Consider the following 55,570-nt stretch of genomic DNA (forward strand, 5'->3'; position numbering starts at 1 on the left):
GCTTATACGGTATTACTCTCAGTTTCCCGAGGCTATTCCGTAGAAAAGGGTACGTTCCCACGCGTTACTAACCCGTCCGCCGCTCGCCCCGAAGGGTGCGCTCGACTTGCATGTGTTAGGCCTGCCGCCAGCGTTCGTTCTGAGCCAGGATCAAACTCTCAAGTTGAAAAGCAATTGCTTGCTTATCCTTGACGTCGAACCTCTGCACATCGACCTGCAGTACTTACTGAATACCACAGGCGTCTTTTCTGTTTGTTGTGCTTGCAGTTACCAAAGTAACCAGAAGCCGTCCAAACAGTGAAGCTGACACTACATCATCGACCGAAGTCTAGTAGCGCGATATGAAGAGGTTGATCCATCGAATGAACCAAACCGCCCACATATCTCTTCAGATACTATCAATTTCAAAGAGCGTAGAGACAAAAGAGACTGAGATGCGCCCTAACTTCCTGGCGCGCCCCGCCCAAATACCTCTGATATTTCTTGTCCGCCTCGTTTCCGCCCGTCCGCGTTTCCGCTTCCGTCCGGCCCGTCTGACGCCCCGCCGGTGCATCTCTGCGCCGCCGGTGAGGGCGTCATTTAGATATAGTGCGCCGGACCTGCAACCCCTTTTTTCACCTAAAATGCATTTTAGGCAGCAAGCTCATGAATCTCGATCCAAAACCTGACCGATGTCCGTTTGATCATTGACAGGAAATTGCGTGATGTCTTCTGGCATCGTGTTGCGACACGGCGGAAAAAGGCTTTCAGCCTGCCAAGGAATCGCTCGATCTTGTTGCGTTCCCGGTAGATTGAAGCATCAAATTCGGCGGGCAGTTTGTGGTTGGGCGCGGGCTCTGCCTGAACGCAAACCAGTCCGCCTGGCATTGTCACGCCAACCTGGGCAAGACACATAGCGTTGCAATCCCCCGGGAGATCGGAAGCCTTGAATGCATCGCCCTCTCTTGCGGAACGGCAGATGGCTGTTTTCTGCCCGATTGTTCAGGCCCCTGTGGAATCGGTGCACAAGACCTGGGGCAATCTCGCGTTTGGCCGCGCCTTAGGACCGAAGTGTGTCCGTGACGATCCGTTTGGGCCGCCCAAATCGTTTGACCAGTGACTTCAGACCACGCGTTGCGGCTTGGCTATCGCGCGTGGACTGCAGAATTTTCTCCGGTACGTTCCCGTCCTGATCAACCGCGCGCCAGAGCCGGAACATCCTTGAGTCCATCGCGGTAACACAAAATTAAGCAACACAAATTTTCTGGACTTACAACAACGAGCGACCCAACATGGGCATCGGCGGTATAACACCCGCACTGAGAACCGGAAACCTCTGCATGAATGCCATGGCTGAACCCCACTAAATACAGAGGGATTACCTCGTGGCTGAGCCAGACAGAGAAGCGATAATCGTTTTCCAGCGGGGAGTATTTTAGATGACCAAACTTACATTCAACGCGGCTGGGCTGAGCCTTGCCCTATGCCTGGGTGCCAGCACTGTGTTCGCGCAGGCGATTAACGGATCCGACCTGACCCTGTCGGGCGATATCACCCAGAATGGTTTCGGCCCGAACTTTTTTGGTGCCGGTAACAACACTTTTGACGGGCGCGCCTGCATCGGGCCTGCATGTGACGGCTCCGAACCCTTTGAACAGGGTCCGCTGCGGCTGAAATGGTCCGAGCCCGATATCCTGTTTGAAGACAGTTCCTCAACCTCTGGCATTTCCAGCAACGATTGGCGGTTGGTGATCAACGATTCCTCGACGACCAAATTCGCGGTGCAGGATATCGACGGGGGCACTTTCCCCTTCACCATCGAGGGTGGCGTGCCAAGCAATACGCTGGTGCTCGAAACTTCCGGCAAAATCGGCATGGGTACGGTCAACCCCCTGACCCAACTGCATATTGTCGATGGCGACAGCCCCACCCTGCGGCTCCAGCAGGATGGCAGCGAGGCCCTGCCTCAGCAAACCTGGGACGTTGGCGGCAACGAGACGACCTTCTTTGTTCGCGACGTCAACAACAGCAACCAGATGCCGTTCAAAATCCTGCCCGGTGCCGACACCAATTCGTTCGTGATAGCGGACAACGGCAAAATCGGTCTTGGCACCACGCTCCCCGAAGAGCTTCTGCACATCCGCTCCAACGCCATCAACACCGACGCTTTTGCGCTCTTCGATGCCAATGGCGCAGGTTCTGACGCGGCATTCCGCCTGCGCCAGAACGGGGTGACCCCAACCACCTGGGAGTTCCGCAACCAGCAGGATTCCGGCCGCCTGAATGTCGGCATCGCTGGCGGCAATACGCCGCTGAAAATCGACAATGCCGCCAACAACAACCTGATGCGACTGGGGCGGAACGGCAAGCCGGGTGAGGTGAACATCACCGGCACGCTGGTGGTGAACAACACGCAACTGAACGTGCCGGATTACGTCTTTGCTGACGATTACGCGCTGCGTCCGCTTTCCGAGGTACAGTCGTTCATCGACGCGAATTCTCATCTGCCGGATGTCCCATCGGCGGCGGACATTGCCGCGAAAGGTGTCGACATGACCGAAATGCAGATGATCCTGCTGAAAAAGGTCGAGGAGCTGACGCTTTATACGCTTGAGCAGGATGCGGTGATTGCGACCCTGAAGGAAAAAGCGGCGCAATCTGACGCGCAGGCAGCGGTCATCGCAGCGCTGGCAGAACGTCTGGCAGAGCTTGAGTCTACACGCTAAGCGCTAACAATTGAGGTGCTCCCCGGTGGATTCACAAACGAAGTGCAAATTCTCGATCAAGACAGTGAGTTGCATGGAGTATGAAGAATGGAAAACCACTACAGTCACTTGAAGCTGGATGAACGACGCAAGCTTGCAAAGTGGCTTGAAGCCAAAATGCCGATTTCAGAGATCGCGGATCGTCTGGGCCGGTCTGACCCGCAACGAACCATATACGCCGCACACGGCCTAAAGGAGGAAGCAAAACGAGTTAGCAAGACCTGTAAGATGATGGTGCATAAGTCTGCCGCCAAAACCAAGACACCCCGCCAAAGGTCCCGGGCGACATAGCTCGCCAAGCTGTAAGGGACTTGCTTTGCGGAACCCATCCACTGCCCGGCAGGGTATTGCGAAGCAATGTCCCGAGAGGGAGGGCCCGCGGTCAAAGCCGCGCAAACAGGCCGGACACAGGACATTCGCCAAGATGCGGGACTACATCCGGAAATCCATTGATGTGATCGTTCAACTCGGGCGGGCCGAGGGGAAGCGGCGGGTCACGGAGTTCTATCTGCCGGACTGACAGCGGAGCCCGGCAGAATGGCGAAAGCGCCGAAACCTTCATCCGAGTGGCGCATAAATCAACAGAAGCGTAGGAACTGGCGATACAAAGCTCTGGGATAGCGAACAGAGATTAAGCTTTTCTGTATTAGATATGAATTTATTCGCGCTTTTGTTAAGAAGCAATCAATGTCATGTTTGGCAAACCGGTTGGGAGGCCGGTTTCGGCCATGGCTGGGATTGTACCGGCCGCCGAATTGTTTCGCCGCCGTCATTAGCCGGAACTCAGTCACACTCGGGAGGACATCATGACATTCACACGCCGTTCTGGCTTGGCCCTGTTGGCCAGTCTCACACTCATGCCTTTTGCAGCCCTGGCGCAATCGGACTATCCGAACCGTCCGATCACGCTTGTCGTGCCTTATGGGGCAGGCGGCACCACCGATATATCCGCGCGCCAGTTGGCGGCGATGGCCGAAAAAGTCCTTGGCCAGCCGATCGTGGTCGAAAACCAGCCCGGTGCCAGTGGCACGAACGCGATGCGCGCCGTCGCAGCTGCCGATCCCGATGGCTATACGGTGATCGCAACCACCTCGTCGCCATCCTTTGTCACCCCGGCCCTGCGCGACGTGGGCTATGACACGCTGACCGACTTCATCCCGATCCTGAACTATTCCGGCCCGTTCCACGGCGTCGTCGTCCCGGCGGACAGCCCCTATGCGACTCTGGATGCGCTGATCGATGGCGCCAAGTCCGGCGTTGTGACCTATGGCACGGCTGGCGCAATGGGCGGGGCACATCTGGCCTTCGCCTCGGTCGCAAAGGACACCGGCGCCAAGCTACAGCACGTGCCCTTCGATGGCGCGTCCAAGGCGACGGCAGCGGTTCTGGGCAGCCATGTGGACGCGGCGCTGGTCCCGGCCTATCGCGATCTGGTCCTGGACGGTCAGCTGCGCCTGCTGGGCGTGCTCGACGGCACGAATGATCCGGATTTCCCCGATGCACCGACACTGAAAGAGGCCGGACTCGCGGCGGAGTTTCCGTCCGTCGTGGGCATCATGGCACCCGACGGCACCGACCCTGCGATTATCGCCAAGCTTGAAGCGGTCTTCAGCGAAGTCGCCTCGACCGACGAATTCAAGACTTTCATGACCGATCTCAGCCAGCCGGTGCGGATCATGTCGGGCGCGGAGCTTGGCAAGACGATTGAAGAGAACCTGAATGCCTATCGCGAAATTGCCAAGGATCTGAGCAATTGAGCACGAATGGCCACGGCGGCGGGCTTGCCCGCCCCGGCTTCCGGTCGCTGACCGCGGGCCTTCTGCTCGCGGCGACGGCCTGCGGCCTGTACACCCTGAATAGCCAGATCGAGGTCTTCGGCTTCGGTGCGTCAGGCCCCGATGCCCGCAGTTTCCCCCGTGTGGCGCTGTGGATGCTGGCCGCCGTTGTCGCGCTGCGCCTGATCCTGAGTCTGCGCCAGGAAGACGACACGCTGAGCGCCTCACGCCTGCGCCGCGTAATCATCGTCGCGGCAAGCGCGGCCTTGGCACTCTGGGCGATGCCGCGGATCGGCTTCTTCGCAGGCGCGGCCGGTATGGGCATTGTCGTGGCGCTTATTCTAGGTGAACGAAAGCCGCTGTTGCTGGGCCTGCCGATTGTCGTGGCGGCCATTGTTGCCTATGGCGGGCATCACGGGCTGAACATCCCCCTGCCCTAGCATTCCCCGACTGCAAAGGAGCGCACGTCGTGCTCGTCGACGCCTTTCTCGAACTTCTGAACCTCTGGGTGCTGGTCGCAGCCCTGGTCGGGATCATTTCAGGGATCATCATCGGGGCGATTCCGGGACTTGGCCCGACCATGGCCATTGCGCTTTTGATTCCGGTCACATTCTCGATGGAGCCGATCCCGGCGATCATCCTGCTTTTGGGCGTCTATCAGGGTGCGATCTTTGGCGGATCTATCTCGGCCGTACTGCTGAACGTGCCGGGAACGCCATCGTCGGCGGCCACGGCCATCGACGGCTTTGCCATGGCGCGACGCGGCGAAGGCGGCCGGGCGTTGCGATTTGCCCTCTATGCAAGCATCTTTGGCAACATCTTCAGTTGTCTTGTCCTGATGGCGCTGGCGGAACCGCTGGCCCGCTTTGCACTGGATTTTGGCCCGGCGGAGATGGCGATGTTGATGCTGTTCGCGCTGCTGGTGATCGTGCTGTTCGGCGGCGGATCGAAGCTCGACGCGCTGATCATGGTGCTTGTCGGTGCTTGTGCCGGCATCGTAGGCCTGGACCCGATCAGCGGCACGCCGCGCTTTACCTTTGGGTCCTTTGCCTTTGAAAACGGTTTTCAGCTGATCCCGGTGCTGATCGGCCTGTTCGCCATGTCCGAGGTTCTGCTTCAGGCATTCGACCGCGAACCGCTGGTCGGTGATACCAAAGTGCCGCCGCTGCAATCGTCCGTCGTTCGGTTTGCCGAGCTGTGGCGGATGCGGGCGACGTTGTTGTTGTCGTCGGTCATCGGCACCTTTGTCGGCATCCTGCCGGGGATCGGTTCGACCGTGCCTGCCTTCATGAGTTACAACCTCGCCCGCGCGCGCTCTGACGCGACGGAGCAGTTCGGCAATGGCGCGCCCGAGGGCATCGCGGCACCCGAAGCCGCGAACAATGCAGTCACCGGCGGCGCGCTGGTGCCGACGCTGGCCCTGGGCATCCCCGGCGATGCGGTCACGGCGGTGATCCTGGGGGCCTTCATGCTGCACGGGTTGGCGCCCGGGCCGTTCCTGTTCCGCGATCACGGGGTGGAGGTCTACGCCATTTTCGAGGCGCTGTTGCTGTCGTCGATCCCGACGGTGATCCTTGGATTGCTGTTCTTTCGCGTCGCGATCCACGTCACCCGCATCCAGCCACGCCACCTGTTGCCCGCAATCGCGATCCTTGCCATCTTTGGCGCGTTTTCGGTGAACAACAGCCTGTTCGACGTTTGGGTGATGCTGGGCGCGGGTGTGCTGGGCTTCTTGTTTCAGCGTTCGGGTTTCCCGTTGCCACCACTATTGATCGGACTGATCCTTGGCGCGCCGTTCGAGCAGAGCCTGCGGCAGGGGCTGCTGACCTCGGGCGGCGGCTATGGTATCTTTTTCGGGTCGCCGATCACCGTCGGGCTGGTCGTGCTGATCGGACTGTCGCTGGCCATCAGCCTGGCCCTGAGTCTGCGAAAGCCGCGCCCATGATCACCGATTGCCACATGCATTCCTTTGACAGGACCCCCGGCCCGCAGACCGGCGCCTATGTGCCGCCTGCCCGCGACATTCGCGACTATATGGCAGAGGCCGCACCAGTGGGTGTCGGCCGCGCTGTGGTCGTGCAAGCCTCGGTTGATGGTACGGACAACAGCCGCCTGGTGCAGGTGCTGGGCGCTGAGGGTCCGGTCGCCCTGCGTGGTGTTGCGATGATCGACGGCGATGCCGACCTGCCGGCACTGCATGCCGCCGGCATCCGCGCGACCCGCGTGCAGGACCGTGCGCGACTGGGCGACAGCGCGCTTGAGGCGCTGCCCCAGCTTGCCGACCGGGTGGCCGAGGTCGGCTGGCATATCGAACTGAACACTGAGCCGCGAAGTTTCGAGCACATCGCCGCCATGGTGCCCTTGCTCCCGGAGGGCGTGCGGCTGGTTCTTGATCACATCGGTCATGTCGATCCGGCAGAACCGCAGGCCCTGCTGCGGCTTCTGGGCACCGGGCGCGTCTGGGCAAAGCTCTCGCCGACGCGGGTCAGTACCGATATCGGGCGCTATGGCGACATTGCCGCGCTGATCGAACAGATCGGTTCGGCGTTTCCCGACCAGATCATCTGGGGCAGCGACTGGCCGCATGTTATGACCTGCGAACCGCTGCCCGAACTTCCGCCGATGCTGGCGCTGTGCCGCGAGGCACTGAGCACCGACACCTTTGCACGCTGCATGTGGGACAACCCCGAACGGCTTTATGGATTCTAAGCCGTTGCCAATTCAGGTGGCACCGGAAAACATCGGCGCACCCGCAATGTTCAGGATGTCGGGGAAATCAGCCTTCAGAATGCTGCCGCTATCGCTTTCGGTGATGTAGAGGGTCCGCCCCTGCGGTCCGCCAAAGGCACAATTGGTCGTTCCCAGCTCGCGCGGCGAGCGTACCCGGCGATGGGCCGGCCCAGCACGTCATGTACCCAAACCAGCCCCATGCCGGTCTGGCACACCACGACGCCGCCATTTGAGGTGAGCGCCAGACCGTCCGGCCCGGCGCGCCCGCCCGAGAACTGGATGAACAGCCCCGCCTTGTTCACCCGCCCCGAGGGCGACATCGGCAGCCGCCAGACCGCATTGGCCCGCGTCACAGCGAGGAACAGGACATGTTCGGCCAGATCCAGCACCAGCCCGTTCGGGCTGGGCACCCTGTCGATCAGGCAGGTCAGCGCACCGGTCTCGGGCACCCATTTCCAGACGCGCCCCGAAGGGTCCTGCAACCCGGTCTGGCCCTGATCGGTGAAATAGAGCGCCCCGTCGCTCGCGAAATGCAGGTCGTTGCAGCCCTTGAAGCTTTCTGTATCCGCATCGCCAAGTGCCTTGGAGACCGCGCCCGTCTCCGGGTCCAGCAGCATGATGCCGTTCTGGTAATCCGCCAGAAAGATCCGCCCGTCGCGATGAATCTTCAGCCCGTTCGGCTGGCCGTCATATTCCGCGATCTGGGTGATTTTGCCCGCCGGGTCGGCGCGAAAGACACGGCCAAAGGGGATATCGACGAAGTACAGGTTGCCTGCGCGGTCGAACGACGGCCCCTCAAGGAAACTGTCCGCAGGCGCGCCACGCCGGTTCTTCTCCGCCCAATAGGACGGCTGGCCGGTGCGCCGTAACGTCGCGGGCAATTCGGTGAAAACCTCGGCATCAATGACGATCGGTTCTGGGAAGGGATAGGTATGTGTCATCCGAACGTGAACTCCGGCAGGAACAGGGCGATGTCTGGCACGCCGATAAGAAGCAGCATGAAGGCGACGATGATGATGAAGAAGGGCAGGGTGCCCATGATCACGTCCTCGACCTTTACCTCTTTTGAAGACGAGGCCACGACAAACAGAATCACGCCAAGCGGCGGGGTCAGTTGGCCCAGTTCCACCAGGATCACCACGAAGACACCGAACCAGATCGGATCGACGTCCATTGCCAACAGCGCCGGAAAGATCACCGGCACGATGATCGCGATCATGCCAAGGCCCTCCATGAAGCAGCCGAGGATGGCAAAGACCGCCATGATGATCAGCAGGAAGGTCAGGCGCGAGACATTGGCCTCTTCCAGCATGCCGACGAGGTCCTCACCGATGCCGGACAGCGCGGTCGCATAGGCGAAGATCATCGAGGTGAAGACGATGAACAGGATGTTGCCGCTCATCGAGGCGGTGCGGGACAGTGCGTTCCTGAGCAGTCTCAGGCTGAGCTTGCGATATAGGGCTGCTATCAGGATTGCGCCGACGGTGCCCACCGCCCCGGCTTCGGTCGGCGTGGCATAGCCGCCGTAGATGCTGCCCAGAACGATGACGATCAGCATCAGGAAGGGCACGATGTCCAGAAGCGCGCGGCCGAGATCGCCGGCACTGGCCTTTGTCTCGGTCTTCGGCGCCAGTTTGGGGTTGATCAACACCCGCGCCATGATGAAACCCATGTAGCACAGCGCCAGGACGATCCCCGGAACCAGACCGGCGGCGAACAGCCGCGCGATCGAGGTTTCGGTAAAGGTGGCGTAGATGATCATGGTGATCGAGGGCGGAATGAGGATGCCCAGCGTGCCGCCGGCGGCCAGCGACCCGGCAACGAGGCGCTTGTTATAGCCGCGCGACGAGAGTTCCGGCAGGGCAACGGTGGACATGGCGGCGGCGGTGGGGGCTGACCCGCCCGAGATCGCCGCAAAGATGCCACTGCCCGCGATATTGGTGTGCAACAGACCGCCTGGCAGCCGGCGCATGAAGGGCGCGACCCCGTTGTAAAGACGTGTCGACAGGCCCGAGCCGAGCAGGATCTCGGCCATGAGGACAAACAGCGGAATTGCGGCGAGGGTAAAGCTGTTCGCGGCGCCCCAGCTGACAAGGCCAAGCGCCTTCCAGCCGCCAAAGCCCTTGAGCAGCCAGATGTAGGTCAGACCGGCGCCCGCTACGGCGAATTGCACCCACATACCACCCAGGATCAGGCCGATCAAAAGGCCGAAGGCAAGGATCGCTTCCATTTATTCTGTCCCGGATTTGCGAAAGGTCAGCAGCATTTGCTCGACCAGGAAAAACGCCAGCAGGGAAAATCCGAGTGGCAGCATGATTTGCGGTATCCACAAAGGTGTGCGCAGGACCGTCGGAGCGAATTTGCCGCGCGAAAACGAGGACAGCGACAGATCCTTGGTCTTCCACGCCAGGATCACGCAGATCACCAGCGCGATCAGCACGAAGGCACGGACCAGCCAACGGCGCGTGCCACCGGGCCAGCGTTGCAGCAGGAAATGCACCTGAAACATCGCATGACCACGCAAAGCCAGCGCCGCACCGAAAAAGGTTATGAAGACCACGCCATAGCCGGTCAGTTCCTCGGCAAAACCAAGCGAATAGTTGAAGCCCCCGCGCAGAAGCGCCTCCAGGCAGACCAGAGAGACCAGCGCCACCAGAACCGTGGCGGTCAAAAGGCCGGTAAGGCGCGCCACCCCGTCAAAGAGGGGACCGGCCGAAACCGGCCCCGTTTTGCTGTCGAGCTGCATCTTATTTGCCGATTGCTTCGCGCACGGTGGCGAGGGCTTCGACGTACTCGGGTCCGTTTTCCGCGGCCCAGGCTTCCCAGAAGGGTGCCAGCTTTTCGCCCGCCATGGCCGCATCGCCCTCGGCCGCATCAACCAGCGTCATGCCGGCTTTTGACTGCGCCGCCTTCTGGACCTCTTCATCTTCGAGGAAGGCGGCCGTGGTCTTGGGGCCTTCCTCGGCCACGATTTCGCGCAGCTTGGCCTGCGTGTCCTCGGACAGCGCGTCAAAGGCGTCGGCATTGGCGATGATCATCGAGTTGCCGTAGTTCACCGCAAACCGATAGTTGTAGGGCAGGAATTCGTGCCAGTTCTTGGCCCCGCCCGCCGAAGCGGTCAGCACGCCCTCGATCACGCCGCGTTCCAGCGAGGTCGGCACTTCGGAGCCCGACAGGGTGATCGGTGCGCCGCCGAATTCCTCGATGAACTTGCCCTGTTCTGGCGAGGTCACGCGGATCTTGTGGCCTTGGAGGTCGGCAAGGCTGCCTATCTCGAACGTGGTAAAGATGGTTTGCTCGGGATAGCGATAGCTGCCCAGCAGCACGACGCCCTGCTCTGCAAAGGCCTCGACCAGTTTCGGTTCGATCGCGGCATAGGCCTTGGCCCATTCCTCGTCGTTCTCGATCAGCATCGGCAGGTTCAGCACCCGCGCCAGCGGAACCGAGCCCGAGAAAAAGAAGTCCGCCGCCATGTCGATGATGCCATCGCCCACGGCCTGGGTGATGTCAGCCGAGGCGATTTGCAGGGTTTTGCCCAGATGCAGGGTGATGGTCAGGTCGGTATCGGCAGCGACACGGTCCACGATGCGGTTCATCCCCTTGACCGCAGAGGTCGTCGAGACGGAAGAATAGGTGTAGGCCGTCCACTCGTCGGCATGGGCCAGTGTCGTGGACGCGGCGATCAGCGCCGCGGCGCCAAGGGTTTTGATGGTCATGATTTTCCTCCAGTGTTGATTGATATTGCCGGGTTTGTCCGCCCGGTTGTTGTTTACTTCCAAGGGGTTTCGGCCCAGATCTGTGCGGCGACGCCGTCCTGCTTTGCTGCCGTTTCGGCAAAATCGTCGCCGACCATGAAGGCGATCGGGTTGCCTTGTTCGGCCATCATCGCCTGAAAGGCGGGGTTCGCGTTCACGGCCGTCAGAGCATCGCGCAACTGCTTGGTCGTGGCGTCGTCCATGCCCGCCGGGGCGACGATGCCGCGCAGCGATGACATCTGAACGTCAAAGCCCAGTTCCTTGGCCGTCGGCACGTCCGGGCGGAAAGGCGAGCGTTCGTCGGCCAGCACCGCAAGCACGCGCAACTCGTCGGGGAAGTTCGATGTCTGGCCAAGTGCCATGGTTCCGGCGGCCACATGTCCCCCCATGATCGCGGTGCGGGCGTTGGACGCGCCCTTGAACGGCACCAGCGTGAATTCCGCGCCCGAGGCGGCCGCCATCATGTTGGCGCCGAAATGGTCGTTGCCACCCAGGCTGGACAGCCCCAGGGTGATCGCACCCGGGTCGGCCTTGGCGGCGTCCAGCAATTCGCCCAGCGTCTGGAACGGCGACGAGGCCGCGACCGTGATCGTATTCGGGTCCTCTACGAAATTCGCAAGATAGGTAAAGCTCGATACGTCGTAATCCGCCACACGGTCCTTGGTCAGCGCAAGCGCGGCGGGCAGGTTGAAGGTGCCCAGGGTGTAGCCGTCGGGCGCGGCCCCCGCGACTTCGGTAAAGCCGATCTGGCCACCGGCGCCGGGCATGTTTTTGACAACCACTGACGCTCCTTCACCCAGTTCCTGCTCCAGAAACTGTGCCACGGTACGGGCCATCACGTCGGTGCCACCGCCGGCGGAATAGCCGACGATCACCTCGATGGGTTTTTCCGGGTATTCGGCTAGCGCGACAGTGGCCGACAGGGCCAACACAAGTGCGGTTAGGGTTTTCTTCATGACGGTATCCTCCCAAGGTCATGTGAAAAAATCTGTTCGTCGATGTCGTAGGACCGCGCGGCGCTGCGCCAGAAAAGGGCATGCTGTTCTTCGGCGGTCAGCGGTGCGGCAATGCGTTTGAAGGTGTTCCACAGCGCGCCATATCCGACCTGTCCCTTGTCCACGGGAAAGTTGCTCTCGAACATCGCGCGGGCGGGGCCGAAGAGGTCGATGCAGGTCAGGATCCAGGGGCGCCAGTCTTTGGCCAGTCGTTCAGAGAGCGGCGGCAGGTCGTCGTCAGCATAGCGCCAGCCAAAGACGCCAAGACCAAAGCCGCCGATCTTGACCCGCGTATTGGGCAGGGCAGCAACCGGGGCCAGCGCGTCGCGCCAGGCATTGAAATTGTCGGGGTCAAAGCGGTCATGCGGCCCGACACCCAGCGGCCCGCCACAATGATCGACGATGACGGTCAGCTCCGGCACGGCCTCGGCCAGCGCGCGAACCTCGTCCAGCTGCGTCTGGTAGGCCCAGACATCAAGGCTCAGGCCCTCTGCGGCCACCGCTTGCGCCCCGGCGCGGAACGCATCGCTCCGCAAAAGGCCGTCAGGCGGCGGGTTGGGATTGGACCTGACCGCCGCATCGGCGTGCCAGGCGGTGGTGTTGCGGATGCCCTTGACCCGGCCCTGCCCCGCCTCGGCCAGCGCCTCCAGCACCGGGCGCACGGCGTCGCCCAGTTGCAGGTCGGCCATGGCGATGATGCCGACCGGGAAACGGTCGTAGCCACGGGTCCAGTCCAGCACGGTCTCGACCTCGCCCACCGGGCGCAGCGCCTCGGGACCATCCGTGCGATAGCCTGTCCGGCATTGCACATAAAGGCTGGCCCGCACATCATGGCCCGCCCCAACGTCTGCCATCAGCTCCTCTGCCCGATACCGTCCCTCTGCCCGGTCCCATAGGTGATGATGGCAATCGAAGATGGGTTGCCCCGGCGCAAGAACATCTTCCTGCGTCAGGGCGAGCCAATCCTCGCGGATGCTATGGTGCGGGCTGGCGGTCACGATTTACTGCTGTCGATAAAACGCTTTTTCAGCGTCGGACCAATGATCACCGCGACGGTGAGCGCGACGAGGATCAGGCTCGTGGTGTTCTGAAACAGGATCATCGGGTCGCCGCGGCCGATCCGCAGGGCAAGGCGCAGGTTTTCCTCGGCAAAACCACCCAGGATCAGGCCCAGCACCACCGGCGGCAGCGGAAACTTGAGCCGGTCCATCACCCAGCCGATCGCGCCGAACCCCAGCATCAGGTAGACGTCGAACATGCGGCCATGGATCGAATAGACCCCGATCAGCATCAGCACGATGATCACCGACCCCAGCAGCGGGCGCGGCAGGTTCAGCAGGCGCGCAAAGGAATTCGTCGCCAGCGAGCCGCCGAGCAGCACCAGCAGGATCGCGCCAAAGAGGAACTGCCACATGAAGCCGAAGACGATGTCGGGGTTGTCGCGGAACAGCATCGGCCCGGGTTGCAGACCATGCACCAGAAGGCCGCCCATCATCACCGCCGCAACGGCGGTGCCCGGGATGCCCAACGTCAGCGCCGGGATCAGCGCCGAGGCGGTGTCGGCATTGTTGGCCACCTCGGCGGCAGCGACGCCCTCGGGTTCGCCCTCGCCCCAGGTTTCCGGGTGCTTGGAGGTGCGGCGCGCTTCGTTGTAAGACATGAAGGCCGCCATCGAGCCGCCCGCGCCGGGCAGGATGCCGATCCAGATGCCGATGAAGGAGCCGCGGATCCAGGTCTTCCAGTAGTTCATGCGCGGCAGCGCCTTCCAGATCGACTCGGTGCCGAGCTTGGAACTGTTGATGCCATCGGTCTTGAGCGGCGTTTCCAGCAGGTCGATCACCGGTGGCAGCGCGTAAAGGCCAACCAGCAGGATCACGATGTTGATGCCGTCCAGCATTTCCAACTGGCCAAAGGTAAACCGATCGTTGCCGTAGATCGGGTCAGAGCCGATGACCGAGACGAAGACCCCGAAACAGGCCGAGATCAGGCCTTTGATCGGGTTGCCGCCCAGCAGGAAGATGATCGACGCAAGGCCGAAGACCGCGACCCAGAAGACTTCGGACGGACCGAACAGCAATGTTACCTTGGACAACGGCGGCGCCAGAAGCATCAGCGCAAAGGCCGAGGCGATGCCGCCGATGGCGGAGGAGACCACCGCGACCTGCAGCGCGAAGCCACCCTCGCCCTTCTGCGCCATCGGGTAGCCGTCAAAGGTGGTGGCGACGGCGGCGGGGGTGCCGGGAATGCGCAACAGGACGGCGGGGATCGCACCACCATACATCGCGCCGTTGTAGATGCCCGCCATCAGGCCAAGCGCGACCAGCGGCTCCAGTCCGAAGGTAAAGGGCACGAGGACGGAGATCGCCATGGTGGCCGAGAGGCCCGGCATGGCACCTACGACGATGCCTGCGATGACGCCGATTACGACAGCGGCAAAGTTCGTCCAGGCAAAGACATCCGGAAGGGCATGGAGAAGTTCGGAATACATGATTCAGCGCCCCCAAAAACGGCCGGTGGGGAAGTCCTGAGACATCCCGAAATCGAAGATTGCCCAGATCGAGCCGATGACGACCACTGTTGCGATCAGCAGTCCCAAGGGGGCGCGATAGCCAAAGATCCACGCCACCAGCGGGATGGTAACGGCGGTGCTGAGGTAGAAGCCGATGTAGTCGGTGGCGAGAGCATAGGCGACGATCAGCAGGAAAGCCCCGATCACCCGTTTGGGTGCCTTGGTGACGGGCTCGGCCACCTCGCCCGCGCCGGCCTTGCGCTGGTCGGCGAGCAACAGGACCACCGACAACACGATCAGGCCGATCAGCATGGCGGCTGGCAGCAGCGCGGAAATTGCGCGCAGGTCATAAGTCGGAATCAGGAAGCCGACGGCAACCACGATGATGCCAAGCGCGGTCAAGGTCTCGGGCCGGGTCAGGCGGGAATTGCGACTCTCGGGCATGGTTTTGCTCTCGATGTAAGGGATGATGGGCGTGAGGGGGGTGTCCCCTCACGCATGTGGCCTCAGTTCCAGGGGGTGGTTTCCCACACGCTGTTGGCGAGGTCATAGAGATCCGAGGTCAGCTGCTTGAAATCATCGCCGGTCACGACTTCGACCGGGTTGGCGGTTGCGGCCATCGCGTCCATGAACTCCTGATCGCTGGACATCTGGGTAAAGGCATCAATCAGTTTGGCCTGCACATCCTCGGGCAGTCCTGCCGGCGCGATAAAGCCGCGCATCGCACCGTTTACCAGATCGAGGCCCTGTTCCTGGAAGGTCGGCAGGTCCGGCGCGAAGGGCGAACGCTCCCTGGTCGCAACGCCCAGCACGTTCAGCTGGTCCTGGAACTCGGCCACTTCGGAAATGTTCAGGATGCCCATGGCCACGTGCCCGCCCAGCAATGCTGTCCGTGCAGGGGCGGACCCCTTGAACGGCACGATCGTGAACTCGGTTTCCGTGGTATTTTGCAGCTTGATCAGCGCGAAATGGTCGTCACCGCCCAGGCTCGACATGCCGACCGTGATCGCGCCGGGATTGGCCCTGGCCTCTTCCAGCAGCTTGTCGAGCGTATCGAGGCCGCTGCCCTTTGACGTCACGATGACGTTGGGGTCGTTCACCACATTGGCGAGGTAGGTGAAGCTGTCGCGGTCGTATTCCGCCTCGCGGTCGATGGTGCGGGCCATCATGCCCGGCAGGTTGAAGGTGCCCAGCGTGTAGCCGTCAGGCGCGGCATGGGCCGCTTCGGTCACGCCGATCTGGCCCGAGGCGCCGGGCATGTTCTTGACCACGAGGCTCGCACCTTCGCCCAGATATTTTTCGATAAAGGGGGCCGCCGTGCGCGCCATGACGTCGGTGCCGCCGCCTGCGGAATAGCCCACGATCACCTCGATGGGCTTTTCCGGGTATTCGGCCAGTGCAGCGCCTGCCGCGAGGCACATCGCGCTCGCTATGGCGGTTTTCTTGAAGATGTCGAGCATGTTACTCCTCCGTTTCATGCATGTGTTTCAGTCTGTTGGCAGTGCGCAGCCGCGTTCCTTGAGGGCGCGGTCGACCCAGCTGCGGTCATTCGTGCCGGCCTCGATTGCGGCCATCTGCTTGATTTCGGCGTCGGATTTCGCCTGTGTCGCCTTCAGGATTGTCTCGGCCTGGTCGATGGGTACGCAGAGAACACCGTCGCTGTCGCCGATGATGATGTCGCCGGGGTGGATCACCATACCGTCAATGGCGATGGGCACGTTCAACTCGCCGGGGCCGTCCTTGTAAGGGCCGCGATGGGTGACACCCGCTGCCCATGTGGGCAGATTGGTTTCGCGGAAGTTGTCCAGATCGCGGATCGCGCCGTCGATGACGAACCCGACGACCCCCTTCTTGATCGCATAGGCCAACATCAGCTCGCCCATCAACGCGTTGTCCAGCGCGCCGCCTGCGTCCACGACAATGACGTCGCCGGGTACGGCGCGGTCGATGGCCGCATGCAGCATCAGGTTGTCACCTGGGCGGGCCTTTACCGTCAACGCCACGCCTGCCATGCCACCCGAGCTGTGCATCGGACGCAACCGCGATCCGGCGGCGGTCATGCGTGACATGCTGTCGGACACATTGGCCACCGGCAGCTTGGCAAATTCGGCGACGAGGTCCGCCGGTGCGGTGCGGTCGCGATTGAGAATACGGAATCCCGTGGTCATTGCTGCTTCTCCATATTGGCCGGCTCGGCCTGCGTGGCGGCCAGCAATTTTCGGTTGATGATACGTTCTGGGGCGACGGGTTGGCCGTCGAGGACCTGGAAAATGCCGCGCACCGCATCGACGCCTACGCGCGCACCTGCTTCGCGGGTGACGCCGCCGATGTGCGGAGTCAGCACGATTTCGGGCAGTGCAAAGAAGGGATGGTCCGCCGCGGGTGGTTCGACCGCGAATGTATCAAGGCCGGCCCCGGCCAGATGTCCGGACCGGATCGCTGCCACCAGCGCGGGTTCGTCGATCAGCCCGCCGCGTGCCGTGTTGATGACGTAGCCGTTGGCGGGCATACGCGCGAACGCGTCAGAGTTCAGGATACCGCGTGTCTGGTCCGTCAGCGGGCAATGCAGGGAAAGGATATTGGTCTGTGCCAACATGTCCTCGAAGCTGGCATAGCGGGTCACGCCCAGTTCGTCGAAAATGCTGTCCGGTGCATAGGGGTCAAAACCCGCAAGCGTCAGCCCCAGCCCCTTGGCGATGCGGCCTGTCGCCTGTGCAATCGCTCCCATACCCATCAGGCCAAGTGTCGACCCTGCAATCTCGCGCCCCGAGAACCCCGGCTTTTCCCAACGACCGGCCCGCAGCCCCGCATCCAGAGGCAGGACCCGCTTGACCGTCGCCAGCAGCAAGGCAATGGCGTGCTCGGCCACCGAGACTGCGTTTGCACCGGTGGCGACCAGAACCGGGATGCCACGTTCGGCCGCAGCCTGGATGTCGATGTTGTCGACACCGACACCATGTTTCGAGATCACCTTGATCTGTGGTGCCGCGTCCATCACGGCGGCGTCCAGGCGGCCCATGCGAGACACGATGCCCTCGGCGCCGGTCTGCTGTAGATAGTTTGAAATCACCGCACTGTCGGCATAGGCCGGTGTGTGCACCGTCCTATACCCGCGATCGGTCACCAGTCTGGCAGCGGCCGGATCGAGTTCGGGCCCCGTTACGAGGATTGTTTTGCTCATCGCGCGCGTCTCCATTGCGCTCCGAAGCGTCGGAGCACGTCTTTTCGTCTCGTTTCTGTCGATTGGCCCACAGCGGTCTCCCAACCGGTCGGGGGCATCCTCCTTGGATGGTGACACTATTACGAAGAATGTCTTCACAAAAGCGCGTAATTCTGGTTATTAGATTTAGCAAAACTGGATTTGATTATGGACACCCGTCAGCTTAAGACCCTTTTGGCCATTCATTCGCATGGCACTTTTGCGCAGGCTGCGGACGTTGTCGGCCTGACGCCTTCGGCGGTCAGCCAACAGGTTCATGCCCTGGAGGATGAACTTCAGGTGACCATCTTTGACCGCAGCACCCGTCCGCCACGCATCACGCCCGAGGGTCTTCAGGTTGTTGAAATGGCACGAGATATCTTGCGCCGTGAAGATGATACAAAGGCCAGCCTGCGCGGCGATCAGATCGCTGGAACGTTGATGCTGGGGTCAGTCCGGTCAAGTGCGCTGAACCTGCTTCCGCGGGCGCTGGTGCAAATGCGTCTGCGGTATCCGGATCTCAAACCGAACCTGCGGGTATCGCTCTCGTCCACACTAATTGCGGATGTGGCGGCGGGGAGGCTCGACGCGGCCATCGTCGCCGAACATGTCGGATTTCCGAACGCCCTGCGCTGGAGCCCCTTCCTGCGCGAACCGCTCTGGCTGATCGCACCTCCGGGGACGAAGTCCCACGATCCAATCCAGTTGCTGAACACCCGCCCCTATATCCGCTTTCGAAGCGCTGTCCCGCTGGCCAATCTGATCGACACTGAACTGTCCCGCCTGGGCGTCGTGACGCACGATGTCGCCGAGATCGACACTATTGGGTCCATCGTCACCGGGGTGCGGCAAGGCCTGGGAATCTCGGTGGTGCCGCATGTGGCGCTTCAGGAACCCGAGGATCTGGGCCTGACCCGCCTGCCCTTCGGCAACCCGCAGGTGGTCCGCCAGATCGGCATTGTCGAGCGCACCGCAACGCCGCGCGCAGAAATCATCGCGCTGCTGCATGCCGTCCTGGCGGACCTCTGCGGAGACTACGGTGTGGACCGTCGGCCCCGATCCTGACCGCGCGTTCACGACGGTCTCGCAATGACAACAGGCCGAACGGTTTTTCTCAGATCAAGGCGGGCAGATACGCGACCACACAATATCCGCCTGATGCAACACTGGCCGGATGAGGCAGTAATCAAACACGAATCCCATGGTCGATACGTGACTAGAAAAAATCAAACGCCCAATAACCCCTCGATGAAATCCTCCTGCCGGTCGAGCGCAGCTACCCATTTCTTCGGCACGGCGGCTTCCCGTTCGAGCGTCTCCGGCTCTGGTTGCCCGTGCAGGGTGATATAGCGCTTGAGCCCTGCCCCGTTCTCTGCACTTTTGCGGCCCTCCGGTCCGTAAATTCCGATCTAGCGAAGCCAGCGACTGCGCGATCATCGCAACGCGGCCGCCATGCGTCGCCAGGCGAGGCAGATTTCACCGGGCGGTCCGGGTCAATGCCGGGCCGCAATAGATGCACCACATCGCGCAACTCCGCTTCCCGCGCCGGCCTTCCGGTCCAGAGAACGCGACACGAACCACCCAAGCGCGCCGCGCGCGCCTATTCCGCAACACGGCGTGGGGGAGGTCAACTCGGCTTAACACAAGATGCAAGTGGTTCAGCACCGCGCTCGACAAAAACACAACATCTTCAGGGGTTGCAGCACACACGGAGGTGACCCGGGCTGGCATCCGAGGTAAAGTGTCGAGGTCGTTGGTGTGATCCGATCGGGTAGAAGTCTCGCCTAACGCCACACTAACGCGGCGCTTTCTACCAGACTACGGCCATATAACCGCCCTGCCCTGTTGTTCTGCGCTGAGTCCAATAAGTTTGCCTTAAAGGTCTTTTATATCGGGTCTGTCGTAGAACTATTAAATCTTGGTGTTCATCGCCAGATGTCGACAGATCCCAAAAAACCTGCGTCTTCCGAGAGCGCCCCGACCCCCTCGCCTGAGAGAATCGGGAATGGACGCCGGTGTCGCTGTAGCTGATATCCATTACCTACATCGGCCCCGCCGGTGCCTAATGAAATTGGCCAGTAGCCGCCGTCACGCCAAGTGACAACACCAATCAAGGCGATCTTCCTCAGGCCTTCAGCTGTTTGCCGAAGCCCGGACAAACGCGCGCCGGTCGTTATGGATGATTGGCCAAATGCCACAAAACGTTTCTCGGTGCAGCGATCGCGGAGCGGCCTGGTATCAGCTCGGACACAACGCGCATGGAAGGCAGGAGACCTCGTTTGGGGGGGGCAGTCAACGTTGTTGCAATCTCGTCGGCAGACCACTACGGCGCGACCCGAGCCAGACCACCGGAACGCAAGTGGTCCCGAGAGTGGTTATTGCGACGGAGTGGCGATAGCGTTCGGCCCCTAGGCTCGCTTGATCAGCTTCTGTTTGGGCGGGTCGGGCCTACGACGGGCGGCTGCAAGATTGCCGAACAAAGGTGGCGTCAGAGCTGTGATAAACGGTCGCAAGTCGTCTGATATCAATTGCGCCAGCAAGGTTCTGGCAAGCGCGATCACACGGCGCTGTCGGTCGCCGGCGCGGGGGTAAAGCTAGATATGAAACTGCACAACGCACCCGAGGTGGCGCGCCTCTCCTTCGCTTCAGATCTCACAGTTGACCTTCTTCCTCGGGGCATCCGGGTCAACGTTGTGAGCCCCTGCCCTTTCGCAAAGCTACGACCGCACTGTCCCGCGAAATTGCCAATTGGCAATAATCCGTTTTCCTCAATAGATGCAGGTGGTTACCAATCTAGATCGGATTGGCTTCGGCAAACTTGCGAAAGAACGCCAGGAACGCTCTGTCGGGGTCTGCCGCCGGCTCCTTATCCTGCGCCCAGCTGCGCCACTCTCCTTCGACGTGATAGATGTCATAGCCCGGATGCCGCAGCTTGGCGGTTTCATAGGTCTGCGTCTTGAGCGCTGCGCCCTGCCGGTCAAGCCATGCGGGCCGGGGTTTTGGCGCGGCGGCCGGGGCCGGTTCGACCTCTTCGGTCCGCCCCTCGGCACGGGCGCGGCGGCCCGGCGAGGCGAATTGCAACGCTCGCTCAACTTTGCCCGTGGCCTCGCCATCCTTGCGCCACCAGCGCAGCTCCACATGGGTGACACTGCGCCCCGTCTTGATCGGCGCAACCTCGACCATATAGTCGGACAGCGCCGATACCTCCTCCACCGCCGGATCAATCGCGCGCATCCGCAGGTTCGACCAGGAGGTCAACTTGCCCTTCGGCACCCCCAACACCCCGCGCAACGCGTCCAGGGTGAATTTCTCCGAGGAGCGCCAGCGCAGGTTCCCGCGTTTTTGCACCATCTCATAAAGTGTCAGCGCGTATTTGGAGCTGAGCGCAAACATAACCTCGCGCTGAAGCCGGGCAAAAATCGTCGAGTTAGAGATGATCTTGCGCAGGCGTGGCGGGATCTCATATTCCAGCAACCCGTCCGAGCGCGCCATCTCAAGGTTGCCGCCCAACAGCTGCACCCGCTCGATGGCGGGCTTGCCCTCCCAGACCGCCTCCACCTTCACGATGGCGGCCATCAGGCGTTCGATGCTTTCGCCGACCCGGTCGTTGGAATTATGCGACCCACGCAGCTCCGACTTTGCGATTACATGCAACACCGGCTTGTCGATCGCCTCCCAGGCGTTCTCAAGAAGCTGGTTATAGATGCGCCGATCCGTCAGGGTCAGCGGCGTCACCTCGATCAGGTCGACAAGCTCGCCTGGTTTGACCAGCGATTCCCGGCTTGGCCGGGCGTCGACGGTGCGGTAAGGTTTGGTTGGCTTGGCCATGCTGCGCGATTCCGTACCTCTTTTTCTTACATTTGTATCGGCAAGAATGTAATTTGACAAGAAGCGGGTTCCAGGGACACCACCCGAAATGTAAGCCAATCGGCAGGTCGGCAAGACACAGCCGAATCACATGTGCCTGCAAATCAAGGGTTTTAGAGCCCCCCGATTCGCCGCCGAAGGCGACACCCGAAACGTAAGATTTAGCCCACCAATATGTAACGTGAACCCACCCGATCCGTAAGGCCAGCAATCCCGGAATGTAATCCAAACCATCCCGATATGTAGTCTGTTACAGGGGAATCCGCATGATTTTCAGGGTGATCATTGCCGGGAACATAAGAATCCCAGAATCAAGAATAGGGTTGGTTTCTTCAATTTGGTGATTCTGGTTTGGCGCATTTGGCTGCGTCAGCCTTCCAAATCTTACCTTTGGGGCGCGCTGAAGGGGTTCAGCGCACTGATCTCCGAACTTGCGGGTTTGCCTCATGCACTTCCGGTGCTGGCGGCACATTAGGCCAAGGTTCGGTTTATTTGGCACAGCAGCCAAATATTCGCACTTGAGCAGAAGCGCCTGAAGGTGCATGTTCCTTGCAAAGAATAACAAAGAGCATCGCATATACCATGCAGGATTTTCCGGTCTCCCTCGAAGAAATAGACAACCTTGCCCGCCGCGCCGACACGGTGATCCGGCGCTTGCGTGAACGGGTCTTTGCCCCAGGCGCGCAAAAGGCCCTTTCGGTGCGGTTCAATGTCCGCACTGCGGCGGAGATGGCCGGGCGCACGGAAAAGGCGGTGCGTGACGCAGAAGGTGATGGCAGGCTGCCGACGCCGGAAAAAGACCCTAACACGGGCCGCAGAACCGGTTACAGCCTGGAGGAAGTGAACCGGATGCGGGAGGTGTTCGGCACCCTGCCCCGCCGCGCGGCGGAAGATCCGGCAACCGTCCTTGCCGTGCAGAACTTCAAGGGTGGCGTGGGCAAGTCAACCGTTGTGGTGCATCTGGCGCAATACCTCGCGCTGCGCGGTTACCGCGTCTGCGTGATTGATTGTGACAGTCAGGGGTCCACCACCTCGATCTTCGGGCTGAACCCGGATGTGGATGTGGATGAGGACGAAGACACGCTTTATCCCTTCTTCCGCCACGGCGGGCCAACCAGCCTGCATTACGCACTGCGCGCCACCTATTGGCCGGGCATCGCGATGATCCCCGCGAACCTTGGCCTTTATGATGCGGAATATGAATTTGCCGCCCGCATGGTGCGCGAGCAAAGCTTTGTCCTGGACCGGCTTCGCCACGGGATAGAGACGATTTCGGATCAGTTCGATGTGATCCTGCTGGACCCGCCGCCAGCGCTTGGGATGATCTCGCTTTCCGTGCTGCGGGCGGCCAATGCGCTGCTGATTCCGGCGCCACCCAACAACATTGATTTCGGTTCTACCGCGCATTTCCTCAAGATGATGGGCGCCACCCTGAACGAGCTGGCTGAACACGGCGGTGCGCGTGGCTATCATTTTGTTAAGATTCTTGCGACCAAGATGAACGATCAGAAAAGCGCGCATCAGGCGATCAAGCGGGTGATGGAGGCGGTGTTCCCCCATGACCTGATGCAATCGGTGCTGAAAGACAGCGCCGAGATCGACAATGCCACCGCCAATCTGATGACCGTCTACGAGATGACCGGTGCTGCGACCCGGACAGACACGCACAAGCGGTGCAGGGTCTATCTGGACGCGGTGGGCCGGGAGGTTGAAACCCTGATCCGCAAGACATGGCCCAGCCATCACGCGGCATTGAGGAAGGAAGGCATATTGTGAGCAAGCGGCATGATGCAGTTTTTGACGACGTATTGAAGGACCTGGGCGATGACACGCCGGCCCGCGACCGATCCGGTGCGCGGTTTCTCAAACGGTCGAACACGATGGCAGAGCAGGCCGGCGGCCAGCGCCAGGAAAAGGTGCTGCGCCTGGTGGACCCGGCCAGATGCGTGATGTGGGAAGGTCATAACCGGGCCTATGACCTGCTGACCGAGGACAATTGCCGCGATCTGATCGACGGTATTCTCAGCCAGGGACAGCAGGAATTCCCGGCAATTGTGCGCCGCCGTGCGGAAGGGCAGGGGGCAGAATACGAAGTGATCTGCGGCGCGCGTCGGCACTTCGCGGTGTGCTGGCTGCGGGCCAACAATTATCCCAAATTCGAGTATCTGATCGAGGAACGGGATCTGACGGATGAGGAGGCCTTTCGTCTTGCCGATATCGAGAACCGGGACCGGGAGGATATTTCGGATCTGGAGCGCGCGCGCGATTATGCAAAGGCGGTAGAGGCCTACTATGGCGGCCGGCAGAATGTGATGGCGGAACGGTTGCAGGTGTCTGCGGGCTGGTTGTCGCGTTACCTGCAACTGGCCAAGCTGGACGACCGGATTGTCAGGGCCTTCCCCAGCATCCGCGAGGTCAAGGAACTGCATGCCCGTCAGCTGAAACCGCTGATGGCCACGGCAGAGCAAAGCGACGCGGTGCTGAGGGAAGCCGATGCGATTGCGGCTGAAGAGGCCAATGTGCCAACAGCAAAGGTGATGGCGCGTTTGCGGGCAGCCGCGCTTCCCAGGAAGGAACGCCAGGCCGCCGACGAGATCTATCGGAAGCATCCGGAAGGGCAGGGGGTGCAGGTGCGCCGCAAGGGTCGGCGTATCCAGCTTGAGTTCGACAAGGATCTGAAGGGAGACAACCTGCGCGTGGCTTTGATGGCCTTCATGAAGGCGCATGAAGCCGGAAAATCCTGATTGCCAATTGGCAATATCCGCGTAAACGGTTTGTTTTCAGTAGCTTAATCTCACTCCAGCCCCTCAGCATGTCAGGCGGTTCGGGCAATTGCCGAAGACGATCCGGCAGCGGCTTATCGGACACAACTGGGGGCCGAAAGGTGGGGCGGTTGTGAGCCATATTTTGATGAAAAGCGCCGCCGTCAAATGGACTTGTCGCATGAAACGCCGACCCGCTGATTTGCGAGGCGACCTGGGTATTCTACCGCAACTGCCCGCCCGGGTCACTTGGGGCGGTTCGGAAAGCCCTGAAACTGTGGCGTATTTATCCGGGGCTGCGTTGGGCCATCTGGATATTGAGCCGTGAAGCGAGGAGACGCCCCCTGGGGTTGTCGGGCGCGGGGCAGGGGGTGGCGCCGACGACACGCGTCGCTGCCACAAGGCCGTCATCGAGCACGACGCGGTTCCAATCGTCCCGATCCGCAAGAACGGGCGGCTATGGAAGGATGACTGCCCCGCGGCACGCGCCCGGAACGACACCTTGATGGCAATGTTTTTTCCGGCTTCCATGTCATGTTACTCCTTCCTGAAGGGCGGGCTACTTGTAAAATCCGTCCCGCAGCCTGATGCCATGCTCCAGCCAGGCTTTCATGGCGCAAAGCATCCCCGTCCATCCTTCGCAATTGCCGAAGCAGGAGGTCAGGCCGGCCTCGGTCTCGGGCCAGCCGAATTCGCTGATCCGCACCAGCGTGCGTCCATCTTCCAGCGGGCTGAACTCCATGGTGACAGTTGTCCAGGTGGCAGTTGCCTTGGCCGTCTCCCATTGCAGCACGATCTTTTTGTTGGTGACGACCTCCTGCACCAGGACGGGGAAGGCGCCGGGAAAGTCGTGGAAGTCCCAGGTCACCTCGGCGCCGGTTTCCAACCGGCCCCGCGCCCCGCCCGTGGTGAAGTAATTCGACAGGCGCTCAGGTGCGACCACCGCCTCGAACACGTCCTCGACCGGTTTGGCGATGCGCCCGGCCACGGTGAACTTCAACTCCATGGTACGAATCCTCTTTGCTTTCCGCCATTAATGTTATAAAAATATAACATGTCAATGGAAGATAAATTTGACGCCTTGTTCAAGGCGCTTGGCCATCGGGTGCGACGTCAGATACTCGACCTGATCAAGGATGGTCCGAAGACCACCGGCGCCCTTTGCGAAACGCTGACAGATATCGACCGCTGCACGGTGATGCAGCACCTCTCCGTGTTGGAGAAGGCCGGGCTGGTGGTTGTCGAACGGCGCGGCCGGGAACGCTGGAACCACCTCGACGCCCTTCCGATCCACGACGTTCAGAAACGCTGGATCGGCCCATACGCTGCGCATGCGGTCGGGATGCTTGAGGAGCTGGAGGCGCTGGCAAAAATCGACGCATCACCGCAGGAGACTGCCGAAAAGAGCAATGCCTGAAACAGGGAGGCGGCTCCGATCTGTCCCCCCTTGCATGCGCCATTCCTCGTCCTCGTTTTTCCAGGGCGCTTGCCGACCCGACCCGACGCGCCGGGCAATCATTGCGCGTCTGGCGACAGGCGAGACTTCGGTCGGGGAAATTGCCCGGCCCTTTGCCATGGGCCAGCCGGCTGTTTCGCACCACCTTAAGGTTCTTGAAGAATCCGGCCTCATCACGCGGCGCATAGACGGCACCCGTCGCCCATGCCGCCTTGCAGATGGCGCTCTTGAAGAAATCGAGGGATGGCTCTCGATGCTGCGTCGCGGACCGGAAGCCAACTTTGACCGCCTGGATGCGGTGCCGTAAAGCCCTGTCCGCGGCTTTCTACTTTCAATCCAGAGCTGACTCACATTGGTTCTGGGGCGACATCACATATGAACTGAAAGCTGTTTGAGATCCGGTGTCCGTATTTCCACTGCCAAGATCGCCAATAACTTGACGATGCCATCATGTTTCACAGCAAACGTTCAACCAGGTCGAAATCAGCTGCGAAATGGTCTTTGATGATTTCGACCGTCCTTTGGTCATCCAATGCCAATTTGCGCAACGCCGTGGAGGCGGGCGATTGGTTGAGTTTAGGCAAGTTCAACCCTTCGGGTTGGAAGTCGTATTCATCGCAAAGTGCTTTGAAGTCTTCATCAAGGTGCGTGAAGCGGATGACGTGATCGGGCATCTGAACCTTGCCATCAACCGAAATGTAGTCGGTCAGCGTAAAGCACTTTCTCATGAACGCTTCGAACTCGCCAATGTCCCATCGCGGAGGTGTTTTTTCCCAAATGCCGTCTTTTTCCACCATCCAGCGACGGGGAGAAAAGTAAAGTGAAATTGCTCTCTCTATCGGGTCGCGTACTGGCACAGCGACTTTGTAGTCATTGAATGTGGAGCCAAGCGCAGTCTTGTAGTCAGACAAAAGTGCATGCTTACGCTTTGTAAATTCACCTGAAAGGCCAAACCTGTCGATAGAGTCCTGGTACTTGTGCGCCGTCATCCGGTCGTCAGAGAAAGGCAGTAACGCAGTGGTCACGGAATTTCCGCCGGTCTTCTGGACATGGATGTAGATCAGTTTCCTAGAGACAAATATCAATGCAAAACTCCTTTGAGTGTTCGTCGGGCCTGGGATCAGCGCCTGGTGGGGTCGCCTACAATTGCCTGATGTCCCGAACCTTTCGCGCCGCTGCCATTATTGTTTGTTTCTAGGCCCAAGCGTTATTTCCCCGTAGCTTCCAGCGATAGTTCGCAGTCCGTTTTATATGCTTCATATTTTTCTGACTGCCAAACCTGCGCCAAGGTCATGCCTGGGCTTAAGGTTGTTGGAATGTCGAGCAGAGGGTCATCCGTTTGGCGCGCCAACGCTGCCAATAACTTTTCGTTGGATGGTTGATAGTCACTCTTGGTTTTCGCCAGCTGCACGTCTGAAAGAAGCCGAAGCTTAACTGCCTCTTCTGGCGGCGTATTGCGTGCGATGATCCTGCGGGCGTGGTAGGCGTCCCCGGAATAACGCCTCCCCGCTTCAAGAATATAAGCGATCTGATGCCCGCTCAGCCTGACTTGTTGGGGGTCAATCTGGGGCAAGTCGGGCAAATCGGGCAGCTGTGCCGCGGTCAGGAAGCTGCCTAGCAAGTCGTCACGCGCTTCATCGAAAAAAACGATCTGGCAGGACCCGAAATGTTGCATCCAGACTTCATAGTCCCTGAACCAGTCTGGCGCGCGGTATCGGAGCGTCGTCGGGTCTTCTAATGTAGCCAGAAAATCGGACATGCTGCCGCAAAAACTTCCGGTTTTGATCCATTGGCTATAAAGTGAAGTAATCCAGTGATCCTGCCTTCGAATGAACAAGACGACGGTCACTTCAACGTCTTGAGGCAGCATTTCCTTTAGGGTTTTCGCGTGAAAATGGCGAAAGTCTTCGGCGGATAGCACGACCGTTTCATTGTCGGGCTGCCAATTCGCCAACAACCGGTCCACTAGATTTTGCGGGTCAAGAACTGTCGGGTCAATCCTTGGAAAAGCACGTTTGAAATCATAGGTCCGTTCCTTGGACAGGCAGGCCGCAAGCAATTTGGCATTCCCCGCAATGCGTTTCACTTCGTCCAGAACAGGCACAAATATGCCTCGTGACCGGACGTAGTCTGCATCAAGTCGCAGGCGTTTTTGGATATATGTGGAACCTGTTTTGGCCGATCCAATATGAAGGACAATGCGCTTCATTCAGCCGTCAACTTTTTTGCCTACGGCATTGCGTACAAATTGCATTTTGTGCAGGTCCTCTTGAGCCATCGTCAGGTCCGCCATGGTGGGAAACGACACCCCGACCAAAATAGAATTGATCGAGGCAACTTTGTCAATCAACGCCCTGATCGCTTCAAGGTCATTAAGGTTTTGCATCACGGGTCGGATCGAAACGCCTGCGTGGGTGTGCACAACAAAGCAGGCTCCACTGAGGTAACCGCCAAAACACAGACGAAAATTGTAGTTGTTGGGGAGCGTAAAAATATCTGGCTGATGCTTCATCAAAGCTTGCTGGAACGAAGGCTGATCCATCACTTTTCCGGGGTGGTCAGCGGATGTTAGGCGGTCTTTGTAGTCGGCAAGCCAACTGTCCATGACATCGCGCTGGCTGCCGTTCAGGAACACCACACCAGAATTGAGTTTCCAGCGCCTGCTCCATTCTTCCTTGACCGCGGCGTCCATACTGCAAACGCTCTGGCGGTATGGCGGCTGGCACGCGGCTATGTCAAAGGGCCCAAAATCAAATACTCTTGCCAGATCACCCAAGATAAAAGTGTCTGTGTCCAGAAACACTGTCTTCTCAAAAGGTGACGCAGCGATGGCCTCCAACTTTTGAAGTTTGGGATGGTCGCGCGGCACATCGGTCACAATCACTTCAGAGAATGGTGACCAGGAAGGCTCCGCCAATCTGTCCGCCAACACGCGTGAATTCGAGTGTAAGACAATTGGTTCTTTGCTGTGTTGCCTCAAACTGAATGCGGATATCATCGCCTCAGCGTGGTACAGCGGTGTCTCTATGTCTTCATCAAATGCACTGTAAATAAACACTCTTTTGCCTTGCTGACCGATATGATTTTGCACATGCTATGTTATAAGACCATGCGGGAAAGGACCACCAGAATCGGCACCTGAGCATTCACCATGAAGTGCCCAAATTTCCTGGACGGCATCGTCATGTTGCAACGCATCTCACCTGGCGGTAGGTGTCCTTGTAACCAAGTCCAAGCAATCTGGCGCTGTTCAGGCGGGCCGAGCGTCACCTTATCCGCGCCGAGAGTGACCATGCCACTTTGAAAAGGCAGCACGGTTATCGGCAAGGCCTCTGATCCCTGCGATCTGCAAATGCGACATTACAAAGGTTGGAGGTGATCAGCACAGTCAACCAGGTGTCCTGGGCGAGATCGCCTTTGTTCACGGTTTTACCCGGCTGGCTGCGTGAGATTATGGACGCATTGTGATGCCTGTGGCCCACATGGGCTAATGAACTTTCCCAATCACAGGTTTTCGAGAATGAGCACTTCGATACGTATGCGTTCCTGCGACGCGAGGGTGGCGCGGTTTTCGCATTTTGCCCGCAGGATCCTGATTGCGCTGCGCACCAGATGCCCGGGGTCCTGATGGATCACGGCGTCCAGTTCACCATTTTTCAGGGCCAGCTCAGTTGAGGGTGTGCGTTCGTGGGCTATCGTCACACGATCCCGGATGACACCGGCGCGGCGCCCTTTTTCCAGCGGGATGCGGGCCTCCACTCCCATGAAGTAGATGCCCAGGATGTCGCTGTGGGTTCGGATTGCATTGTGCAGGATGTTTTCCGTCCGGTCCGGATCCCCGTAGGTTTCAAGGGTCGGAAGCACCTTCAGGTTCGGATATTCCGCATTGATGATCCCATCGAAGCCAAGCCTGCGTTCGAGGCTGTCGCGCGCCTGGGTGGTTTCGGTCAGGACAAGAACCGACCCTTCCTTGTTCCCGATGAAACGGGCCATCAAGCGGCCTGCGGTTGCCCCTGCTGCCCTGTTGTCAATGCCGACAAAGCCATGTTCCCCATCGTCCTGCTGGTCGGCGACAAGCGGTATCGTCTGGATGCCACGTTCTCTCATCCTCAGCAGGGCGTCGCGGATCTGCGGGGTTTCGGGCGCCATGATGGCGACGCCGTCGACATCCTCTGCGGACAGGTTCGAGAGGTTGCGCGCAGCCTCATGCGGATCCTGATCGTCAATTCGAATGACATCCGCCTCGATCATCTCAGCACGGCTGGCGCTGTCGAATTCCGCTATTCGGTCTATGATCTCCATCAGGAATTCATCGCCTGATCGGGGCAGGGCGAATACGAACCTGTATCCTCTCTGTCGCGCCAGGGTCGCGGCAACCTGGTTCCGTTGAAACCCGATTCTTTCAATGGCGTCATTGACAGTTTTGACCGTCTTTTCCCGTACGCCGGACCGGCCATTGAGCACCCTGTCCACGGTCGCCAGACTCACGCCTGCAGCGTTGGCCAGGTCCTTTATCGTTGGTCTCATTCTGTCAAAGCTCTGATTTCATAGGATAACCACCCCATCTTTGACAATTTTGGAGGAAATCACAAGCTAAATGAGGTGCGCACCTCAAATAGTTCTTGCCTTGAGGTGCGCACCTCATTTACGCTCGGGCGAGTTAAGTCGCGGCAGGAGGGCCGTGGCGATGAAACTGGGAGGATTTCGAAATGAAGACGAAACACCTGACGACAGCTGTCCTGTCGTCACTTATCGCAAGCTCTGCCGCGACTTCGGCCCTGGCCGAGGATCTGACGCTGTGTTGGGCTGCCTGGGACCCGGCCAATGCCCTGGTCGAACTGTCCAAGAATTTCGAGGCGGAATCAGGTCACACCATGAATTTTGAATTCGTGCCCTGGACCTCATTTGCGGACCGGATGCTCAACGAGCTGAATTCAGGGGGGCAATTGTGCGATCTGATGATCGGCGACAGCCAGTGGATCGGCGGCGGTGCCGAGAACGGTCATTACGTGAAGTTGAATGAATTCTTCGAGGCCAATGGCATCGACATGGCCGATTTCATTCCGGCAACTGTCACCGGCTATGCGGAATGGCCCAAGAACACGCCGAACTATTATGCCTTGCCGGCCTTTGGGGACGTCGTTGGCTGGACCTATCGCAAGGATTGGTTCGAACGCCCGGAACTGCAGGAGGCGTTCAAGGCCAAATATGGCCGCGCGCTTGGCGTGCCGACGACATTGGAAGAGCTGAAGGAGATTGCGCAGTTCTTTCAGGGCCGGGACATTGACGGCACCACGGTTTACGGCGCCGCGATCTATACCGAGCGTGGCTCGGAAGGGATCACCATGGGGGTGACCAACGCGCTTTATAACTACGGGTTCATGTACGAGAATCCGGACAAGCCCTATGACCTGGAGGGCTATGTGAATTCCGATGGCGCTGTTGCAGCGCTGGAATTCTACAAGGATCTTTACGACACCGCGACGCCGCCGGGCTCGTCCAACTGGTACATGGGCGAGAATATCGATGCCTATAAATCAGGCCAGGTGGCGCTTCAGATGAATTTTGCCTTCATCTGGCCAGGTGTTGAAGCCGATCCGAACGTGGGCGGCGGAAAGTCGGGCTATTTCCCCAATCCGGCAGGGCCTGCGGGCCAGTTTGCGCAACTGGGCGGGCAGGGGATTTCTGTCGTGGCCTATTCGGACAAGCAGGATGCGGCGCTGGAATATATCCAGTGGTTCGCGCAGCCCGAGATTCAGGCAAAGTGGTGGGAACTGGGCGGTTACTCGGCGCTGCGCGCTGTGGTCGAAGATCCGGGGTTCGCCGAAAGCCAGCCCTACGCGCAGACCTTTCTCGACAGCATGGCAATCGTGAAAGATTTCTGGGCGGAACCGGCCTATGCGGATCTGCTGCTGGCGATGCAGGAACGTGTCCACAATTACGTGGTGGCTGGTGACGGCACCGCGAAGGAAGCGCTTGACGGTCTGGTGCGTGACTGGACCGAAGTGTTCGAGGACGAAGGCAAAATATAGGGCTCCTCCCCGTCGGTTCCCTTTGGGGGGCTGACCGCACCTGGCGGCCCGGCGGGCCGTCAGGATGCCTATGCCGAGGATATCTGGACGCCCGACTTATCCGCGCGTCAAAGGACAGGAACAATGACAGACACTTCCATCGACAAGCTCGCCCGAGCCACGCCCAAGACCGTGGCCCGCCGCATAAAGGGTCTGTCCGATCGCAGCATCGCATGGCTTTTCGTGGCTCCGACAATCTTTCTGCTGCTGGCCGTAAATATCTTTCCGCTGATCTGGACGATCAGGCTCAGCTTTACCGATTTCCGCGTGAACCGCCCGAACCGCGATGTCGAATGGGTCGGTCTGCGCAATTATGAACGGATCCTGACCGACCCGGACATCTGGGCCACGATGCAGGCAACGGCGCATTTTCTGTTCTGGACCATCGTGTTCCAGGTCCTGATCGGCTTTTTCCTGGCCTTCCTGATCAACAAGAAATTCAAGGGCAACGACCTCTGGACCACGATCATCGTCTTTCCGATGATGCTGTCGCCCGCGGTGGTCGGGAACTTCTGGACCTTCCTTTACCAACCGCAAATCGGATTGTTCAACTACGTGGTCGCGTTCTTCACCGGGGTCGACCCGGCGAGCTTTTCGATGATCGGCAGCGTGAATCTCGCGCCCTGGGCCATTGTTATCGCGGATACCTGGATGTGGTCCCCCTTTGTGATGCTGATCTGTCTGGCCGGACTGCGGTCCATTCCTGACAGCATCTATGAGGCAGCGGAATGTGATCGCGCCAGCAAGTGGCGGCAGTTCTGGACAATCACGGTGCCGATGGTGCTGCCCTTCCTGATGCTGGCCGTGCTGTTCCGCGGGATCGAGAATTTCAAGATGTTCGACCTGGTGGTGCAGCTGACCGGGGGCGGCCCGGGGAATACCACGACGCTCACGTCGATCGACCTGAAGCGGGAAGCCTTCGAAAGATGGCGCACGGGCTATTCCTCGGCCTATGCGGTGATCCTGTTCGTCACCGTCTTCGGCCTCGCCTCCATCTACGTCAAGGCATTGAACAAGGTGAAAGAACGATGAGCTATTCGATCACGGAACCTGGCAAGGGCATCAAGTGGATCGCCGGTATATTGGTCGTCTGCTATGCGCTGATTACCATCGCGCCGCTGCTGTGGATCATCGCGACGGGCTTCAAATCGGGGCCGGATTCCATCGCATATCCGCCCAAGGTGGTATTCGAGCCGACGCTCGAAGGCTATGTGAACCTGTTCACGGACCGCACCCGCGCGACCAGCGACATGCTGGAGGCCGCAGGCCCGCCCGAAACCTGGTACGAGCAGATCGCGCGGGATCAGGGCACGGTCATCACCGGTGCGTCGCGCTACGGCGAGCGGTTCCTGAACTCCATCATCATCGGTTTCGGGTCGACGGCGCTTTGCATGATCCTTGGCACTGCCGCCGCCTATGCGTTCAGCCGCTTCCGGGTGCCGCTCAAGGATGACCTTCTGTTCTTCATCTTGTCCACGCGGATGATGCCGCCAATTGCCGTGGCGATCCCGATCTTTCTGATGTTTCGGAACCTCGGCCTGAACGATACGCACCTCGGAATGATCCTGCTCTATACAGCCGTGAACCTGTCTCTGTCGGTCTGGCTTCTCAAGGGTTTCATCGACGAGATCCCCGTGGAATACGAGGAAGCGGCGCTGATCGACGGCTACACGCGGTTCCAGGCATTCTACAAGGTGGTGCTGCCGCAGGCGGCAACGGGCATCGCATCGACCGCAATATTCTGCCTGATCTTTGCGTGGAATGAATATGCCTTTGCGGTGCTGCTGACATCGGGCACGGCGCAGACGGCACCACCGTTCATCCCGACCATCATCGGCACCTCCGGCAAGGACTGGCCCGCTGTTGCAGCGGGGGCGACGATATTCCTCGTCCCGGTCATGATTTTCACGATCCTGCTGCGCAAGCACCTGCTGCGCGGGATCACATTCGGAGCCGTTCGCAAATGAGCAATTCACCCTTCGACCCCGACGAGAGCCTGACCGAAGCCCAGATGGACCGTGAGCGCAAAGGCACCCCGAAGCCGGAAGTGACCGATACGCGCGGGCAACCGGACGAAGGGTATCGCGCGCATCCCGCCGCGCGGATATTCCTCCGCGGCCCCTGGGAAATGCTGGCGACGATCCTGATCGCGGCCGGTGTGGTGATGCTGATGCAGCCATTCTTCCTGGGGCTCTACACCTATTCGTTCATCGTCACGCTGACAGGCACGGTGATGTTCATCATCGTCAGCCATTTTCCGGAGTAGTCGCATGGCACAGATACGGATTGAGAACCTGCGCAAGGATTTCGGCAGCTTCAATGCGGTGAAGTCCTCGACCTTCACGATCGAGGACGGCGAGTTCTTCATGCTTCTCGGGCCTTCGGGTTGCGGCAAGACCACGACCCTTCGCATGATGGCAGGGTTGGAATTGCCCACTTCGGGGCGCATTTTCATCGACGGCGAAGAGGTTGGCCAGAAACCGGCGAGCCAGCGGGACATTGCCTTTGTTTTCCAGATGTTCGCGCTCTACCCGCATATGAACGTGCGGGGCAACATCAGCTATCCGCTGAAAAGCCAGGGGATGCCGAGGGCAAGGATCAAGGCCAAGGTCGAGGAGGTTGCCGAAATCCTTGGCGTTACCGATATTCTGGACCGGCCCGTGGGCGGCCTGTCGGGCGGGGATCGTCAGCGGGTGGCCCTGGGACGGGCCATCGTGCGCGACCCAAAGGCGTTTCTCATGGATGAGCCGCTTGGCGCACTGGATGCCGAATTTCGCGAACGCATGTCGGAGGAATTGCGCGCCTTGCACGACAGGATGAAGGCGACAACTGTCTATGTGACCCATGATCAGCTTGAGGCGATGCAAATGGGCGACAAGATCGTGGTCATGAACCATGGGGTGGTTGAGCAGTTCGGGGTGCCGCAGGACATCTACGACTGGCCCGCGACCAGGTTCGTGGCACAGTTCATCGGCTCGCCGCCGATGAATTTTCTCGATTTCGAAGGCGTGATCGGTGCCGGTGGCGATGAGGTCCGGTTGAACGATGTCGAGGTGAAGGTTCCCCCGAGCATTGAGGGGGCCAAGGGGAAACTGACGCTGGGCGTTCGGCCCGAGCATGTGACCCTGGATGGTGACGCGCCGTACCGGGGCCGGGTGATGGCGACGGAATATCTCGGGACAACCCAGATCGTGACGCTGGACACGGCCAACGGGGCCCTCAAGGCCCGCGTCGCCAGCGCGGAACGGGTGGAGGTGGGGACAACCACAGGCCTGCGGTTCGACGCGCGGACCATTTCGCTGTTCGACCAGCAAAAAGGTCGCGCGCTGCGGTCGCAAGCCAATGCAGGAGTGCTGGACCATGGCTGAGGTCACCTTGACGGGAATTACCAAACGATATGGGAATGATGTCGCGCTGAGTGATGTCACGATGACGGTGCCCGATGGCTCATTCGTGGTGCTGCTTGGTCCCACGGGCGCGGGAAAGACGACGACACTGCGGATGGTTTCCGGGCTTGATACGCCTGATCTCGGGACGGTCATGATCGGCGGGCGCGACATGGCCGGGCTGATGCCGGCCCAGCGTGACGTGGCGATGGTGTTTCAGCAATACTCGCTCTACCCGCATCTGACGGTCCGGCAGAATCTGGAATTCCCCCTGAAATCCCCGATCTTGAAGACATCGCAGAAAGAGATCGACCGCAAGGTCGGTGAGGTGGGCGAGATGCTGCAAATCTCCCACAAGCTGGACAACAAGGCGACCGCGCTTTCGGGCGGGGAAATGCAGCGGGTTTCCATCGGGCGTGCATTGGTGCGCGATCCTGCGGTGTTCCTCATGGATGAACCGCTCAGCTCGCTGGATGCCAAGCTACGTGCCGATCTGAGGGTTGAACTGAAGTCCATTCAGGCCGATTCCGGCGCAACGCTGCTTTATGTGACCCATGACCAGATCGAGGCGATGACGATGGCCACACATGTGGGTGTGCTGGACAAGGGGCGCCTGGTGCAGTTCGGCCCACCGCGCGAAATCTACGAACAGCCGGTCAGCATCTACGCGGCAAGCAGGTTGGGCCAGCCGCGGATCAACGTGCTGCCCGCAGAGGTATTCGGCGGGGCGCCGGAGGGGGCAAAGACGATCGGGCTGAGACCGGAACAGATCCGCCAGGGCGATGGCGAGGAAAGCCGCGTCGAGCGGGTCGAGCGACTGGGCGACCAGACACGACTGCACCTGCGTTTCAAATCGCACGATATCGTCACCGTGACCGATGCGCACACAGAGCTGAAACCGGGAGATCGGGTCAAGATTCGGCCCGAGAAACCTTTTTACTTTGACGCGTCCGGCGCTCGTCTGGCCTGAGGGAGGATACCATGGCTCAATTCATCAACGAAAAGGAAGCAACCGTCACTGAGGCGATCGACGGACTTCTGCAGGCTTCTGGTGGCGAACTGGCCCGTCTCGACGGTTATCCGCACATCCGCGTGGTGGTGCGGGCGGATTGGGACAAATCAAAGGTGGCGCTGGTGTCCGGGGGCGGGTCGGGCCATGAGCCTGCCCATGCCGGGTTCGTTGGCAAGGGGATGCTGACGGCTGCGGTATGCGGGGATGTTTTTGCATCCCCCTCCGTGGATGCCGTGCTGGCGGGCATACTGGCGGTGACCGGCCCGGCCGGATGTCTGCTGATCGTCAAGAACTACACCGGCGACCGGCTGAACTTTGGCCTCGCGGCAGAACGGGCGCGGGCTTTCGGGCTCAAGGTCAACATGGTGATCGTCGATGACGACATTGCGCTGCCCGATCTTCCGCAGCCGCGGGGCGTCGCCGGCACGCTTTTCGTGCACAAGATTGCGGGCGCCCTGGCCGAAAGCGGTGAACCGCTGGACAAGATCACCTCGGCAGCCGAGCGGGTCATTGCCGGAACCAGCACCATCGGCATGTCCCTGGACACATGTACCGTGCCGGGTTCACCCAAGGAAAACCGCATCGGCGCGGGAAAGGCAGAGTTGGGACTGGGTATTCACGGGGAGGCCGGGGTTCAGCAGATCGCTTATCAGAACGCGCGGCAGGCGGTTGCTGCCGTCACCGAAAAGCTGGCAAAGGTCATGAAATCCAAGCCCCATGTCGTCTTGTTGAACAACCTTGGCGGTGCCTCGGTGCTTGAAATGTCGATCCTGGCCAATGACCTGACGCAATCGGATATTGGCAAGAACCTCAAGCTGATCGTGGGGCCCGCATCGCTGATGACCTCGCTCGACATGCGGGGCTTTTCAGTCTCTGTTTATGCATATTCGGCAGAGGACCAGGCATTGCTTGCCGCGCCTTGCAGCCCGTCGGCGTGGCCCGGCTGCAAGGCGATCAAACCCGTTTCCGTGGTGGAATTGCCCGACGGTCTGCGCCCGATCCAGCCGATCCCGTCACAGCACAAGGACACGGCCGCCTTCCTGACCAAATGCTGTCAGGTTCTGATCTCGGCGGAGGCAGACCTGAACGCGCTCGACGCGAAGTCCGGGGATGGCGATACCGGTTCGACACTGGCAGGCGCGGCGCGGGCACTGATCGACGCGCTGGACCGGATGCCGCTGGCGGACCACACGCAGCTTTTCCGGGCCATCGGTCAGGAACTGAGCCAGACGATGGGCGGGTCCTCCGGCGTATTGCTGGCAATCTTCTTTACCGCCGCGGGGGACGCGGCTTCGAGCGGGCTTGGCATGATCGCGTCACTCAAGGAGGGCCTGGCCCGCATGCAGAAGATCGGGGGCGCACAGATCGGCGACCGCACCATGGTCGATGCGCTGAAGCCCGCGCTGGACGAGTTGGAAGCCAAGGGCCTTGCCGATGCGGCCCTCGCCGCGCGGAGCGGTGCGGCTCATACCGCAACAATCACGAAGGCAAAGGCGGGGCGGGCCTCCTATATCAGTGCCGAACAATTGGACGGTCACGTGGATCCGGGGGCAGAGGCGGTTGCGCGGCTTTTTGAACAGCTCGCGACCTGACATCGTGCTTTCCTTGCCTGGTTCCGGTCAGGACGTGACGGAGATTGAAGCCGAAGGCGGTCTGGGCGATTGACGCGGCCCTGTAATGGGCCAAGTCTGGGCGAAACCGATTGCAGGAGCTTTCAATGACCACGGACAGCACACCCCTTCCACTGCCGGATGGCGCTTTGGAGCGGATCACCAAAGCCGTCGATGCGGGGTTCGAGGCCCAGGTCGGGTTTCTGGCGGATTTCGTCGCAATCCCGAGCCTGAGGTTCGAGGAAGGTGCCGCCCAGGATTTCATGGCGCAGGCGCTGCGGCAACGGGGCTACAAGGTGGATGACTGGACGATCCGGCTGGAAGACCTTGAGCACCTGCCGGGTTTCGGGCCGATCCACGGTGATTTTTCACGCGCGCGAAGTGTGGTCGGCAGCCATCACAGTGCCCGGACAAAAGGGCGTTCGCTGATCCTGCAGGGGCATCTGGACGTGGTGCCGACCGGGCCGGTCGAGATGTGGAAGTATCACCCCTTCGACCCGGTGATCGAGAACGGCTGGATGAACGGCCGCGGGGCAGGAGACATGAAAGCCGGCACGGTCGCCGCCCTTTATGCGCTGGATGCGCTCAAGGCCGCCGGGTTCGAGCCTGCGGCGACCGTGCATTTCCAGTCGGTAATCGAGGAGGAAAGCACGGGACTTGGCGCGCTTTCGACCCTGCAGCGGGGCTACCGCGCCGATGTCGCGGTTCTGCCGGAGCCATCGAGCCTGACGATCAACCGCGCTCAGGTGGGGGCACTTTGGTTTCGGCTGCGGGTGCGGGGCAAGCCGGTGCATGTGTCGGTCGCGGGCGAAGGGTCGAACGCGATCATGGCGGGCTATGATATTCTTGCCGCTTTGCAAGAAATGGAGGCGGAGTGGAACGCGCGCGCGGCGCAGGACCCGGTCTATCATGACGTGCCGCACCCGCTGAACTTCAATGCGGGCAAGATCGAGGGCGGGGACTGGGCATCGAGCGTGCCGGCCTGGTGCGACATCGACTGCCGGATGGGCGTGCTGCCGGGGCAGGATCTGGAGGCTGCCAAGGCCGAGATCGAGGCCCGCGTGTCGGGGGCGGCGCGCGACCATCCTTTCCTGTCCAACAACCCGCCCGAGGTGATCTGGAACGGTTTCCAGGCCGAAGGATACGTGCTGGGGCCTGACGCCGACCCGGCGCTGGCAGTGATGCGCGCGGCCCACGCGCAGGTCATGGGTGCGGGCGCGCAGATCGCCGAGCACAAGATGACGGCGCTGACGGACACGCGGTTTTATGGTCTCTACTATGACATTCCGGCCTTTTGCATCGGGCCTACAGCACAGAATATTCACGGCTTCGATGAACGCGTCGAACTGGAATCGATCCGCAAGCTGACGGTGGTTCTGGCGCTGTTCATCGCGCAATGGTGCGGTTTGAACCCCTTAGGGGACTAGGTTGATCCGGGATCTGGTCGCGGAATCCACGGCTTCCGCCGAATAGAGCATCGGCACGTAATCCCCCGCAGCCCAGAGCGGCGCCAGATCGGCGTAGTGGGGGCTGTCCGGCAGGGCGGACTGGCCGGGCGTGTTGATCCAGACGCTGTTGTCCCATGCGCCCACGTCCACAACCATGCGGACCGAGGCGCCGATGGTCACCCGGTAGTCCGCCGCTTCGTAGTGGCCCAGCATCACGGTGCCACCCGCCCCGCCGGTCGGCAGGGGGCCGATATCCTGCTTGCCGCCGATCGGGGTCAGCGCGTGATTGAAATAGCCCTGGTGCAGGTCGCCCCATTGCCATCTGGTGGTGTCCTTGCCGTAGGTTTCGCAGGCTTCTTCCCAGGCGGTCTGCAGCGTGCCGGCCAGAAGCGCATCGCGGTCCGGTGCTGCCCGGGCAGCAAGGCCTGGAAGATCGCCGCGCAGCAGGCGCAGGACGGTAGGCACGCTGCCCGGAACAAGAACGGCGCGCAGGGCGGGATCCTCCGCCACCCGATCCAGCAGGGCGGGGCGCAGGTGCCGGGACAACCAGATCTCATAAAGAAGTGCCGCGGCGGAAGAAGCCCGCGCATAGCCGTCCCAGGCCTGCAGCAATCCTCGGGCCGGGGAGGGGGCGCTGGCGGGCAGCATCGCGCAAAGCTCTTCGGCCAGGGCCGAATAGGTATCGGTTTGCAATGCGCAATTGTCGGCCACGTTTCGGGCACCACCCCTGGCGATCACGTCGGCGATGCGGTCGGCGCGGCCGTCCTCGAACCATTCAAAGCCGACGGGCCGGGCATCGTGATCCCAGGTGTCCGGCAGGTTCATCTCGTTCGCGGAATGGACAAAGCCGCGCTCGGGGTTGGTAATGGCGGGCAGATCCTCGGCGGTCATGTATCCCTGCCATTCAAAGCGGCCATCGCCCGGCACCGGGGTCAGGCCGCGCCAGCCGGAGCGGCGCGGGACATAGGCCGCCGCCTGCCAGCAGATATCGCCGACGGTATCGGCATAGACCATGTTGACCGAGGGCGCGCCCCATGTGGCAAGTGCCTTGCGGAAGTTTGGCACGCTGGTGCTGCGCATGGATTTGAGGGACCCCATGTAGGGCGACGTGCCCGGATCGGTAAAGACAGTGCGGACAGCGACGCCGACATTGTCCCGCGCATGGACCAATGGGCCGTGACGGGTAAAGCCCAGGGTTAGAGACTGTTCCGGCGCATCTTTCACCGCAAATTTCTCTTCTACCCAGGTGATCGCCTCGGTCCCGGTGCCAAAGCGGTAGGCGTTGCCGTCCTCGGTCAGGTCGTAAACCATGACGTCCTCCTGATCAGCGCAGAAGATCGTGAGGCTGAAGGCCGCGGTGCCGTTGTGGCCGGCCATGATGCCGGGAGAAGAGGGCTCTCCCGCGCCGATTATGTCGAGGCCCGGCGCGGTGAGATGGACCATGTAGCGCAGGGAGGGTGCGGCATGGGCGCGGTGCGGGTCGCTTGCCATGATGGCGCGGCCGGTGTCCGTCTGGCCCGGCGCAATGGCCCAGTTGTTAGAGCCTTCGGGTGGTGTTGCGCGTTGCACGGTCTTTCGCGCGTCCACACTGGACCATAGCGGTGCCTCCTCCAGCGTCGCGTCAAGCCGGGCGCGCTGGAAGGTCACGGGTGCCGTGGCAAGCTCGTAGACCGCCAGCGCATCTGAAGGCAGGCGCTTGTCGGTTGTGACGTCCCATTCGCTGTCCGGCACGGGAGGGGACAGGGGCACACGCAAGAGATCGGTTTCCGGGTCGGCAAGGGTATGGACCTGCAGACGCGCCAGTTCCGACGCCGCGTTGCGGGCGAGACAATGGGTGCGGATGCGCACCACATCCTCGGGCAGCCAATGGGCCGGTTCAGTCCCTAACTCGGCGAATTCGGGCGGCAGGGGCAGGTCACCCGCAAGCACCAGATCGACAGCGGCATTGATGCCTGCGGCGAAAGCCGTGCAGATTTCCCGGGAATCTTCGCCATAGGCGGCCCATTCCCGATCCATCTCTCCACGATAGAGAAACAAACGCGCGGCGCGGTCCTGCATCAGATAGCCGGGCCCAAAGTCGGCGGCCAGCAGGCCCAACCCGCGCTTGCGCCAGAGGTCAATCTGCCAGAGCCGGTCGCGCGCGGCGTTGAACCCCTGCAGGAAAAAAGCGTCTTGTTGGGTCTCCGCGCGGATATGCGCCATGCCCCATGTGTCGATTGAGATGCTGGCAGGGGCCGAGAGGCCGGGCAGTTTGATCGTTGTCATGGGATGTCTCCTCGGGAAGATCAGTACTTGCTGAGGGCGCGTGCGGCCTGCTGGCCAAGCGGTGCGGTGCGGGCGCGGAACTCTTCGGGGGTCCACTCGGCAAGCGAGCCCGCGATGTGAATGGCGGCGACCGGTGCGCCCTTGCTGTCGAGGATCGCAAAACCCATGGCGATTTCGCCTGACAGGATCTGGTTCAGTGCCAGCGCATAGCCCTGCGCGCGGGTCTGTTCGACAGCCTGCATGATTTCGTCAATTTCGGTCATCGTGTTCGGGGTGAAGGGCCGCCTGTCCGAGCGGGCAACAAGATCGCGGGCGGTGTCTTCGGGCAGGCGGGCCAGGATGGCCAACCCGCCGGAGGTGCAGAATGTCGGCACGCTGTGGCCGACGATAGAGGCGTTGAAGGTCTGACGCTTGGTCTGGAGACGCACGGCATAGACCATGCGGAGGTCATCGAAGAGCGACAGGTCGATCCGTTCGCGCACCGTGGTGCGCAGTTCCTGCAGGACCGGTGTGGCCTGCCGTACCAGCGGATTCAGACGCAGAAAATCGAGCGTGTGATCCAGGATGCTGACGCCGGGGACATAGCCGTGCCCGTTTGCGTCGCGGCTGATGTAGCCAAGGGCGCGCATGGTATGGACCATCCGCTGGGCCGCGCTGCGGTCGAGCCCGGCACGTGACGCGACTTCCGAGAGGGTCAGGGGCCCTTCGGTCTGGTGAAAGGCCGACAGCACCGCCATCGCCTTTTCCACGGATCGGACGAAAAGCGGACTGGCGCGTTCCTCTTCCAGATTGGCGGAGCGGCCGGTTTCGGCGCGTATCGTATTCCTGAACATTATCGCTTTCCTGACACAGCGGCATTGACGCCGGGTAAGGCGGCGGCATACGATTTCTATACGATGTAGTTGTATTGTCTAGCAATACTTCTGTGGGCGACGGACAAGCGGGCCGAGGTCGGACCGCCGTCAGCACAAGTCGGGGGAAACAAGATGTCAAAGCGCGTGGCTCTGGCCGGATTTCTACATGAAACAAACACTTTCGCGCCTACGAAAGCGCGCATGGCGGACTTTGTGCAGGGGGGTGGTTACATGCCCCTGGCTCGTGGGAAGGCCGTTCTGAGCCAGGGGCGCGACATCAACCTTGGAATTGGCGGCGCGGTCCAGTTTGGCGAATCGGCGGGCTGGGAGATGGTGCCAATCCTCTGGGCGGGTGCCATACCGTCGGCCCATGTTTCAAAAGATGCCTATGAAAGCATCAGTGACGAGATAGTTTCGGGCATTGCGGGGGCCGGCGCGCTGGACGGTGTCTTTATCGACCTGCACGGCGCGATGGTGGCGGAACACGAGGATGATGGCGAGGGCCGGCTGCTCAAGCGCCTGCGCGAGGTGGTGGGGCCGCATGTCCCGATTGCCGCGGCTCTCGACCTGCATGGAAACATCACCCAGGATATGGTGGATGCGGCCGACGTGCTGGTGGGGTTTCGTACCTATCCCCATGTGGATATGGCCGAGACGGGGCACCGGGCCGCGGCGCAGCTGGATGCGCTGATGGCGCGGGGGGCGCCCTTTGCCGCGGCGTTCCGGCGGCTGCCCTTCCTGGTGCCGATCGCCTGGCAGAGCACAAGGGCGCAACCGGGGCAGCGGATTTACGAACTGGTCGCGGAACAGGAGGGTGGCGGCGTGGCCAGCACGTCGTTCTTCTTCGGCTTTCCGGCGGCGGATTTTCCCGGCTGTGGTCCGACCGTGATATGCTATGGTGAAACGCAAGCCGATGCCGATCACGCGGCGGATGCCATAGAGCAGGCCGTTCTGGCGGCGGAGCCGGAGCTGGCGGGAGAGACCTTTGAGCCTGAGGCGGGTGTAAACGAGGCGATGCGCATTGCCCGTTGCGCAAGCCGTCCGGTGGTGATCGCGGATACGCAGGACAATCCCGGCGCGGGGGGCGACAGCAACACCACGGGGATGTTGCGCGCGCTGGTCGCACGGGGCGCGCAACGGGCGGCCCTGGGCAATATGGTCGACCCGCGCGCGGCAGCGGCAGCACACGAAGCGGGACAGGGGGCCGAAATAGAAATCGCACTTGGCGGTTTCTCGGGCATTGCGGGCGACACGCCGTTCGAGGGGCGCTTTACGGTCGAGGCCCTGTCTGACGGCAAACTTGTGGCGAAGGGACCGTTCTATGGTGGCGCGCCCCTGGACATGGGTCCCTCAGCCTGCCTGCGTATCGGTGATGTGCGCGTGGTGGTCACCACGAACAAGGCACAGATGGCCGATCGCGAGATGTATCGCTTTGTCGGGATCGAACCGGAGAAACAGGCGATACTTGTCAACAAGAGCTCGGTGCATTTTCGGGCCGATTTCGACGGCATCGCAGAAACGATCCTGACCTGTACGGCGCCAGGCCCGATGCCGGTCAGCCCGGCAAGCCTGCCGTTCAGGAACCTCGCCCCCGGCATGAGGCTGGAGCCTCTGGGGCGGGTTTTCGAGGCACCGACTGCCGCCTGACCTGCGGCGGCACAGACAGATGAAAGGAGCGACGACATAGCCAAGGAAGATCAAGAAACGAAAACAGGGGCAAAAGCCTCGCGATGACACCAACCAACGGGAGTTACCAATGAAACTGCTGAATTTCACAAAATCGGGAACCGGATTCCGCATGTCCCTGTTCTCTGCGGCGCTGGCGGGTCTTGCCATGATGTCCGGGGCCGTGGACGCGCAAACGCTGCGCGCGGTCAAGCACTCTGACCTTCGGGTGCTGGACCCGATCCTGACCACCGCTTACATGAGCCGGAACCACGGCTACATGATCTTTGACACGCTCTATGCGCTGGATTCCGATCTGGTGCCGCAGCCGCAGATGGTCGACAGCCACGAAGTGTCCGAAGACGGGCTGACATATACTTTTACCCTGCGCGACGGATTGAAGTTTCATGACGGCGCCGATGTCACCGGAGAGGACGTTGCCGCGTCGATCAAGCGCTGGGGCGAGCGCGACGGAATGGGACAGGTGCTGATGTCCTTTGTCGAAAGCATGTCGCAGGGCGACAGCCCCAACCAGTTCGTCATCAACCTGAAGGAACCCTACGGCCTGGTCATCGACAGCCTGGCGAAACCTTCGTCGAACGTGCCGTTCATCATGCCCAAGCGGCTGGCGGAAACGCCCTCTACAGAGCCTATTCCGGAGCAGATCGGCTCTGGCCCGTTCAAATGGGTGGCGGATGAATACCAGCCCGGCGTCATCGCGGTCTATGAAAAGTTCGAGGACTACGTGCCGCGCGACGAACCGGCAAGCTGGGCATCGGGCGGCAAGGTCGTCAAGGTGGATCGCGTCGAATGGGTCGTGATGGCTGATGATCAGACCGCGTTGAACGCGCTTCAGGCGGGCGAGATCGACTATTGGGAAAGCCCGCCTTCTGACCTTTTGCCGATCCTCGATGCCAACCCCGATGTGACGGTCAAGAACCTCAACGCGCTTGGCTTTCAGACGATCATGCGGCCCAATACTTTGAATGCGCCGATGGACGATCCGAAAATCCGCAAGGCCGCCATTGCCGCAGTGAACCAGAAAGACGTTCTGGATGCGCTCGTGGGCAACCCGGACCTCTACAAGATATGTGGCGCGATGTTTGTTTGCGATACGCCGCTGGCCAGCGATGTCGGCTCCGAGACGCTGACGCAGGGCAACGGTATGGACCAGGCCAAGGCGCTGCTGGAAGAGGCGGGTTATGACGGCACGCCCATCGTCGTGATGCACCCGACAGATGTGAGCACTCTGCGTTCGCAGCCTGTCGTGGTGGCGCAGGCGATGCGGGACGCGGGCTTTACCGTCGATCTGCAGGCGATGGACTGGCAGACCCTGGTCGGCAAGCGCGCGTCGCAGGCCTCCATCGCGGATGGCGGCTGGCACATGTTCATGACCAACTGGGTGGGCGCGGATGTGTTCAACCCCCTGGTGAACAACATGGTCAACGGCAAGGGACCCGATGGCGGCTGGTTCGGCTGGCCGGATGTGCCGAAGCTGGAAGAGCTGCGTACGGCCTATGCCACAGCCGCGACGCTGGAAGAACAGAAGGGTCTGGCCGAGGAAATTCAGGCCCTGGCCTATGAGGAGGGCATCTATGCCCCGATCGGCCAGTACTTCGTTCCGACGGCATGGTCCAACAACCTTGAGGGTGTGCTGGACGCGCCCGCGCCGCTGTTCTGGAACATCAGCAAGAACTGATGCGACACCGGCCTCGCGCCAAACGCGCGGGGCCGGACACCTCATTCGAATGCATTCCGAAAGGACTTCCGATGGTTGTCTACATCGTGCAGCGCATCCTGGCCGCGATCCCGGTGATGGCCTTTGTCGCGCTCTTCGTCTTTCTGCTGTTGCGACTGACCCCGGGCGACCCGGCGGCGATCATCGCGGGGGATACCGCGACGCCTGCACAGCTTGAGGCGATCCGCGACTCGCTGGGGCTGAACGATCCGCTGCTGGTGCAGTTTTTCAGCTGGATCGGTGACCTGCTGCGCGGCGATTTCGGCACCTCGATCCTGTCCGGCAAGCCGGTGCTGAACCTGATCGCGGACCGGATGGAGCCGACCATCAGCCTGGCGCTGACCACCATCATCCTGTCGGTGCTGATCGCCGTGCCACTGGGTGTCATTGCCGCATGGAAACAGGGCACATTGATCGACCGTTTCGTGATGCTGTTGTCGGTGCTGGGCTTTTCCGTTCCGGTCTTTGTCATCGGCTACCTGATGATCTCGCTTTTCTCCATGCAACTCGGCTGGTTTCCCGTGCAGGGGTTCAAACCCATCGGCGATGGTGTCGGACCATTCCTGCACCGGATTGCCCTGCCGACAGTGACGCTGACCTTGCTCTATATCGCATTGATCGCACGGATCACGCGTACCTCGATGCTGGAGATCCTGGGTGACGATTACGTGCGTACCGCGCGAGCCAAGGGGCTGCCCGAACGCAAGGTGCTCATGCGCCACGCCCTGCGCAATTGTTCCGTGCCGATCATCACGGTGATCGGCATCGGCTTTGCGCTGATCATCTCTGGCGTGGTGGTGACGGAATCGGTGTTCAACCTGCCGGGGCTGGGGCGGCTGACGGTCGATGCCGTGCTGAGCCGCGATTACCCGGTGATCCAGGCGGTGATCCTGCTCGCCTCTCTCATCTATGTCGTGATCAACCTGCTGATCGACATTGCCTACGTCCTGCTTGACCCGAGGATCCGCTACACATGACCGATCAATCCGCGTCCTCTGTCGTTCCCGCCCGCGTCACCGCGCTGGCCCGCGCGCGGGAGATTGTCTTTTCCGGCCCGCTGGTCACCATCGCCGCCGGTATTCTGCTGATCATCGTTCTGTCGGCGCTGCTGGCGCAATGGATTGTGCCGCACGACCCTGTGCGCCTGTCGCCGGGGGTGCGCCTGAAACCGCCAAGCGAGGAATTCTGGCTTGGCACGGACGCCTATGGCCGCGACCTGTTCTCGCGCATCATCTATGGCGGGCGGATTTCGCTTGTCGTGGGTGTGGCGGCGGCGATCTTTGCCGTGGTGCTGGGCCTGCTTCTGGGTCTGCTGGCGGGTTACATCCGCTGGATCGACGCGGTGCTGATGCGGATGGTGGACGGGCTCATGGCTATCCCGTCGATCCTGCTCGCCATCGCCATCGTGTCGCTTTGGGGCGCGAGCCTGTGGACCGTGCTGGTTGCGATCACCATCCCGGAGGTGCCGCGCGTGGTGCGGCTGGTCCGGTCGCTGGTGTTGTCGGCGCGCGAGGAACCCTATGTCGAGGCGGCGATTGCCGCCGGGACCCCGACCTGGATCATCATGCGCCGCCACCTGGTGCCGAACACCATCGCGCCGCTGATCATCCAGGGCACCTATATCTGTGCCAGCGCCATCCTGACCGAGGCGATCCTGAGCTTTCTTGGCGCGGGGATAAACCCCGAGACGCCGAGCTGGGGAAATATCATGGCCGAGGGGCGGATCTATTTCCAGATCAACCCGGGCATCGTGCTTTGGCCCGGCCTGGTGGTGTCGATCACCATCCTGTCCATCAACCTTCTGGGTGACGCGGTGCGCGACGCACTTGATCCGCGCATGGCGAAACGGGGTATCGAAAGATGAGCCTTCTTGAAATTTCCGACCTGCGGATCGCACTGAACGGCGACAGGGACAGCCAGGTGGTCAAGGGGCTGGACCTGAGCATCGAGGCGGGCCAGACCACCTGCCTTGTCGGGGAAAGCGGCTCGGGCAAGTCGTTGACCGCACTTGCGACCATGGGTCTGCTGCCGCCGGTGCTGAAACCCATAGCAGGGTCGATCAAGCTGAAGGGGGAGGAGTTGCTGGGGGCGAAACAATCGCGTTTGCGCGCGCTCAGGGCCACCTCCATGTCGATGATCTTTCAGGAACCGATGACGGCGCTGAACCCGGTCGCCCGTGTCGGCCAGCAGATTGAGGAAGTGCTGGAGTTCCATTCGGACTTGTCGCAATCCGCCCGAAAGACCCGGGTGAAGGAAATGATGGAGCAGGTGCATCTGCCGGACGTGGACAAGATGTACCGCAGCTTTCCGCATCAATTGTCGGGTGGGCAGCGCCAGCGGATCATGATTGCGATGGCGCTGGTCATGCGGCCACAGCTTCTGATCGCCGATGAACCCACGACCGCACTGGACGTGACGACACAGGCGCAGATCCTCAGTCTGATCCGCGAGTTGCGAGAAGAACAGGGCGCGGCGGTGTTGTTCATCACGCATGACATGGGTGTCGTGTCCGAGATCGCGGATGATGTTACCGTGCTCAAGCTGGGCGAGGTGATGGAGACGCAGAAGCTGGACGATCTCCTGCGCCGTCCCAAGACAGAATACACCCGCGATCTCTTGCGCTCTGTTCCCAGCCAGGTGCCCCGCATGGCGCGGCCCAGGACGTCGGACAACGTGGTGCTGGAGGCAAAGGACCTGTGCAAGACCTATGGCGGTGGCGGGCTGTTCCGCAAGGGCCGCGAGGTCAAGGCGGCTCAGGATGTTTCCTTCAGCCTGCCCAAGGGCCGGACGCTTGGCATCGTGGGTGAAAGCGGATCGGGCAAGACCACGGTGGCACGCTGCATCATGCGACTGATCGACCCGACATCGGGGGCGATCCGGGTGGGCGGCACGGATATCGCGCAGCTGACGCAAAAGGAACTGAAGCCCGAGCGCAAGAACATCCAGATCGTGTTTCAGGACCCGATGCGCTCGCTGAACCCGCGCATCGAGATCGGCCAGTCGATCATCGAAGGGCCGCTGAATTTCGGCGTGCCGAAGGACAAGGCGCTGGCGCGCGCGCGTGAGTTGCTGGAACTGGTGGGCCTGCCCGCCAGCGCGGTGAACCGCTTTCCACACCAGTTTTCCGGCGGCCAGCGCCAGCGCATCGCGATTGCCCGTGCGCTGGCGATGGACCCTGACGTTCTGGTCGCGGACGAGGCGGTGTCAGCGCTGGATGTTTCGGTTCAGGCGCAGGTGCTGGACCTGCTGGCGGAACTTCAGGAAAGGCTGGGGCTGGGCATATTGTTCATCACCCATGACCTCGGCGTGGCAGCGCAGATCTGCGACGATGTTCTGGTGATGCAATACGGCAAGGTTGTCGAATACGGCCCCGCCGCCCAGGTGCTGGGATCGCCTCAGCAGGATTACACCAAGGCGCTGATCAAGGCCGCTCCCGGGCGGCATTGGGATTTCGCGAACTTCCGCCCCTTTGCAGAGGCGGCTGAATAACACAATGGAGACCACCACATGAATGTCATGCCCATCATTGCCGACAGCACGGAAGAGCTGGAGGCGATCTTCAAGGATCTGCACGCCCATCCCGAGATCGGCTTTACCGAGCATCGCACCGCCGGTGTTGTCGCCGAAAAGCTCAAGGCCTATGGCGTTGACGAGATTCACACAGGCATCGCGGGGACCGGTGTTGTCGGTATCATCAGGGGCAACCGCGAGGGTCCCCGCCGGATCGGGCTGCGCGCGGACATGGATGCGCTGCCGATCAACGAGGAAACCAACCTTGCCTATGCCTCGACCAATCCGGGAGTGATGCACGCCTGCGGGCATGACGCACATACCACCATGCTGCTGGGCGCGGCACGGCATCTGGCCGCCACCCGCGATTTCGCCGGCACCGCCGTTCTGATCTTTCAACCTGCCGAAGAGGGATTGGGCGGTGCGCGGGGGATGCTGGCGGACGGGCTGTTCGAGCGCTTTCCCTGTGACGAGATTTACGGGATGCACAACATGCCGAATGGCGAGGCCGGCAAAGTCGGTATCTGCAAGGGGGCCGCGATGGCGGGGGCATCGTTTTTCGACATCACCATCCAGGGCAAGGGCAGCCACGCGGCAATGCCGCACCAGTCGCGCGATCCGCTGGTGATAGCCTCCGACCTGGTGGGCAGCCTGCAGACAATCCTGTCACGCAATATTGCGCCACTGGACACCTGTGTGTTGTCGGTGACGCAGATCCATTCCGGATCGGCATATAACGTGGTGCCCGACTCCGCATCGCTGGCGGGGACCATCCGCTATTTCAAGGACGAAGTCTGTCAACTGGCCGAGACCCGCATGCGCGAGCTCTGCGCCGGATTTGCCACCGCCTACGGCGTGACGATCAACATCGATCTGCGCAACATCTTTGACGTCCTGATGAACGATGCCGACCTGTCGGATGCCTATATGGAAGCGGCAGCGGACATCGTGGGGCGCGAGAACATCAGCGGCACCGATGAACCCGCCACCGGGTCGGAGGATTTCGCCGATATGCTCAAGGTCGTGCCCGGTGCCTATTGCCGGATCGGTCACTCCGGCACGACCGGGCTGCACAACCCCAGTTTCTTCCTCGATCCTGAAGTTCTGCCCGTCGGCGCTTCAGTGATGGCGCGTATCGTCGAACGCCGTCTGGCCAACTGAAAGGACATGTGATGAACCCTCTTGAACTCCCCTTTGACACGGATGAGATGCTGACCGGGCTGAAACCCTGGATCGAATGTGAAAGCCCCACTTTTGACGCGGCGGCCGTCAACCGCATGATGGACATTGCAGCCTACGAGATGGCCGCGCTTGGCGCGACGGTCGAGCGCATTCCCGGGCGGATGGGTTTTGGCGGTTCGGTCCGGGCACGGTTTCCGCATCCCGACATGGGCAAGCCCGGGATCCTGATTTCAGGGCATATGGATACGGTGCATCCCATCGGCACGCTGGATGTCCTGCCGTTCAAACGCGATGGAGATATCTGCTACGGCCCCGGCTTGATGGACATGAAGGGCGGTAACTATATCGCGCTCGACGCGATCCGAAAGCTGATCGCCGCCGGTCTTCAGACGCCCTTGCCCGTCACGGTCCTGTTCACCCCGGATGAAGAGGTCGGCACCCCGTCCACCCGAGATTTGATCGAGGCCGAGGCCGCGCGCAATGCATATGTCCTGGTGCCCGAACCGGGCCATGACGATGGCGGCGTGACGATCGGTCGCTATGCCATCGCGCGTTTCAACCTTATGACCAAGGGCCAGCCCAGCCACGCGGGTGCGCGTCTCTCCGATGGCAAGTCCGCCATCGCCGCAATGGCCCGCAAGATCGGCGAGATCGAGGATATGACCGGACCGGACTGCACCTTCAGCGTCGGGGTGATCCATGCGGGTCAATGGGTGAACTGTGTCTCCTCCTCCTGCGCGGCAGAGGCGCTGAGCATGGCCAAGAAACAGGAAGACCTTGATGCCGGGGTCGAACGCATGTTGGCGCTTCAGGGGGATATGAACGGTGTCGAATTCATCGTCGAACGCGGCGTGACGCGCCCGGTCTGGCGGCCCGACACGCCCGGCACGGCGAAGATTTTCGATATCGCCAAGGACATTGCCAAAGAGCTTGGCTTTGAGATGCAGGGCCGCAGTCAGGGCGGCGGGTCCGATGGCAATTTCACCGGCGCCATGGGTATTCCAACGCTGGATTCACTGGGGGTTCTGGGCGCGGGGCTGCATACGCTGAACGAACATATTCAGGTGGATAGCCTGACCACGCGGGCAAAGCTGATGGCGGGGCTGTTGATGCGGCTGGCTTGAAAAGGATCAAAAGGCGATGCCACGTTAAACCGGTGCGATTGTCGGCAACTTGAACTGTGAATGGGCAGAACGGATGCCGGGCCCGCCGGTCAAATGCACATGCCACCGGTTCCCACCGCGAGTCATTTTGCACGCAGTTTGACGACGCGCGGCGCTTTCGGTTCTGGCCGTCGGCGCCGCGACGAGTTGGAGCCGCAGGCAGAGGTCATCGGGCATTGGACCCCGGATCCGGCTGGCAAATTCACCGCACCTGCATCAAAAGTCAGATTGAACTGCAAAACATCCTCAACCAGTAGAGACCAACATAAAACCAACCCCTCCGCTTACCCGCTTTATCGGCGAGGCCGAACGCACGCTGCAAGCGGTTCTGAAACACCAGTTGGATCGCGCCGGACTGCGCTTTGAAGAATGGGTGACCCTGACAATAGTGTCCGGGGCCACCGCGCCGGATAAGGCCGTGCTGCTCCGGCAGATCGCCGCGGCCAAGGTGGTTGCGCCGGGCGATGAAGCGGACCTGTTGCATGCAATGATCCAGCGCGGTCACATCGAAGGCGACAGCGTTCTTGCCCTTTCTGCTGAAGGCCGTGCGGTGTTTGAACCCCTGCGCGACGCAATTCGCGGCATTACCAGTGGCCTTTTCGCCGAGCTTCCGGCAGATGATCTCGACACAACCCGGCGGGTGCTGGAAACGGTGACGCAGCGGGCCAATCAGTTTTTGGCGGAGACCTGATATCTGAAACCAGCAAGATGCCAATCCCTGTGCAGTGGCGCGGACGCCACCGTATTGCACTTGAAATGATGGGTGAGGTACGGGTACCGAGCGCTACCTTTCTGCATTAGCTGATCAAGGTTCAAGCTGTGCCCGGATGGAATCGGAACTGGCCAGATAATCCAAAACCGCACGCACGCGCGCCGTGTGCCGCAGGTCGGCGTGGGTGAGGAGCCACAGATCAACGGCGATCTCATCTATATCATCCCCAAGGCGCGCCAGCCTGGCGTCGCGCCCGGCCAGGTAAGCAGGCAGAACCGCGACGCCAATGCCGGCCTGCACCGCGGCATAGATGCCCAGCACGGTGTTCATCCGACAGACGACCATCTTGTCGTTGGCGTGATTTTTCATCCATGCGTGCAACTGAGGATAGGGCATCGCCGGGCTTGGTCCGATCCATGCCAAAGGCTGATCAGGGTCCGTCACCGCACCCTTTGCCTGCAGATCATGACGCCCATATACAGCTTGCCGTATGACGCCCAGTTTGCGCCCGACCAAATGCTCTGCCGGGGCCGCTGCGGGTCTGATGGCGATATCGGCCTCGCGCAGGCTCAGGTCGGATATTTCGTTCGATACACTGATCTCAAGCACGATTTCGGGTGCCAGCCTCCGGAACTCTGCCAGCACCGGGGTCAGCAATGCGTGTAAAAGAGTGTCTGTGGTGGCAATCCGCACCACGCCGGAGGGGCGCAGATCACCACCCGACAGACGTCGTTCCGTCTCATTTGTCAGATCGGCAATCTGGCGCGCAATGGCAACGATCTCTTCTCCGGCGGCTGTAGGCCGGTAGCCTGACCTGAAACGCTCGAACAGACGGACGCCCAGTTTGGCTTCGATGACATTGATCCGGCGAAATACGGTTGGATGGCTGAGACCTGCCAGCCGCGCGGCCTTGTTCAATGATCCGGCGTCGGCGATTTGCAGCACAATCCGGTAGTCACCCCAGTCAAGCTCGTTGTTCATCCGTGCAATATTACCTTGCAGATTCGTCAGCTGTGAAAACAGAATTGAACAATAGATGATCCTGAGACATTGGCAAACAGCAGGTGACCAAAGATGCATGTGCACATCATCCATGCCCATCCGGAACCATCATCCTACAACGGGGCCCTGACCAAGGCGGCACAGCAGGCGCTGCAACAACGCGGCGATACCGTCACGATATCCGATCTTTACCAATCGGGTTTCGACCCGGTCGAGAAGCCCGCCAATTATCCCGATCGCGCGGACATGGCGCATTTTGCCGCGCTGAACGAGCAACGGCACGCGTGGCAAAACGGCACATTGCCGGGCGTGATAGAGACTGAAATTGCCAATCTCGAACAGGCCGATCTGGTTGTCTTTCAGTTTCCCCTGTGGTGGCACGGCCCGCCTGCAATCCTCAAGGGATGGTTTGACCGGGTGTTCGTCAGCGGGGGCCTCTACTCCAGCAGCAAGCGCTATGACAGCGGTCATTTCCGGGGCAAGCGCGCTGTGCTTTCTGTCACCACCGGCGCGCCGCGCCAGGCCTTCGGGCCCGGCAGCCGGGGCGGGGATTTTGATACCATGCTCTGGCCGCTGCAGTATTCACTGCACTACATGGGTTTTTCGGTTTTGCCGCCGTTCATTTCCTTTGGCGTCCAGGGGCACGGCTATTGCTATGAAGGTGCGGACAGCTTGAAGAAGCGCCTGGCACAGAACCTCGATGAATGGCGGCGTCATCTTGGCGACATCGAAAGGGCCGAACCACTGGTGTTTCCCGGCTGGCATGACTGGGATGAGGATGGGCGCGCCCTGAACCTCAAGGGTTGAAAGGATCAGTCACAATCAGGAAGCATTGGATCGACATTGACGACAAACGTTCATCCCTTTGGTGCTGGCTGGGTGAAAACGGGCCAGAGCGTTCATCCGCCTGATAAACCACGGGCGAAGTCGCGGACATGAGACCTCGCCCGATCAGCACATCTGTCCACGCCGCGACAGGGTCAGAAACTACCGGTCAGCTGCGACTTTTCAACATATGGTCCGCAATGCCCATCAGGTCAGTCGCCTGGCAATCCCAGTCACCCGACGACACGGCTCTGCTCGACCGTCACATGCGCCCCGCTATCCTGACAGAAGCGGGGCAGATCCTCTTGCTGGCGGTGACGGATGGTCTGGATCATTTCGGTCGCGCCATTGATCAGATCAATGCGATGCAGGCAGCACAGAAAAATGTTGTCACGGTGGGCTGCGCGATCTGTACCGGAACCTATTGGCTGGACAATGTATCGGTGCGCGCCGTGCAGGGACTGCCAATAGAGGGGATACACACGCCGATTCTTGTGGGGCGTCCCGATGTGATCGCGCAGCGGCTGGACCAGATGGATTTGCAGATCTTTGCAGACCGCGATTTTGAGATTGTGAATCCGGAACAGGATCCGCGTTACGACGACTATTGGCGCAGCTATCACGACCTGATCTTGAATACGAAGGCGAGATGCACACGGAACTGGGGCTGAACACCGAGTTGCGCGCGCGCCTGTTGCCGAACAACCGGCTGACGGGGCGGGCGAATGTGCGGATCTATGGCAGCACGGACGCCGCCGGTGCCGCGCGCGATCTGCTGAAGGGGGTTGCCGAGGGCCATGAGGTCGGGCCGATCCTGATGGGCATGGGCAACCGCGCCCATATCGTGACCCCCGAGGTTACGCAGCGCGGGCTGATCAATATCGCCACGCTCGCCAGCACAGATGTCACAAGCTACGGATAAAGCCATGAACCTTGACCTTGCAAATCGACTGATCTCGACCGCGCTGGAGTGTCGTCGCACACGAGGAGCCAAGCCAATGACTGTTGCTGTCATTGACGCGGGCGGCCACCTTGTTGCGCTCCAGCGCGAAGACGGCACCAGCAATTTGAGGGCTGAAATTGCTCAGGGCAAAGCGAAGGGCGCAATTGCAATGGGATTGGGGTCACGCGCGCTTTATGAACGTGCGCAAGAACAGCCTTATTTCAATCAGGCCGTGACGACACTGCAAAATGGTGACCTGATAGCGGTGCCCGGTGGCGTCTTGATCCGTGAGCAGGGAAAAATAATCGCTGCGATCAATGCTGTCGGGTTAGAAGCCGATGCGGGTTGAGATTGGCGGCGGCGCCATCACACATGTTGCCCGCCATTCACTT

At 60.9% G+C, this 55,570-nt stretch carries 51 protein-coding genes, 1 rRNA gene and 5 pseudogenes (2 of these 57 cut by a window edge); 33 read left to right on the top strand and 24 right to left on the bottom strand.

The window, feature by feature from the left end:
* From ACWNZ3_RS20330 to ACWNZ3_RS20340, 3 genes and pseudogenes are all read right to left on the bottom strand, one after another.
* Positions 1 to 166, bottom strand: a 16S ribosomal RNA gene (locus ACWNZ3_RS20330) (it extends 1,296 nt beyond the left edge of the window).
* Positions 167 to 630: 464 nt separating this feature from the next.
* Positions 631 to 894: a transposase gene (locus ACWNZ3_RS20335; RefSeq protein WP_496902078.1), complete on the bottom strand. Its 264-nt coding sequence runs from the start codon at positions 892 to 894 to the stop codon at positions 631 to 633.
* Positions 887 to 1,219: pseudogene (locus ACWNZ3_RS20340) on the bottom strand (DDE-type integrase/transposase/recombinase); the annotation flags it as partial. The gene ACWNZ3_RS20335 and the pseudogene ACWNZ3_RS20340, both read right to left, overlap by 8 nt.
* A 199-nt stretch (positions 1,220 to 1,418) precedes the next feature.
* On the opposite strand from ACWNZ3_RS20340, the gene ACWNZ3_RS20345 reads away from it, so the two are divergent.
* From ACWNZ3_RS20345 to ACWNZ3_RS20375, 7 genes and pseudogenes are all read left to right on the top strand, one after another.
* Positions 1,419 to 2,705, top strand: coding sequence for a hypothetical protein (locus tag ACWNZ3_RS20345; protein ID WP_496902079.1), 1,287 nt, complete (start codon positions 1,419 to 1,421; stop codon positions 2,703 to 2,705).
* Between the two features lie 87 nt (positions 2,706 to 2,792).
* Positions 2,793 to 2,921 (top strand): annotated as a pseudogene (locus ACWNZ3_RS20350) (helix-turn-helix domain-containing protein); the annotation flags it as partial.
* A gap of 235 nt (positions 2,922 to 3,156) precedes the next feature.
* Positions 3,157 to 3,264: pseudogene (locus ACWNZ3_RS20355) on the top strand (type II secretion system protein E); the annotation flags it as partial.
* A 286-nt stretch (positions 3,265 to 3,550) separates the two neighbouring features.
* Positions 3,551 to 4,501, top strand: a complete 951-nt coding sequence (locus ACWNZ3_RS20360; protein ID WP_496902080.1) for a Bug family tripartite tricarboxylate transporter substrate binding protein — start codon at positions 3,551 to 3,553, stop codon at positions 4,499 to 4,501.
* Positions 4,498 to 4,959, top strand: a complete 462-nt coding sequence (locus ACWNZ3_RS20365; RefSeq protein WP_496902081.1) for a tripartite tricarboxylate transporter TctB family protein — start codon at positions 4,498 to 4,500, stop codon at positions 4,957 to 4,959. Before ACWNZ3_RS20360 ends, ACWNZ3_RS20365 begins: the two co-directional genes overlap by 4 nt.
* Positions 4,960 to 4,988: 29 nt before the next feature.
* On the top strand, positions 4,989 to 6,464 hold the full coding sequence (locus tag ACWNZ3_RS20370; protein WP_496902082.1) for a tripartite tricarboxylate transporter permease: 1,476 nt from the start codon (positions 4,989 to 4,991) through the stop codon (positions 6,462 to 6,464).
* Positions 6,461 to 7,228, top strand: coding sequence for an amidohydrolase family protein (locus tag ACWNZ3_RS20375; protein WP_496902083.1), 768 nt, complete (start codon positions 6,461 to 6,463; stop codon positions 7,226 to 7,228). The genes ACWNZ3_RS20370 and ACWNZ3_RS20375 overlap by 4 nt, the downstream gene beginning before the upstream one ends.
* 12 nt (positions 7,229 to 7,240) lie before the next feature.
* On the opposite strand, the pseudogene ACWNZ3_RS20380 reads toward ACWNZ3_RS20375, so the two are convergent.
* From ACWNZ3_RS20380 to ACWNZ3_RS20430, 11 genes and pseudogenes are all read right to left on the bottom strand, one after another.
* Positions 7,241 to 8,190 (bottom strand): annotated as a pseudogene (locus tag ACWNZ3_RS20380) (SMP-30/gluconolactonase/LRE family protein).
* Positions 8,187 to 9,479: a TRAP transporter large permease gene (locus ACWNZ3_RS20385; protein WP_269367517.1), complete on the bottom strand. Its 1,293-nt coding sequence runs from the start codon at positions 9,477 to 9,479 to the stop codon at positions 8,187 to 8,189. The pseudogene ACWNZ3_RS20380 and the gene ACWNZ3_RS20385 overlap by 4 nt, the downstream one beginning before the upstream one ends.
* Positions 9,480 to 9,995, bottom strand: coding sequence for a TRAP transporter small permease (locus ACWNZ3_RS20390; RefSeq protein ID WP_496902084.1), 516 nt, complete (start codon positions 9,993 to 9,995; stop codon positions 9,480 to 9,482).
* Position 9,996: 1 nt separating this feature from the next.
* Complete coding sequence (gene dctP, locus ACWNZ3_RS20395; RefSeq protein WP_496902085.1) at positions 9,997 to 10,965, bottom strand: TRAP transporter substrate-binding protein DctP; 969 nt, start codon at positions 10,963 to 10,965, stop codon at positions 9,997 to 9,999.
* Positions 10,966 to 11,018: 53 nt separating this feature from the next.
* Positions 11,019 to 11,960 carry a tripartite tricarboxylate transporter substrate binding protein gene (locus ACWNZ3_RS20400; RefSeq protein WP_496902086.1) on the bottom strand — a complete coding sequence of 314 codons (942 nt, stop codon included), beginning with the start codon at positions 11,958 to 11,960 and terminating at the stop codon, positions 11,019 to 11,021.
* Positions 11,957 to 12,997: an amidohydrolase family protein gene (locus ACWNZ3_RS20405; protein ID WP_496902087.1), complete on the bottom strand. Its 1,041-nt coding sequence runs from the start codon at positions 12,995 to 12,997 to the stop codon at positions 11,957 to 11,959. Before ACWNZ3_RS20405 ends, ACWNZ3_RS20400 begins: the two co-directional genes overlap by 4 nt.
* Entirely contained in the window at positions 12,994 to 14,487 is a 1,494-nt protein-coding gene (locus ACWNZ3_RS20410) for a tripartite tricarboxylate transporter permease (RefSeq protein ID WP_496902088.1), read from the bottom strand. The genes ACWNZ3_RS20405 and ACWNZ3_RS20410 overlap by 4 nt, the downstream gene beginning before the upstream one ends.
* A 3-nt stretch (positions 14,488 to 14,490) precedes the next feature.
* Positions 14,491 to 14,952: a tripartite tricarboxylate transporter TctB family protein gene (locus ACWNZ3_RS20415; RefSeq protein WP_496902089.1), complete on the bottom strand. Its 462-nt coding sequence runs from the start codon at positions 14,950 to 14,952 to the stop codon at positions 14,491 to 14,493.
* A 62-nt stretch (positions 14,953 to 15,014) separates the two neighbouring features.
* Positions 15,015 to 15,968 carry a Bug family tripartite tricarboxylate transporter substrate binding protein gene (locus tag ACWNZ3_RS20420; RefSeq protein WP_496902090.1) on the bottom strand — a complete coding sequence of 318 codons (954 nt, stop codon included), beginning with the start codon at positions 15,966 to 15,968 and terminating at the stop codon, positions 15,015 to 15,017.
* A gap of 27 nt (positions 15,969 to 15,995) precedes the next feature.
* Entirely contained in the window at positions 15,996 to 16,676 is a 681-nt protein-coding gene (locus ACWNZ3_RS20425; RefSeq protein WP_274575695.1) for an RraA family protein, read from the bottom strand.
* Positions 16,673 to 17,689 (bottom strand): hydroxyacid dehydrogenase, encoded by a 1,017-nt coding sequence (locus ACWNZ3_RS20430; RefSeq protein ID WP_274575696.1) that lies wholly within the window; start codon positions 17,687 to 17,689, stop codon positions 16,673 to 16,675. The genes ACWNZ3_RS20425 and ACWNZ3_RS20430 overlap by 4 nt, the downstream gene beginning before the upstream one ends.
* Positions 17,690 to 17,875: 186 nt before the next feature.
* Between ACWNZ3_RS20430 and ACWNZ3_RS20435 the strand changes: the two genes are divergently transcribed.
* Positions 17,876 to 18,772: a LysR family transcriptional regulator gene (locus tag ACWNZ3_RS20435; RefSeq protein ID WP_269367507.1), complete on the top strand. Its 897-nt coding sequence runs from the start codon at positions 17,876 to 17,878 to the stop codon at positions 18,770 to 18,772.
* 1,728 nt (positions 18,773 to 20,500) lie between these two features.
* Here ACWNZ3_RS20435 and ACWNZ3_RS20440 read toward each other — a convergent pair.
* Entirely contained in the window at positions 20,501 to 21,535 is a 1,035-nt protein-coding gene (locus tag ACWNZ3_RS20440) for a replication initiation protein (RefSeq protein WP_274575697.1), read from the bottom strand.
* A 621-nt stretch (positions 21,536 to 22,156) separates the two neighbouring features.
* On the opposite strand from ACWNZ3_RS20440, the gene ACWNZ3_RS20445 reads away from it, so the two are divergent.
* From ACWNZ3_RS20445 to ACWNZ3_RS20455, 3 genes and pseudogenes are all read left to right on the top strand, one after another.
* Complete coding sequence (locus tag ACWNZ3_RS20445) at positions 22,157 to 23,350, top strand: AAA family ATPase (protein ID WP_114276624.1); 1,194 nt, start codon at positions 22,157 to 22,159, stop codon at positions 23,348 to 23,350.
* Positions 23,347 to 24,318 (top strand): ParB/RepB/Spo0J family partition protein, encoded by a 972-nt coding sequence (locus tag ACWNZ3_RS20450; protein WP_269367503.1) that lies wholly within the window; start codon positions 23,347 to 23,349, stop codon positions 24,316 to 24,318. The genes ACWNZ3_RS20445 and ACWNZ3_RS20450 overlap by 4 nt, the downstream gene beginning before the upstream one ends.
* A gap of 391 nt (positions 24,319 to 24,709) precedes the next feature.
* Positions 24,710 to 24,847: pseudogene (locus ACWNZ3_RS20455) on the top strand (IS5/IS1182 family transposase); the annotation flags it as partial.
* A 48-nt stretch (positions 24,848 to 24,895) separates the two neighbouring features.
* Here ACWNZ3_RS20455 and ACWNZ3_RS20460 read toward each other — a convergent pair.
* Positions 24,896 to 25,342, bottom strand: coding sequence for an SRPBCC domain-containing protein (locus ACWNZ3_RS20460; RefSeq protein WP_269367502.1), 447 nt, complete (start codon positions 25,340 to 25,342; stop codon positions 24,896 to 24,898).
* A 48-nt stretch (positions 25,343 to 25,390) separates the two neighbouring features.
* Between ACWNZ3_RS20460 and ACWNZ3_RS20465 the strand changes: the two genes are divergently transcribed.
* On the top strand, positions 25,391 to 25,753 hold the full coding sequence (locus ACWNZ3_RS20465; protein ID WP_496902091.1) for an ArsR/SmtB family transcription factor: 363 nt from the start codon (positions 25,391 to 25,393) through the stop codon (positions 25,751 to 25,753).
* Between the two features lie 34 nt (positions 25,754 to 25,787).
* Positions 25,788 to 26,099, top strand: a complete 312-nt coding sequence (locus ACWNZ3_RS20470) for an ArsR/SmtB family transcription factor (RefSeq protein WP_496902092.1) — start codon at positions 25,788 to 25,790, stop codon at positions 26,097 to 26,099.
* A 148-nt stretch (positions 26,100 to 26,247) separates the two neighbouring features.
* On the opposite strand, the gene ACWNZ3_RS20475 is transcribed toward ACWNZ3_RS20470, so the two are convergent.
* The 4 genes from ACWNZ3_RS20475 to ACWNZ3_RS20490 all read right to left on the bottom strand — a co-directional run bounded on the left by ACWNZ3_RS20475 (position 26,248) and on the right by ACWNZ3_RS20490 (position 30,319).
* Entirely contained in the window at positions 26,248 to 26,877 is a 630-nt protein-coding gene (locus ACWNZ3_RS20475; protein WP_496902093.1) for a sulfotransferase family 2 domain-containing protein, read from the bottom strand.
* A gap of 122 nt (positions 26,878 to 26,999) precedes the next feature.
* Positions 27,000 to 28,001 (bottom strand): hypothetical protein, encoded by a 1,002-nt coding sequence (locus tag ACWNZ3_RS20480; RefSeq protein WP_269367498.1) that lies wholly within the window; start codon positions 27,999 to 28,001, stop codon positions 27,000 to 27,002.
* Entirely contained in the window at positions 28,002 to 28,850 is an 849-nt protein-coding gene (locus ACWNZ3_RS20485) for a glycosyltransferase family protein (protein ID WP_496902094.1), read from the bottom strand. It abuts the gene before it with no gap.
* A gap of 446 nt (positions 28,851 to 29,296) precedes the next feature.
* Positions 29,297 to 30,319: a LacI family DNA-binding transcriptional regulator gene (locus ACWNZ3_RS20490; RefSeq protein WP_114276639.1), complete on the bottom strand. Its 1,023-nt coding sequence runs from the start codon at positions 30,317 to 30,319 to the stop codon at positions 29,297 to 29,299.
* 182 nt (positions 30,320 to 30,501) lie between these two features.
* Between ACWNZ3_RS20490 and ACWNZ3_RS20495 the strand changes: the two genes are divergently transcribed.
* The 8 genes from ACWNZ3_RS20495 to ACWNZ3_RS20530 all read left to right on the top strand — a co-directional run bounded on the left by ACWNZ3_RS20495 (position 30,502) and on the right by ACWNZ3_RS20530 (position 39,298).
* Positions 30,502 to 31,824: an ABC transporter substrate-binding protein gene (locus ACWNZ3_RS20495; RefSeq protein ID WP_496902095.1), complete on the top strand. Its 1,323-nt coding sequence runs from the start codon at positions 30,502 to 30,504 to the stop codon at positions 31,822 to 31,824.
* A 123-nt stretch (positions 31,825 to 31,947) separates the two neighbouring features.
* A complete protein-coding gene (locus ACWNZ3_RS20500; RefSeq protein WP_269367495.1) occupies positions 31,948 to 32,895 on the top strand; it encodes a carbohydrate ABC transporter permease in 948 nt (315 codons plus the stop codon).
* Positions 32,892 to 33,830, top strand: coding sequence for a carbohydrate ABC transporter permease (locus ACWNZ3_RS20505; protein ID WP_274575708.1), 939 nt, complete (start codon positions 32,892 to 32,894; stop codon positions 33,828 to 33,830). The genes ACWNZ3_RS20500 and ACWNZ3_RS20505 overlap by 4 nt, the downstream gene beginning before the upstream one ends.
* A complete protein-coding gene (locus ACWNZ3_RS20510) occupies positions 33,827 to 34,129 on the top strand; it encodes a hypothetical protein (protein ID WP_496902314.1) in 303 nt (100 codons plus the stop codon). Before ACWNZ3_RS20505 ends, ACWNZ3_RS20510 begins: the two co-directional genes overlap by 4 nt.
* A gap of 4 nt (positions 34,130 to 34,133) precedes the next feature.
* Complete coding sequence (locus tag ACWNZ3_RS20515) at positions 34,134 to 35,231, top strand: ABC transporter ATP-binding protein (protein ID WP_496902096.1); 1,098 nt, start codon at positions 34,134 to 34,136, stop codon at positions 35,229 to 35,231.
* The gene (locus ACWNZ3_RS20520) at positions 35,224 to 36,219 is read left to right on the top strand and encodes an ABC transporter ATP-binding protein (protein ID WP_269367491.1); all 996 of its coding nucleotides are present in this window, start codon (positions 35,224 to 35,226) and stop codon (positions 36,217 to 36,219) included. Before ACWNZ3_RS20515 ends, ACWNZ3_RS20520 begins: the two co-directional genes overlap by 8 nt.
* Positions 36,220 to 36,230: 11 nt before the next feature.
* On the top strand, positions 36,231 to 37,853 hold the full coding sequence (locus ACWNZ3_RS20525; protein WP_496902097.1) for a dihydroxyacetone kinase subunit DhaK: 1,623 nt from the start codon (positions 36,231 to 36,233) through the stop codon (positions 37,851 to 37,853).
* Positions 37,854 to 37,978: 125 nt separating this feature from the next.
* The gene (locus ACWNZ3_RS20530; RefSeq protein WP_496902098.1) at positions 37,979 to 39,298 is read left to right on the top strand and encodes an ArgE/DapE family deacylase; all 1,320 of its coding nucleotides are present in this window, start codon (positions 37,979 to 37,981) and stop codon (positions 39,296 to 39,298) included.
* Here ACWNZ3_RS20530 and ACWNZ3_RS20535 read toward each other — a convergent pair.
* A complete protein-coding gene (locus ACWNZ3_RS20535; protein ID WP_496902099.1) occupies positions 39,287 to 41,584 on the bottom strand; it encodes a penicillin acylase family protein in 2,298 nt (765 codons plus the stop codon). The genes ACWNZ3_RS20530 and ACWNZ3_RS20535 overlap by 12 nt on opposite strands.
* Positions 41,585 to 41,604: 20 nt before the next feature.
* Entirely contained in the window at positions 41,605 to 42,417 is an 813-nt protein-coding gene (locus tag ACWNZ3_RS20540) for an IclR family transcriptional regulator (RefSeq protein ID WP_269367487.1), read from the bottom strand.
* Positions 42,418 to 42,570: 153 nt separating this feature from the next.
* On the opposite strand from ACWNZ3_RS20540, the gene ACWNZ3_RS20545 reads away from it, so the two are divergent.
* The 8 genes from ACWNZ3_RS20545 (at position 42,571) to ACWNZ3_RS20580 (ending at position 52,387) form a co-directional block, all read left to right on the top strand.
* Positions 42,571 to 44,085 carry a M81 family metallopeptidase gene (locus ACWNZ3_RS20545; protein ID WP_496902100.1) on the top strand — a complete coding sequence of 505 codons (1,515 nt, stop codon included), beginning with the start codon at positions 42,571 to 42,573 and terminating at the stop codon, positions 44,083 to 44,085.
* Positions 44,086 to 44,194: 109 nt separating this feature from the next.
* Positions 44,195 to 45,802, top strand: coding sequence for an ABC transporter substrate-binding protein (locus ACWNZ3_RS20550; RefSeq protein ID WP_269367485.1), 1,608 nt, complete (start codon positions 44,195 to 44,197; stop codon positions 45,800 to 45,802).
* A gap of 71 nt (positions 45,803 to 45,873) precedes the next feature.
* Complete coding sequence (locus tag ACWNZ3_RS20555) at positions 45,874 to 46,818, top strand: ABC transporter permease (RefSeq protein ID WP_269367484.1); 945 nt, start codon at positions 45,874 to 45,876, stop codon at positions 46,816 to 46,818.
* Positions 46,815 to 47,705, top strand: a complete 891-nt coding sequence (locus ACWNZ3_RS20560) for an ABC transporter permease (RefSeq protein WP_496902101.1) — start codon at positions 46,815 to 46,817, stop codon at positions 47,703 to 47,705. Before ACWNZ3_RS20555 ends, ACWNZ3_RS20560 begins: the two co-directional genes overlap by 4 nt.
* Positions 47,702 to 49,330 carry an ABC transporter ATP-binding protein gene (locus ACWNZ3_RS20565; RefSeq protein ID WP_269367482.1) on the top strand — a complete coding sequence of 543 codons (1,629 nt, stop codon included), beginning with the start codon at positions 47,702 to 47,704 and terminating at the stop codon, positions 49,328 to 49,330. The genes ACWNZ3_RS20560 and ACWNZ3_RS20565 overlap by 4 nt, the downstream gene beginning before the upstream one ends.
* A gap of 18 nt (positions 49,331 to 49,348) precedes the next feature.
* A complete protein-coding gene (locus ACWNZ3_RS20570) occupies positions 49,349 to 50,512 on the top strand; it encodes a M20 aminoacylase family protein (RefSeq protein WP_114276654.1) in 1,164 nt (387 codons plus the stop codon).
* Between the two features lie 11 nt (positions 50,513 to 50,523).
* Positions 50,524 to 51,657: a M20/M25/M40 family metallo-hydrolase gene (locus ACWNZ3_RS20575; protein ID WP_496902102.1), complete on the top strand. Its 1,134-nt coding sequence runs from the start codon at positions 50,524 to 50,526 to the stop codon at positions 51,655 to 51,657.
* Between the two features lie 379 nt (positions 51,658 to 52,036).
* Positions 52,037 to 52,387, top strand: a complete 351-nt coding sequence (locus ACWNZ3_RS20580) for a winged helix DNA-binding protein (protein WP_496902103.1) — start codon at positions 52,037 to 52,039, stop codon at positions 52,385 to 52,387.
* 114 nt (positions 52,388 to 52,501) lie between these two features.
* Here ACWNZ3_RS20580 and ACWNZ3_RS20585 read toward each other — a convergent pair whose 3' ends face one another.
* Positions 52,502 to 53,389: a LysR family transcriptional regulator gene (locus tag ACWNZ3_RS20585; protein ID WP_496902104.1), complete on the bottom strand. Its 888-nt coding sequence runs from the start codon at positions 53,387 to 53,389 to the stop codon at positions 52,502 to 52,504.
* Between the two features lie 93 nt (positions 53,390 to 53,482).
* Here ACWNZ3_RS20585 and ACWNZ3_RS20590 point away from each other — a divergent pair, with 93 nt between their 5' ends.
* From ACWNZ3_RS20590 to ACWNZ3_RS20605, 4 genes are all read left to right on the top strand, one after another.
* Complete coding sequence (locus ACWNZ3_RS20590) at positions 53,483 to 54,217, top strand: NAD(P)H-dependent oxidoreductase (protein WP_496902105.1); 735 nt, start codon at positions 53,483 to 53,485, stop codon at positions 54,215 to 54,217.
* Positions 54,218 to 54,435: 218 nt separating this feature from the next.
* Positions 54,436 to 54,906 carry a phosphate acyltransferase gene (locus tag ACWNZ3_RS20595; protein WP_496902106.1) on the top strand — a complete coding sequence of 157 codons (471 nt, stop codon included), beginning with the start codon at positions 54,436 to 54,438 and terminating at the stop codon, positions 54,904 to 54,906.
* On the top strand, positions 54,885 to 55,157 hold the full coding sequence (locus ACWNZ3_RS20600; protein WP_496902107.1) for a phosphate acyltransferase: 273 nt from the start codon (positions 54,885 to 54,887) through the stop codon (positions 55,155 to 55,157). Before ACWNZ3_RS20595 ends, ACWNZ3_RS20600 begins: the two co-directional genes overlap by 22 nt.
* Before the next feature lie 4 nt (positions 55,158 to 55,161).
* Positions 55,162 to 55,527: a GlcG/HbpS family heme-binding protein gene (locus tag ACWNZ3_RS20605; protein ID WP_496902108.1), complete on the top strand. Its 366-nt coding sequence runs from the start codon at positions 55,162 to 55,164 to the stop codon at positions 55,525 to 55,527.
* 17 nt (positions 55,528 to 55,544) lie between these two features.
* On the opposite strand, the gene ACWNZ3_RS20610 is transcribed toward ACWNZ3_RS20605, so the two are convergent.
* A protein-coding gene (locus ACWNZ3_RS20610; RefSeq protein ID WP_496902109.1) for an SDR family NAD(P)-dependent oxidoreductase crosses the window boundary here: on the bottom strand, positions 55,545 to 55,570 show its 3' portion. The gene runs 721 nt beyond the window's last position; the window shows 26 of its 747 coding nt (coding positions 722-747); its start codon lies off the right edge, out of view; it ends in the stop codon at positions 55,545 to 55,547.

Source organism: Sulfitobacter sp. IGS-18 (assembly GCF_059628195.1).

What these genes read in the sequence shown, in the direction of transcription:
- ACWNZ3_RS20605 (WP_496902108.1), top strand. Translation starts at nt 55,162, where the DNA reads ATGAACCTTGACCTTGCAAATCGACTGATCTCGACCGCGCTGGAGTGT.
- ACWNZ3_RS20415 (WP_496902089.1), bottom strand. Translation starts at nt 14,952, where the DNA reads ATGCCCGAGAGTCGCAATTCCCGCCTGACCCGGCCCGAGACCTTGACC.
- ACWNZ3_RS20465 (WP_496902091.1), top strand. Translation starts at nt 25,391, where the DNA reads ATGTCAATGGAAGATAAATTTGACGCCTTGTTCAAGGCGCTTGGCCAT.
- ACWNZ3_RS20495 (WP_496902095.1), top strand. Translation starts at nt 30,502, where the DNA reads ATGAAGACGAAACACCTGACGACAGCTGTCCTGTCGTCACTTATCGCA.
- ACWNZ3_RS20345 (WP_496902079.1), top strand. Translation starts at nt 1,419, where the DNA reads ATGACCAAACTTACATTCAACGCGGCTGGGCTGAGCCTTGCCCTATGC.
- ACWNZ3_RS20590 (WP_496902105.1), top strand. Translation starts at nt 53,483, where the DNA reads ATGCATGTGCACATCATCCATGCCCATCCGGAACCATCATCCTACAAC.
- ACWNZ3_RS20435 (WP_269367507.1), top strand. Translation starts at nt 17,876, where the DNA reads ATGGACACCCGTCAGCTTAAGACCCTTTTGGCCATTCATTCGCATGGC.
- ACWNZ3_RS20545 (WP_496902100.1), top strand. Translation starts at nt 42,571, where the DNA reads ATGTCAAAGCGCGTGGCTCTGGCCGGATTTCTACATGAAACAAACACT.
- ACWNZ3_RS20585 (WP_496902104.1), bottom strand. Translation starts at nt 53,389, where the DNA reads ATGAACAACGAGCTTGACTGGGGTGACTACCGGATTGTGCTGCAAATC.
- ACWNZ3_RS20385 (WP_269367517.1), bottom strand. Translation starts at nt 9,479, where the DNA reads ATGGAAGCGATCCTTGCCTTCGGCCTTTTGATCGGCCTGATCCTGGGT.
- ACWNZ3_RS20360 (WP_496902080.1), top strand. Translation starts at nt 3,551, where the DNA reads ATGACATTCACACGCCGTTCTGGCTTGGCCCTGTTGGCCAGTCTCACA.
- ACWNZ3_RS20550 (WP_269367485.1), top strand. Translation starts at nt 44,195, where the DNA reads ATGAAACTGCTGAATTTCACAAAATCGGGAACCGGATTCCGCATGTCC.
- ACWNZ3_RS20555 (WP_269367484.1), top strand. Translation starts at nt 45,874, where the DNA reads ATGGTTGTCTACATCGTGCAGCGCATCCTGGCCGCGATCCCGGTGATG.
- dctP (WP_496902085.1), bottom strand. Translation starts at nt 10,965, where the DNA reads ATGACCATCAAAACCCTTGGCGCCGCGGCGCTGATCGCCGCGTCCACG.
- ACWNZ3_RS20490 (WP_114276639.1), bottom strand. Translation starts at nt 30,319, where the DNA reads ATGAGACCAACGATAAAGGACCTGGCCAACGCTGCAGGCGTGAGTCTG.
- ACWNZ3_RS20540 (WP_269367487.1), bottom strand. Translation starts at nt 42,417, where the DNA reads ATGTTCAGGAATACGATACGCGCCGAAACCGGCCGCTCCGCCAATCTG.
- ACWNZ3_RS20575 (WP_496902102.1), top strand. Translation starts at nt 50,524, where the DNA reads ATGAACCCTCTTGAACTCCCCTTTGACACGGATGAGATGCTGACCGGG.
- ACWNZ3_RS20390 (WP_496902084.1), bottom strand. Translation starts at nt 9,995, where the DNA reads ATGCAGCTCGACAGCAAAACGGGGCCGGTTTCGGCCGGTCCCCTCTTT.
- ACWNZ3_RS20560 (WP_496902101.1), top strand. Translation starts at nt 46,815, where the DNA reads ATGACCGATCAATCCGCGTCCTCTGTCGTTCCCGCCCGCGTCACCGCG.
- ACWNZ3_RS20510 (WP_496902314.1), top strand. Translation starts at nt 33,827, where the DNA reads ATGAGCAATTCACCCTTCGACCCCGACGAGAGCCTGACCGAAGCCCAG.
- ACWNZ3_RS20420 (WP_496902090.1), bottom strand. Translation starts at nt 15,968, where the DNA reads ATGCTCGACATCTTCAAGAAAACCGCCATAGCGAGCGCGATGTGCCTC.
- ACWNZ3_RS20445 (WP_114276624.1), top strand. Translation starts at nt 22,157, where the DNA reads ATGCAGGATTTTCCGGTCTCCCTCGAAGAAATAGACAACCTTGCCCGC.
- ACWNZ3_RS20570 (WP_114276654.1), top strand. Translation starts at nt 49,349, where the DNA reads ATGAATGTCATGCCCATCATTGCCGACAGCACGGAAGAGCTGGAGGCG.
- ACWNZ3_RS20335 (WP_496902078.1), bottom strand. Translation starts at nt 894, where the DNA reads ATGTGTCTTGCCCAGGTTGGCGTGACAATGCCAGGCGGACTGGTTTGC.
- ACWNZ3_RS20535 (WP_496902099.1), bottom strand. Translation starts at nt 41,584, where the DNA reads ATGACAACGATCAAACTGCCCGGCCTCTCGGCCCCTGCCAGCATCTCA.
- ACWNZ3_RS20515 (WP_496902096.1), top strand. Translation starts at nt 34,134, where the DNA reads ATGGCACAGATACGGATTGAGAACCTGCGCAAGGATTTCGGCAGCTTC.
- ACWNZ3_RS20425 (WP_274575695.1), bottom strand. Translation starts at nt 16,676, where the DNA reads ATGACCACGGGATTCCGTATTCTCAATCGCGACCGCACCGCACCGGCG.
- ACWNZ3_RS20410 (WP_496902088.1), bottom strand. Translation starts at nt 14,487, where the DNA reads ATGTATTCCGAACTTCTCCATGCCCTTCCGGATGTCTTTGCCTGGACG.
- ACWNZ3_RS20520 (WP_269367491.1), top strand. Translation starts at nt 35,224, where the DNA reads ATGGCTGAGGTCACCTTGACGGGAATTACCAAACGATATGGGAATGAT.
- ACWNZ3_RS20565 (WP_269367482.1), top strand. Translation starts at nt 47,702, where the DNA reads ATGAGCCTTCTTGAAATTTCCGACCTGCGGATCGCACTGAACGGCGAC.
- ACWNZ3_RS20440 (WP_274575697.1), bottom strand. Translation starts at nt 21,535, where the DNA reads ATGGCCAAGCCAACCAAACCTTACCGCACCGTCGACGCCCGGCCAAGC.
- ACWNZ3_RS20430 (WP_274575696.1), bottom strand. Translation starts at nt 17,689, where the DNA reads ATGAGCAAAACAATCCTCGTAACGGGGCCCGAACTCGATCCGGCCGCT.
- ACWNZ3_RS20480 (WP_269367498.1), bottom strand. Translation starts at nt 28,001, where the DNA reads ATGAAGCGCATTGTCCTTCATATTGGATCGGCCAAAACAGGTTCCACA.
- ACWNZ3_RS20500 (WP_269367495.1), top strand. Translation starts at nt 31,948, where the DNA reads ATGACAGACACTTCCATCGACAAGCTCGCCCGAGCCACGCCCAAGACC.
- ACWNZ3_RS20530 (WP_496902098.1), top strand. Translation starts at nt 37,979, where the DNA reads ATGACCACGGACAGCACACCCCTTCCACTGCCGGATGGCGCTTTGGAG.
- ACWNZ3_RS20470 (WP_496902092.1), top strand. Translation starts at nt 25,788, where the DNA reads ATGCGCCATTCCTCGTCCTCGTTTTTCCAGGGCGCTTGCCGACCCGAC.
- ACWNZ3_RS20460 (WP_269367502.1), bottom strand. Translation starts at nt 25,342, where the DNA reads ATGGAGTTGAAGTTCACCGTGGCCGGGCGCATCGCCAAACCGGTCGAG.
- ACWNZ3_RS20595 (WP_496902106.1), top strand. Translation starts at nt 54,436, where the DNA reads ATGCCCATCAGGTCAGTCGCCTGGCAATCCCAGTCACCCGACGACACG.
- ACWNZ3_RS20525 (WP_496902097.1), top strand. Translation starts at nt 36,231, where the DNA reads ATGGCTCAATTCATCAACGAAAAGGAAGCAACCGTCACTGAGGCGATC.
- ACWNZ3_RS20505 (WP_274575708.1), top strand. Translation starts at nt 32,892, where the DNA reads ATGAGCTATTCGATCACGGAACCTGGCAAGGGCATCAAGTGGATCGCC.
- ACWNZ3_RS20375 (WP_496902083.1), top strand. Translation starts at nt 6,461, where the DNA reads ATGATCACCGATTGCCACATGCATTCCTTTGACAGGACCCCCGGCCCG.
- ACWNZ3_RS20600 (WP_496902107.1), top strand. Translation starts at nt 54,885, where the DNA reads ATGCACACGGAACTGGGGCTGAACACCGAGTTGCGCGCGCGCCTGTTG.
- ACWNZ3_RS20400 (WP_496902086.1), bottom strand. Translation starts at nt 11,960, where the DNA reads ATGAAGAAAACCCTAACCGCACTTGTGTTGGCCCTGTCGGCCACTGTC.